The sequence below is a fragment of the Rhodanobacter sp. C06 genome, from assembly GCF_002001105.1.
In the GTDB taxonomy this organism is placed as follows: Bacteria; Pseudomonadota; Gammaproteobacteria; order Xanthomonadales; family Rhodanobacteraceae; genus Rhodanobacter_A.
On sequence record NZ_MUNP01000063.1, the window covers coordinates 1 to 50,636 of the forward strand.

Annotated in this window: 36 protein-coding genes; 16 read left to right on the plus strand and 20 right to left on the minus strand. The window is 69.3% G+C overall.

Annotated features, from left to right (window positions below; genetic code table 11):
- On the plus strand, positions 1-446 hold a 446-nt coding region (locus B0E52_RS18650), incomplete at its 5' end, for a hypothetical protein (protein WP_217316696.1).
- A gap of 1,157 nt (positions 447-1,603) precedes the next feature.
- Here the strand turns inward: B0E52_RS18650 and B0E52_RS18430 are convergent.
- Positions 1,604-1,936 carry a hypothetical protein gene (locus tag B0E52_RS18430; RefSeq protein ID WP_139351698.1) on the minus strand — a complete coding sequence of 111 codons (333 nt, stop codon included), beginning with the start codon at positions 1,934-1,936 and terminating at the stop codon, positions 1,604-1,606.
- A gap of 171 nt (positions 1,937-2,107) precedes the next feature.
- Here B0E52_RS18430 and B0E52_RS13735 point away from each other — a divergent pair, with 171 nt between their 5' ends.
- Complete coding sequence (locus B0E52_RS13735) at positions 2,108-3,115, plus strand: integron integrase (RefSeq protein ID WP_077484697.1); 1,008 nt, start codon at positions 2,108-2,110, stop codon at positions 3,113-3,115.
- Between the two features lie 15 nt (positions 3,116-3,130).
- Here the strand turns inward: B0E52_RS13735 and B0E52_RS13740 are convergent, their stop codons facing one another.
- Positions 3,131-11,737: a glucoamylase family protein gene (locus B0E52_RS13740; protein WP_077484698.1), complete on the minus strand. Its 8,607-nt coding sequence runs from the start codon at positions 11,735-11,737 to the stop codon at positions 3,131-3,133.
- Between the two features lie 163 nt (positions 11,738-11,900).
- Between B0E52_RS13740 and B0E52_RS13745 the strand changes: the two genes are divergently transcribed.
- A complete protein-coding gene (locus B0E52_RS13745; protein WP_139351699.1) occupies positions 11,901-12,350 on the plus strand; it encodes a GNAT family N-acetyltransferase in 450 nt (149 codons plus the stop codon).
- A gap of 111 nt (positions 12,351-12,461) precedes the next feature.
- On the opposite strand, the gene B0E52_RS13750 is transcribed toward B0E52_RS13745, so the two are convergent.
- Together B0E52_RS13750 and B0E52_RS13755 are read right to left on the minus strand one after the other, a co-directional pair.
- Positions 12,462-14,945 (minus strand): GGDEF and EAL domain-containing protein, encoded by a 2,484-nt coding sequence (locus B0E52_RS13750; RefSeq protein ID WP_077484700.1) that lies wholly within the window; start codon positions 14,943-14,945, stop codon positions 12,462-12,464.
- Between the two features lie 230 nt (positions 14,946-15,175).
- Positions 15,176-16,309, minus strand: coding sequence for a hypothetical protein (locus B0E52_RS13755; protein WP_077484701.1), 1,134 nt, complete (start codon positions 16,307-16,309; stop codon positions 15,176-15,178).
- A gap of 177 nt (positions 16,310-16,486) precedes the next feature.
- Here B0E52_RS13755 and B0E52_RS13760 point away from each other — a divergent pair, with 177 nt between their 5' ends.
- Together B0E52_RS13760 and B0E52_RS13765 are read left to right on the plus strand one after the other, a co-directional pair.
- Positions 16,487-17,770, plus strand: coding sequence for an acetyl-CoA C-acetyltransferase (locus B0E52_RS13760; RefSeq protein WP_077484703.1), 1,284 nt, complete (start codon positions 16,487-16,489; stop codon positions 17,768-17,770).
- A gap of 117 nt (positions 17,771-17,887) precedes the next feature.
- Positions 17,888-18,451 (plus strand): energy transducer TonB, encoded by a 564-nt coding sequence (locus B0E52_RS13765; RefSeq protein ID WP_077484705.1) that lies wholly within the window; start codon positions 17,888-17,890, stop codon positions 18,449-18,451.
- A 118-nt stretch (positions 18,452-18,569) separates the two neighbouring features.
- Here the strand turns inward: B0E52_RS13765 and B0E52_RS13770 are convergent, their stop codons facing one another.
- The 5 genes from B0E52_RS13770 to B0E52_RS13790 form a co-directional block, all read right to left on the minus strand.
- Positions 18,570-21,629 carry a TonB-dependent receptor gene (locus B0E52_RS13770; RefSeq protein WP_077484706.1) on the minus strand — a complete coding sequence of 1,020 codons (3,060 nt, stop codon included), beginning with the start codon at positions 21,627-21,629 and terminating at the stop codon, positions 18,570-18,572.
- 640 nt (positions 21,630-22,269) lie between these two features.
- Positions 22,270-24,177, minus strand: a complete 1,908-nt coding sequence (locus tag B0E52_RS13775) for a phospholipase D family protein (RefSeq protein ID WP_077484708.1) — start codon at positions 24,175-24,177, stop codon at positions 22,270-22,272.
- Positions 24,178-24,391: 214 nt separating this feature from the next.
- The gene (locus B0E52_RS13780; RefSeq protein WP_077484709.1) at positions 24,392-24,871 is read right to left on the minus strand and encodes a histidine phosphatase family protein; all 480 of its coding nucleotides are present in this window, start codon (positions 24,869-24,871) and stop codon (positions 24,392-24,394) included.
- A 31-nt stretch (positions 24,872-24,902) separates the two neighbouring features.
- Positions 24,903-25,538: a ParA family protein gene (locus tag B0E52_RS13785; protein WP_077484711.1), complete on the minus strand. Its 636-nt coding sequence runs from the start codon at positions 25,536-25,538 to the stop codon at positions 24,903-24,905.
- Between the two features lie 50 nt (positions 25,539-25,588).
- The gene (locus B0E52_RS13790) at positions 25,589-26,620 is read right to left on the minus strand and encodes a hypothetical protein (RefSeq protein ID WP_077484713.1); all 1,032 of its coding nucleotides are present in this window, start codon (positions 26,618-26,620) and stop codon (positions 25,589-25,591) included.
- Between the two features lie 174 nt (positions 26,621-26,794).
- Between B0E52_RS13790 and B0E52_RS13795 the strand changes: the two genes are divergently transcribed.
- Entirely contained in the window at positions 26,795-26,989 is a 195-nt protein-coding gene (locus tag B0E52_RS13795; protein ID WP_077484714.1) for an antitermination protein NusB, read from the plus strand.
- Between the two features lie 103 nt (positions 26,990-27,092).
- Here the strand turns inward: B0E52_RS13795 and speE are convergent, their stop codons facing one another.
- Positions 27,093-27,962, minus strand: a complete 870-nt coding sequence (speE, locus tag B0E52_RS13800) for a polyamine aminopropyltransferase (protein WP_077484716.1) — start codon at positions 27,960-27,962, stop codon at positions 27,093-27,095.
- Positions 27,963-28,194: 232 nt separating this feature from the next.
- Between speE and speA the strand changes: the two genes are divergently transcribed.
- The 3 genes from speA (at position 28,195) to B0E52_RS13815 (ending at position 32,175) form a co-directional block, all read left to right on the plus strand.
- Entirely contained in the window at positions 28,195-30,081 is a 1,887-nt protein-coding gene (speA, locus tag B0E52_RS13805; protein ID WP_077484718.1) for an arginine decarboxylase, read from the plus strand.
- A gap of 118 nt (positions 30,082-30,199) precedes the next feature.
- Positions 30,200-31,000 carry a 3-hydroxybutyrate dehydrogenase gene (locus B0E52_RS13810; RefSeq protein WP_077484719.1) on the plus strand — a complete coding sequence of 267 codons (801 nt, stop codon included), beginning with the start codon at positions 30,200-30,202 and terminating at the stop codon, positions 30,998-31,000.
- Positions 30,997-32,175, plus strand: coding sequence for a patatin-like phospholipase family protein (locus B0E52_RS13815; protein ID WP_217316697.1), 1,179 nt, complete (start codon positions 30,997-30,999; stop codon positions 32,173-32,175). The genes B0E52_RS13810 and B0E52_RS13815 overlap by 4 nt, the downstream gene beginning before the upstream one ends.
- A gap of 75 nt (positions 32,176-32,250) precedes the next feature.
- Here B0E52_RS13815 and B0E52_RS13820 read toward each other — a convergent pair whose 3' ends face one another.
- The 5 genes from B0E52_RS13820 to radC all read right to left on the minus strand — a co-directional run bounded on the left by B0E52_RS13820 (position 32,251) and on the right by radC (position 37,712).
- On the minus strand, positions 32,251-33,003 hold the full coding sequence (locus B0E52_RS13820; RefSeq protein WP_077484722.1) for an SDR family NAD(P)-dependent oxidoreductase: 753 nt from the start codon (positions 33,001-33,003) through the stop codon (positions 32,251-32,253).
- A 68-nt stretch (positions 33,004-33,071) separates the two neighbouring features.
- Positions 33,072-33,839, minus strand: coding sequence for a hypothetical protein (locus B0E52_RS13825; RefSeq protein ID WP_077484724.1), 768 nt, complete (start codon positions 33,837-33,839; stop codon positions 33,072-33,074).
- Positions 33,840-34,056: 217 nt separating this feature from the next.
- Positions 34,057-34,767, minus strand: coding sequence for an SPOR domain-containing protein (locus B0E52_RS13830; protein ID WP_077484725.1), 711 nt, complete (start codon positions 34,765-34,767; stop codon positions 34,057-34,059).
- The gene (gene argS, locus B0E52_RS13835) at positions 34,767-36,479 is read right to left on the minus strand and encodes an arginine--tRNA ligase (protein WP_077484727.1); all 1,713 of its coding nucleotides are present in this window, start codon (positions 36,477-36,479) and stop codon (positions 34,767-34,769) included. Before argS ends, B0E52_RS13830 begins: the two co-directional genes overlap by 1 nt.
- A gap of 561 nt (positions 36,480-37,040) precedes the next feature.
- Positions 37,041-37,712 carry a DNA repair protein RadC gene (gene radC / locus B0E52_RS13840; RefSeq protein ID WP_077484728.1) on the minus strand — a complete coding sequence of 224 codons (672 nt, stop codon included), beginning with the start codon at positions 37,710-37,712 and terminating at the stop codon, positions 37,041-37,043.
- A 97-nt stretch (positions 37,713-37,809) separates the two neighbouring features.
- Between radC and coaBC the strand changes: the two genes are divergently transcribed.
- Genes coaBC through B0E52_RS13855 form a run of 3 tightly spaced genes read left to right on the plus strand, consistent with a single transcriptional unit; the run spans position 37,810 to position 41,891 of the window.
- On the plus strand, positions 37,810-39,015 hold the full coding sequence (coaBC, locus tag B0E52_RS13845) for a bifunctional phosphopantothenoylcysteine decarboxylase/phosphopantothenate--cysteine ligase CoaBC (RefSeq protein ID WP_077484730.1): 1,206 nt from the start codon (positions 37,810-37,812) through the stop codon (positions 39,013-39,015).
- A gap of 8 nt (positions 39,016-39,023) precedes the next feature.
- Positions 39,024-39,479: a dUTP diphosphatase gene (gene dut, locus B0E52_RS13850; protein ID WP_077484732.1), complete on the plus strand. Its 456-nt coding sequence runs from the start codon at positions 39,024-39,026 to the stop codon at positions 39,477-39,479.
- 54 nt (positions 39,480-39,533) lie between these two features.
- Complete coding sequence (locus tag B0E52_RS13855; RefSeq protein ID WP_077484734.1) at positions 39,534-41,891, plus strand: phosphomannomutase/phosphoglucomutase; 2,358 nt, start codon at positions 39,534-39,536, stop codon at positions 41,889-41,891.
- Between the two features lie 62 nt (positions 41,892-41,953).
- On the opposite strand, the gene B0E52_RS13860 is transcribed toward B0E52_RS13855, so the two are convergent.
- From B0E52_RS13860 to B0E52_RS13870, 3 genes are all read right to left on the minus strand, one after another.
- On the minus strand, positions 41,954-42,598 hold the full coding sequence (locus B0E52_RS13860; RefSeq protein ID WP_077484736.1) for a DUF4124 domain-containing protein: 645 nt from the start codon (positions 42,596-42,598) through the stop codon (positions 41,954-41,956).
- Between the two features lie 97 nt (positions 42,599-42,695).
- Complete coding sequence (gene pyrE, locus B0E52_RS13865; protein WP_077484738.1) at positions 42,696-43,343, minus strand: orotate phosphoribosyltransferase; 648 nt, start codon at positions 43,341-43,343, stop codon at positions 42,696-42,698.
- A 10-nt stretch (positions 43,344-43,353) separates the two neighbouring features.
- Positions 43,354-43,848 (minus strand): GNAT family N-acetyltransferase, encoded by a 495-nt coding sequence (locus B0E52_RS13870; RefSeq protein WP_077484740.1) that lies wholly within the window; start codon positions 43,846-43,848, stop codon positions 43,354-43,356.
- 37 nt (positions 43,849-43,885) lie between these two features.
- Here B0E52_RS13870 and B0E52_RS13875 point away from each other — a divergent pair, with 37 nt between their 5' ends.
- From B0E52_RS13875 to B0E52_RS13885, 3 genes are all read left to right on the plus strand, one after another.
- A complete protein-coding gene (locus B0E52_RS13875) occupies positions 43,886-44,653 on the plus strand; it encodes an exodeoxyribonuclease III (RefSeq protein WP_077484742.1) in 768 nt (255 codons plus the stop codon).
- The gene (locus B0E52_RS13880) at positions 44,643-45,893 is read left to right on the plus strand and encodes an MFS transporter (protein ID WP_077484744.1); all 1,251 of its coding nucleotides are present in this window, start codon (positions 44,643-44,645) and stop codon (positions 45,891-45,893) included. Before B0E52_RS13875 ends, B0E52_RS13880 begins: the two co-directional genes overlap by 11 nt.
- A gap of 120 nt (positions 45,894-46,013) precedes the next feature.
- On the plus strand, positions 46,014-46,313 hold the full coding sequence (locus tag B0E52_RS13885) for a hypothetical protein (RefSeq protein ID WP_077484746.1): 300 nt from the start codon (positions 46,014-46,016) through the stop codon (positions 46,311-46,313).
- A 21-nt stretch (positions 46,314-46,334) separates the two neighbouring features.
- Here the strand turns inward: B0E52_RS13885 and B0E52_RS13890 are convergent, their stop codons facing one another.
- Entirely contained in the window at positions 46,335-47,453 is a 1,119-nt protein-coding gene (locus B0E52_RS13890) for an anhydro-N-acetylmuramic acid kinase (protein WP_077484748.1), read from the minus strand.
- Between the two features lie 13 nt (positions 47,454-47,466).
- Positions 47,467-48,909: a peptidoglycan DD-metalloendopeptidase family protein gene (locus B0E52_RS13895; RefSeq protein WP_077484750.1), complete on the minus strand. Its 1,443-nt coding sequence runs from the start codon at positions 48,907-48,909 to the stop codon at positions 47,467-47,469.
- 183 nt (positions 48,910-49,092) lie between these two features.
- Here B0E52_RS13895 and tyrS point away from each other — a divergent pair, with 183 nt between their 5' ends.
- Positions 49,093-50,304: a tyrosine--tRNA ligase gene (gene tyrS / locus B0E52_RS13900; RefSeq protein WP_077484752.1), complete on the plus strand. Its 1,212-nt coding sequence runs from the start codon at positions 49,093-49,095 to the stop codon at positions 50,302-50,304.
- The last annotated feature ends 332 nt before the right edge of the window (positions 50,305-50,636 follow it).

The following is a 50,636-nucleotide window of genomic DNA, read 5'->3' on the forward strand; positions in this document are numbered from 1 at the left end:
CACGTAGCAGGCCGCGAAGCACTGACGCGCAGTACGAAGCACCAGAAAATCCCCAGCACCGGCAGTCGCCCGAAAGCCCAGGGCAGAAGCGTCATGCACCCGGCTTGACGGGGAAGTCTCCTACGGACTGGTTAGGGCGCACCGCCGCCACCGCTTTCACGCCAGTCGATAACGTGCATTGCCCAATTTCGATTGCTGTTGTCGATGTAGCAACAGATGCTTCGTTCAACGCAAAAGATGCCAGCAAAAAGCCAGAGCCAATCTTTGTGGCCCGATACGAATGCCCCGCCTATCGCGCAGCCAAAAATCGCGTACTGCCAAAAAAGCTGACGCCAAGTATCTCTGTTGTAATGCTGCTGCAGAGCAGCGTATACCTCCGTCTTGTCACCGTAGGCGTGAAGGTTCTTGTGCTCAAGCTTCGCCATAATCTCCTCCCTGCACCCTAACGCCTAAGCTAGCAAAGTCACTGCAAGTTATAAAATCCGTTTCCATCAAGCCCGGACGCCGGCACTTCTTTCTCCGATCGCGCGTCAATGACGCCCCCGGCACTCTCTATAGCCTCACGCGTTGCGGGACGCAGTGAGCGTTGGTTCTGCCCCGATGCAGGGTCGAACTTGATGAAATAGTAAACCTTTACATTTTCCACGAGTCACCTCCAAAAATGGGAAGCTCACTTGCGCCCTAACGCTGGAGTTGAGCGGCGGCGGAGCCGTCCGCCTCGGACGACTGGTTAGGGGCCACGGTAGCAGCAACCGAGCTGAAAACGCGCCTTAACTCGACCTCGCCCTTGGGAACCCAAGGCTTCCCATGTGATGCGAAAGTACCGCCGGAATCCGTTTTGACCCAATGAAAGACGACTTCCGCCTGTACCACTCGCTTTGTGCCAGGACCATGGCGCATCACGCCGTTTACCAACAGTTGCTCGAAGCGACCTACGGACCCGTCAATGTCGCTTTGCTTGACGCCGAGTTGCACCCAACAATTTGTGTTTGTTGGATCTATGAGGAAAGCACCGTGACGGAAGTCGGTGGAGTACAACGCCAATGTTCTGTAGATACGTCCATCGTGTTCAGGGCCGAAATGTGTGAGCTCACAAACCGACGCTTGTGCCAGACGCTCATGGCTTGAGTGAGCGACAGAAGGAAGACAGACGGCCCCGAGCAAGGCGATAAAGAGGCAGGCCAAACCGCTACGTTCCATGAGTGGCCCCTAACGCTGGAGTTAAGCGGCGGCGAAGCCGTCCGCCTTGAACGAGTAGTTAGAGCCTAGCCTGCAACAATGCTGCTTGGCTTTGAAGGCCCATGTTTACAGCAGCACAATGTAACTCGGCCCAGAACTCCTTGGGGCTGCCGCAGAGCTCACCAAGTTCTATAGCGTCGTTGAGGGCAAGACCGAGTTCGTTGTGGTGCAAGAATTCCTGCAGCGATAGCCAGCAAGCCTCAGCGTCTTGGCTTGGCAGTACCTGCGGCAAGTAGAAGCGACTTGCAGCGAGGTATCGAAGGGTTTTGGCGTGCGATGCCTTCAATTCAATTGGCGACATTGTTCACCTGGGCTCTAACGCTGGAGTTAAGCGGCGGCGTAGCCGTCCGCCTTGAACGAATTGTTAGAACTCTTGCGAATGCGCCCAAGCAAGTAACGCTTTTGCTGATTCCATTGCCCAAGCTGTGTAGTGCTGCTCAGCCGCTTCGCGCTCTTGATCGTAACTTACAAGCGCATCAGGCGCCCACAACTCACGTACTGAGCCCAGCGGAAATTGGTCAGTCTCTGAGTCGATGCCGACGAACGGAATAAACAAAGGGTTGTTCTCCTGCCCCAGGGCAACGCGGCTTGACGTGACGATGCGAGACGCCTCAACGACACCGATGCCAGAAGCGAGCAACAGTTCAAGTGCTTCGCTGAGGGTCGAAAGACTCTGCAATTTCTGTGTACTGCTCATGAGTTCTAACGCTTAGTAGACCCCGGATCGGGGCATATGCACCGGATGTTCAGCTTTCGGCTGTCCTTGGTCAAGCGGGCGAATCCTACACGCGAACAAGGGGTTGCCGGATGGCGGCGGCACCGGGCAGCGGGTGATGCTCACGTTGCATATCCCACGGAGCGAGGCGCTATGTCTTATCCCCCACTATCGACGGTGATAGCAGGGACTCGTCCGGGGGCGCCAGCGCCGCGTCTGCTGGACGAAGTTCGGCGACGTTTGCGGCTCAAGCACTACAGCTTGCGTACCGAGGCCATCTATGTGGGATGGATACGTCGGTTCATCCTGGTGAACGGGAAGCGCCATCCGCGCGACATGGGGGCGGTGGAGGTGGAGGGCTTCCTGTCCGCCCTGGCCGTGCGCGGAAGGGTGGCGGCCAGCACGCAGAACCAGGCGCTGTCGGCGCTGCTTTTCCTTTATCGGGAAGTGTTGCGGATCGAGCTGCCATGGATGGAGACGATGGTGCGCGCGAAGCGCTCGCAGCACGTCCCGACGGTGTTGGCGCGCGAGGAGGTGCAGGCCTTGCTGGCGCAGCTGGAAGGGCGCCCGTGGCTGTTGGCAAGCCTGTTGTACGGCACCGGCATGCGCCTGATGGAATGCATGCGGCTGCGGGTGAAGGATGTGGATTTTTCCCGCAACGAAATCACCGTGCGCGACGGCAAGGGTGGCAAGGACAGGCGCACGGTGTTGCCCAGGCGGCTGGTCGAGCCGTTGCAACGCGAGATCGAGCGCGCCCATGTCTTGCATGAAGCCGATCTGCACGCGGGTTTCGGCCAGGCCCGCCTGCCGCATGCACTGGCCCGCAAGTACCCACGCGCCGGGCGCGAGTTCGGCTGGCAGTTCGTGTTTCCTTCGGCGCAGCGCTCGATCGATCCGCTGGACGGCGTGGAGCGTCGGCACCACTTCGACGAGGCGCTGCTGTCGCGCGCCATGAAAAGCGCCTGTCGCCGTGCGGGCATCGTCAAGCCGGTGAGCGCGCACACGCTGCGCCATTCGTTCGCCACGCATCTGCTGGAGTCGGGCTACGACATCCGAACGGTGCAGGAGTTGCTCGGCCACAAGGATGTGGCAACCACCCAGATCTACACGCACGTGCTCAATCGGGGCGGAAACGGTGTGCTGAGTCCGCTGGATCGCTGAGCGGGCGAGGGCGATTCACTCCCTCCGCGGATGCTCGATGTCGACGCGATGCTCCACGCCGTCGTCGTGCAGCGGAATGCCGCCGTCCGCCTGCGGCACGCCATCCAGCCGTACGCTGCCTGCCGTGCCGGCGTCGCACTGCCGCACGCGGATGCGGTACGGCGTGCTGCGGTGGCGGTAGTCGAGTTCGTAGCCGTCCCATTCGGGGGGTAGCAGCGGGACGAGGCGCAGCTTGCCGGCGTCGAGGCGCAGGCCGAGCAGGGATTCGACCAGCAGGCGGTACAGCCAGCCGGCGGAGCCGGTGTACCAGCTCCAGCCGCCGCGGCCGGTGTGCGGTGCCACCGCGTAGACATCGGCGCAGACCACATAGGGTTCGACCTTGTAGATGTCCACTTGCGTGGCGTCCTCGCCGCGGCGGGTGGGGGCGATCATGCGCGCGAGCTCCCAGGCGCGCGCGGCGTCGCCGAGCTTCGCGAACGCCATCGCGGCCCAGATCGCGGCGTGGGTGTACTGGCCGCCGTTCTCGCGCACGCCGGGCAGGTAACCCTTGATGTAGCCGGGGTCGAGCGCGGATTTGTCGAACGGCGGGTCGAGCAGTTGCACCAGGCCGGCGTCGCGGCGCACCAGGTGGCGGTCCAGCGCGTCCATTGCCTGGCGCTGGCGTTCCGGTTCGCCCGCGCCCGAGAGTACCGACCAGCTCTGCGCGATGGAGTCGATGCGGCATTCCTCGTTGGCGTGGGCGCCCAGCGGCGTGCCGTCGTCGAACCAGGCGCGGCGATACCAGGCGCCGTCCCAGGCATGCCGTTCCAGCGCGGTGCGCAGCGTGGCGATCTCGTCGCGGCAGCGCCGCGCGAAACCGGCGTCGGCGTGCAGCGCGGCGACTTCGGCGAAGTCGGCCAGCAGCGCGCATTCGAACCAGCCCAGCCACACGCTTTCGCCGATGCCGCGCTCGCCCACGCGGTTCATGCCGTCGTTCCAGTCGCCGCTGCCGATCAGCGGCAGGCCGTGCGGGCCTCGCGCGGCGAGGCCGCGTTCGATCGCGCGCACGCAGTGGCGGTACAGCGGCTCGGTCAGCGGCGAGTGCTGCGGCAGGTCGTAGTACGACTCCTCGTCGTCGTGCAGCGCGCGGCCCTCGATGTAGCCGACGACCTCGTCCAGCACCGCGCGGTCGCCGCTGGCCAGCACGTAGCGCGCGACGGCCAGCGGCAGCCACAGGTAGTCGTCGGAGCAGCGCGTGCGCACGCCGCGGTCCAGCGGCGGGTGCCACCAGTGCAGCACGTCGCCCTCGGGGAACTGGTGCGCGGCGCACAGCAGCAGCTGGCTGCGCGCGAGTTCCGGCGCGGCGTGCAGCAAGGCCATGGAATCCTGCAGCTGGTCGCGGAAGCCGAACGCGCCGCCCGACTGGTAGTAGCCGCTGCGCGCCCAGACGCGGCAGGCCAGCGCCTGGTACGGCAGCCAACCGTTCGCGAGCACGTCCAGCGCGGGCTCGGGCGTGCGTACCTGCACCGCGCCCAGGATGCGATCCCATTGCGCATGCACCTGGTCCAGCGCTTCGGCCGCTGCGGCGCCGCCGCGGTAGCGTTGCGCCAGCGCGGCGGCATCGGCGGCGTCGCGGCCCGCGCCGAGGCGGATCGTCACGCTGCGCTCCTCGCCGTCGTCCAGCGCGAGCCGGCCCTGCATTGCGCCGCAGGGGTCCAGCCCCGCGCCGAGCCGGCCGGAGAGCTGCGCGCGGCCCAGCGCGGCGGGCGCGGCGAGGCTGCCGTTGCGGCCGATGAATTCGCTGCGGTCGCCGCCCAGGCTGCGCTCCTCGGCGTCGAGGTCGAGGAAAGCCACGCGGCCGGGGAATTCGGCGTTGTACGCGTTGCGCGCGAGCAGGGCGCCGCTGCGCGGCTCGACCTCGGTGACCACGTGCATCGCGGTCTTCTCGCGCAGGTCGCCGAGCAGCCATTCCACGTAGGCGGTGACGGATAGCCGGCGCGTGCGGCCGGACTGGTTGCGCAGTTTCAGCATGCAGAATTTCAGCGGCGCATCGACCGCCACGAACACCGTGAGCTCGCTGCGGATGCCGTCCTCGACGTGCTCGAACACGGTGTAGCCGAAGCCGTGCCGGGTCACGTAGCGGCCGCTGCCGCGACAGGGCAGCGGGCTGGGCGACCAGCAGCGACCGTCGTCCTCGTCGCGCAGGTACAGCGCCTCGCCGGCGCCGTCGCCCACCGGGTCGTTGGACCAGGGCGTGAGGCGGAACTCGTGCGCGTTCTCGCTCCAGGTGTAGGCGCCGCCGCTCTCGGAGAGCACCGTGCCGAACTGCGGGTTCGCCAGCACGTTCGCCCACGGCGCGGGCGTGGGCCGGCCGGGGTCGAGCACGATCACGTACTCGCGGCCGTCGGCGGCGAAGTGGCCGGGCGGCAGCTGCGGCAGCGCGTCGTTCGCGGGCGGCACGGCCGGCACGGCGCGGCGCACCCATTCCGGCACCAGCGGCGGCAGCGTGGCTTCCACCCGGCGCCGCTGCACCTGCTCGGCGAGGCTGCCGCGATGGTCGGCCAGCACGATGCGCGCGGCGGCCAGCATCACGAGGCGGTCCTCGCCGGAGAGCAACTGGGCGGGGCGCACGAAGATGCCGCCGGGGCGGTCGAGCAGGGCCGCCTCGCTGCCCGAGGAGACCAGGCCGAGGATCGCGTCCTGCAGCTCCTGGCGGTAGCCGGCGCGGTCCTCGTTCCAGATCACCAGGTCCACCACCAGCCCTTTCAGCCGCCAATACGCGTGCGCCTGCAGCAGCTGGCGCACCAGCTCGATGCGCGCGGGGTCGGCGATGCTGAGCAGCACGATCGGCAGGTCGCCGGACACACCCTGGCCCCACAGCCCGTTCTGGCCGCGGCGGTTCGCCGCCAGCACGCCGCTGTCGGCGCGCAGCATGGCGTTGGGGTAGAGGATCGCGGTGGCCATGTGTTCGTACAGCTGCGCCTCGGGCAGGCTGGCATTGAGCTGGCGCAGCAGCACCTGGCTGTGCGTCCAGGCGAGGTCGAACACGCGGTCGGCGAGGTGGCGGTCGCGGTACTTGCCGATCAGCCGCAGGCAGGCCTCGCGGCTGTCGGCCATGCCGGTGACCACGTCCAGCGTGGCCGACTGCTCCGGCTCCAGCGCGATGCGCACGCGGATCGCCACCACCGGATCGAGCACCGCGCCGGCGCTGCCGGACAGGGTTTCCTGCTCCATCGCCAGCGGCCGCGCCAGTTCGCGGCCACGGCCGAGGAAGCGCGCGCGGTCGGTTTCGTAGGAAATCGCCGCCACGTCGGCGCCGTGCACCGCCAGCAGGTGGCACAGCCACGGCACCGCCTCGCCGGCCGCGCGCGGGCGGCGGCTGCAGACGATGGCCTGCAACTCGGGCAGCAGCTCGGTCTCGACGAACAGCTTGCTGAAAGCGGGATGCACCGCGTCGGCCACGGGCGGCGCCAGCACCACCTCGGCGTAGGTGGTCAGCTCGATCGTGCGACGCGTGCGGCCGCGGTTGGTGAGGCGGGTGCGGCGCAGCTCGATGTCGTCCTCCGGCGACACCACGATCTCGGTGTGCGCGTCGAACTCGCGTTCGCGCACGCGGAACTCGGCGCGGGCGTCGGAGAAGATTGCCTCGTACAGCTCGGTCTTGCGGCACACCGGCTGCCAGGCCACCGACCAGTACGTGCCGCTGGCCACGTCGCGCAGGTAGCCGAACATGCCCCAGTGATCGCGCGTGACGTCCGCCTGCCAGCGCGTCACCGCCAGTTCGCGGCAGCGGCTGTAGCCGCCGCCCGCGCTGGACACCATCACGTGGTAGCGGCCGTTGGACAGCAGCTGCAGCGCGGGGCGCGGCCGGTTCGGGTCGATGAACACGCGCAGCCGCGCCTCGGCGGTGCGCGGGCCTTCGGCCAGTTCGGGGAAGCCGGTGGCGTGCAGGTATTCCGCCGCGGTGCGCGGCACGCGCTCCTGCAGCAGCAGGCAGGTGGCGCGGAACTGCGGGTCGGCGGCGAAGCGCCGCTGCATCGGCTGGCCGAGCAAGGCGTGGTCCAGCGCCAGCAGGCCCATGCCCTGGTGGTGCGACATGAACGAGCGCACCACCACGCTGTCCTGCCCGCGCGGCACGCGCGCCGGCGTGCAGTCCAGCGCCTCGTACATGCCGTAGCGGCCGGCCAGGCCCAGCGCGGCGAGTTGCTGCAGGTTCCGCGCGGCGGCGGCGGGCGCCACCATCGCGGCGAGCATGCTGGCGTAGGGCGCGATCACCACGTCGTCGCCCAGCCCGCGCTTCAGCCCCAGCCCCGGCACGCCGAACGCGCGGTACTGGTAGTTGAGGTGGGCGTCGAACGCGTTGTAGCCGGATTCGGACACGCCCCACGGCAGGGCCAGCCGGCGGCCGTAGTCGATCTGCCGCGTCACCGCGGCGCGGCAGCTCTGGTCGAGCAGGCTGCCCTCGTAGCCGGGCATCACCAGCGCCGGCATCAGGTACTCGAACATCGAGCCGGTCCACGACAGCAGCACCGGCTCGCCGTCGCTGGTGGCGAGCAGGCGGCCGAGCGTGAACCAGTTGTCCTGCGGCAGCTGGCCCTGCGCGATCGCCACGAAGCTGGCCAGCCGCGCCTCGGAGGCGAGCAGGTCGTAATAGCCGGCGTCGAGCCGGCGTTCGTCCACGTTGTAGCCGATCGCCAGCAGGTCGCGCGCGCCGTCGTACAGGAAGCGCCAGTCCATCTGCGCCAGCGCGGCGGCCTGCTGCGCCAGCTGCTCGATGCGCGCGATGCGCTCGCGCGCCTGTTCGCGGCGCTGTTCGGCCTGCGCGGTGCCCGGCCAGCACAACGGTTCGATGCGCGCGAGCTGGCGCAGGCTGGGGATGCCGTGGAAGCCGCCGTCGTCGTCCGCGGGCGGGTCGAGGTGGAAGGCCTGCGTTTCCTCCAGCAGTTCGCGGCATTGCGCCTGCAGCGCGGCGAGCCAGAATGCGGCTTCCTCGTCGTCCGGCGCGGCGAGCGCCTGCGCCTGCGCGTGCTGGCGTTCCAGCACCGCCAGCGCCGCGCCGGTGGTGGCGGGCGGCGCGGCCAGCGTGGCGTCGAGCTCGCGCAGCGGTGTGGCGGCGACATCTCCCTGCGGCCATACGCTTTCCAGCACGCGCCAGGCATCGCGCAGGCCACGTAGCGCGGCGTCGCGGAACACCGGTTCGTTGACGAGTTCCAGCAGGCCGGGACGCAGGGTGAGCAGGTGGCCGGCGAGGTTGCCGCTGTCCACCGCCGACACGTACAGCGGCGGCAGCGGCTGCAGGCTCCGTGTGTCGTACCAGTTGTACCAGTGGCCGCGGTGGCGCGGCAGCGCCTGCAACGTGTCCAGCGTGTGCGCGCTGCGCTCCAGCAGCCGGCGCGTGCCCAGCCAGCCGAAGTCGTGCGCGGCGAGGTTCGCCAGCAGCGCCAGCCCGATGTTGGTGGGCGAGGTGCGTTGCGCGACCGCCGCCACCGGCGCCTCCTGGATGTTGTCCGGCGGCAGCCAGTGGTGTTCCGCGTTCACCTCGTTGTCGAAGAACGCCCAGGTGCGGCGCGCGAGCTGGCGCAGGAACAGCCGTTGCGTGGCGTTCGGCGCGGCCATGCGCGCGCGCCGCGGCAGGCCGATCCACCACGCCAGCGTGGGCGCGAGCAGCCACAGCACCAGCAGCGGCGCGGCCACCGGCAGCGCGACCGGGCGCCTGGCGATGAGCAGTGCGCCCAGCAGCACCGCCACGCACGGCGCGATCCACAGCAGCCGCCACAACGCGGCCGGCGTGTGGCGGCTGGAACGCGCCACCTCGGCCGAGCTGCGCCATTGCAGCAGGTGGCGATGGCTGGCCGCCATGCGCCACAGCGTGCGAGCGATCGCGTCGAGGCTGTACAGCGCCTCGTGCGGCAGCCATGCGAGGTGCAGCGCGATGCGGCCGAGGTGCTGGCTGGCGGCGGCGAAGCCCGCGCGCAGGTGCTGGTCCAGCTGCACGTCGTGCGGCTTCTGCGCCAGTTCCAGCAGCGCCGACAGCAGCGGCGGCACCGCCACCATCGCCAGTACCGCCAGCGTCCAGGACAGTACCGGGATCAGCGCCAGCCAGCCCAGCGCGAGCAACGCCAGCAACGCGGCGGGCACCAGGCTGCGGCGCAGGTTGTCGAGGATCTTCCAGCGCGACAGCGCGGTGAGCGCGTTGCGCCGCCAGCGCCCGTTCGCCGCCGGCGCCCACGGCAGCAGCCAGGGCAGCAGCTGCCAGTCGCCGCGGATCCAGCGATGCCGGCGCTGCACGTCGTCCTGGTAGCGCACCGGGTGTTCCTCGTACAGCTGCACGTCGCTGAGCAGCGCGCAGCGCGCGTGGCAGCCCTCGATCAGGTCGTGGCTGAGGATGCGGTTGTCGGGGAAGCGGCCCTCCAGCGCGGACTCGAACGCGTCGACGTCGTAGATGCCCTTGCCGATGAACGAGCCTTCGCCGAACACGTCCTGGTACACGTCCGAAACCATCTGCGTGTACGGATCGATGCCGGCGTCGCTGCCGAACAGCCGCGCGTAGCGCGAGCGCGCGGTGCCGGGCAGGCTGATGCCCACGCGCGGCTGCAGCAGGCCGTGGCCGCTGGTGACGCGGCCCTTGCGCGAGTCGTAGTGCGGGCGGTTGAGCGGGTGGTCCAGCGTGCCCACGAATTGCGCGGCGGCGTCGCGCGGCAGCTGGGTGTCGGCGTCCAGCGTGATCACGTAGCGCACCGGCGGCAGCGCGGAGAGGTCGCCGGCGATCAGCTGGAAACGGTCCTCGCCCCGGTCGCGCAGGATCGCGTTGAGGTCGGCCAGCTTGCCGCGCTTGCGCTCGCGGCCCATCCAGCGGCGCTCGCCCGGATTCCAGCGGCGCGGCCGGTGCAGCAGGAAGAAACGGTCGACGCCGGCATCGGCATGACGCTCGTTGAGCGCCTCGATGCGCAGCCGTGCCAGCCGCAGCAGGGCGTCGTCGCCGGGCAGCGTTTCCGCGTCTGCGTCGCCGAAGTCGGTGAGCAGGGCGAAGTGCAGGCGCTCGTCGCGGTTGCCGAGGAAGCGTACCTCCAGCGCCTCGACCTGCGTCTCCACGTCGTGCGCGTCGCCGAGCAGGCAGGGCACCGCCACCAGCGTGCGCGCCTCGGCGGGGATGCCGTCGGCGTAGTCCATGCGCGGCAGCCGCTGCGGATGCAGGCTCAGCGTGGCCAGCCAGTTCAGCAGGCTCAGCGCGAGCTGGCTGGCCACCAGCGCCGCCGGCAGCGCGACGGCGAGCAGCGCCCATAACGGGAAGTCGTCGCGCGCCATGGTGGCCAGCAGCGGCTGCGCGAACGCGAACGTGAGCACGGCCAGCAGGCCCAGGTAGATCGGCAGCGGCGCGCGGTCGAAGCCGCGGCGCAGCCGTTCGGCGAGCGGCGCGTGCACGCCCAGCTCCCGCTCCAGCGCGGGCCGGCCCGCGGCGATCAGCCAGTGGCCGGCGTGCCGTTGCAGCGGCGGCGCGTCGTCGTCGACGGCGCGGCGGCACAGCGCGATCGTGGCCGTCGCCACCGCGTGCTCGTCCAGCCGGTGCCGGCGCGCCAGCCGCTCCACCGCGTGGCGGTAGTCGTCGCGGGTGGCGAAATCCATCGCCGCGTAGACGCCGGCGGGGTCCTGCCGCAGCGTGCGCTCGACCAGGCTGGTGCGCTCGACGAAGGCGCGCCAGTCGATCGCCGACAGCGCGCGCAGGCTGCCGATGCTGTTGCCGATCGACACCTGGCTGGCCGCCTGCTGCTGCGCTTCCAGCTGCACCAGCTGCTCCACGCTGAGGCCCGACTGCGCAAGCCGCTGCTCGATCCAGCCCAGCGGCAGCGCCAGCGCCGGGCCCTGGCCTTGCAACCGGCGCGACAGCTCAGCCACGAATGGCCCGCTCATCGGCGGCCCGGCGCGTGCCATGTCGGCCACCACCAGCACCACGCCGGCAGGGTCGCGTTCGGCGGCGGCGGTGAGCTTGTCGGCCCAGCGCGCGGCCTTGCCGCGATCGCGCCAGTCGGCGATCACCCGCGCGGCGACGCGGCGCAGGTTCTCGATCAGCGCGAGGCGCAGCATGATCGGGATCGCCCACAGCTCGCCCAGCTTCAGCGGCGCCACCGCCTGGTAGGTGTTGACGAAGCGGCGCAGGCCGGCGATGTCGGCGCGGCCGTCGCCGTGCGCGATCACTTCCTGCGCGATGTCGTATACCCGTGGCAGCCCGGCCGATGGCCCGTGCGCGAGGCGCGGGAGTTCGCGGCTGTAGCCCTTGGGCAGGTGGCGGCGCGCGATGCGCACCTGCTCCTCGACCAGGTAAAAGTTGTCCAGCAGCCATTCGCCGGCGGGCGTGATGCGGCGGCCCTGGCGGGTGGCCGGGGTGAGCCGCTCGCAGGCGTGGATCAGCACCGCCTCGTTGTCGGCCAGCCGCGCCAGCAGCAGGTCGGCGTGGCGGCCCGGGCTCAGCCGGTGCTGCGCGGCCAGCGTGCGGCCGTGGCGCTCCATCTGTTCGGCGCTGAACAGCTCCGCCCGCAGCGCCGGCTCCGGCTCCGGCTCGCGCCTGGCGCGTTGCGCGGCACGGCGACGGCGGAAGGCGCGCAAGCGGCGCAAGCGCAGCAGCTCGGGGAGTTTGGCGAAATTCAATGGCGGTTCCTGCCGGGTTCGACGCGATCGGCTCGTCGCGAGCGGACCGCGGGATTGGCGTCGGTGCACGGACGCGGCGATAGGCAATCGACCTTACGCGGCCGAACGTGAAGATCGTGCGCGCTACGATGCGTGTCTCGCCCCCTTGCCGGAAACGCCGAAGATGCCGCTGTCGATCCGTCCCGCCGTCGTTGCCGACTTGCCCGCGCTGTGCGCCTGGAACGCGGCGATGGCGTGCGAGACCGAAGGCCTCGCACTCGATCCGGCGGTGCTGGAGCGCGGCGTGCGCGGCGTATTCGAGCAGCCGCAGCGCGGCTTCTACCTGGTCGCCGAACGTGACGGCGCGGCGCTGGGCGGCCTGCTGGTCACGTTCGAGTGGAGCGACTGGCGCGCCGGCGACTACTGGTGGATCCAGAGCGTGTACGTGGTGCCTGAGGCACGTCGCGACGGCGTGTTCCGTGCGCTGTATGCCGAAGTGGAACGCCGCGCCCGCGCCGCCGGCGCGGCGCGCCTGCGCCTGTACGTGGAGACGGAGAACCGCCGCGCGCAGTCGACCTACGAGCGGCTGGGCATGCGTCCATGCCATTACGCGATGTACGAGCAGGTGCTCTGACGCGCCGCCGTGGCCGTCTTTGTGTAGGAGCGCACCCTGTGCGCGAAAGGCGCTTCGACCGGAGCCAGAAGCCATCGCGCACAGGGTGCGCTCCTACGGGGCGGGCCCCGCTCAGGCAGCGCTGGCGGCCATCCAGCGTTCCAGCTCGGCGGCGGGCATCGGCATGCCGAAATGGAAGCCCTGCAGCAGGGTGCAGCCGGCCTCGCGCAGGAAGTCGGCCTGCGCGGCGGTCTCCACGCCCTCGGCGATCACCGTCTTGCCGAGGCTGCGCGCCATCGCGACGATCGTGCGGGTGATCGCGGCGGTGTCGCTGTCGGCGGTCACGTCGTGCACGAAGCTGCGGTCGATCTTCAGCGCGTCGACCGGGAAGTGCTTGAGATAGGACAGGCTGCAGTAGCCGGTGCCGAAGTCGTCCAGCGACAGCCGCACGCCATGCTGGCGGATGCGTTGCAGCAGCCGGGTCGTGGCATCGCCGCCGGCCATCATGGTGCGCTCGGTCAGTTCCAGCTCCAGCTGGCCGGGGCCGATGCCGTAGGCGCCCAGCAACGCGTCGAGCTGCGGCTGGAAGCGCTCGTGGCGGAACTGCAGCGGCGACACGTTCACCGAGATCGGCAGCACCCGCCCGCGCTGCCGCCATTGCCGCGACTGCATGCAGGCCCGCTGCAGCACCCACGCGCCGAGTTCGGCGATCAGGCCGCTGTCCTCGGCCACCGGGATGAACTGGTCGGGCATGAACACGTCGTGGCCGTCGACCTGCCAGCGCAACAGGGCCTCGGCGCCGACGATGCGGCCGCTGCGCGCGTCCACCATCGGCTGGTAGTGCAGCGCCAGCGCGTCGTGCGCCAGCGCATCGCGCAGCGCGCCCTCGATGTTGCGCAGCGTGGCGGCGCGTTCGCCCATCGCGGTGGTGTAGCGGCGCCAGCCGCCGCGGCCGGCCACCTTCATCTCGTACATCGCGGTGCCCGCGTGGCGCAGCAGGGCGTCGGCGTCGTCCGCGTCGTCGGGGAACACGCTGATGCCGATGCTGGCGCCGACCTGCAACGACGCGACGCCCGGCAGCGCGATGCGCGCGCACTGTTGCTGCAGTCGCTCGGCCAGCACGGTGGCCTCGCAGGCCTCGTCCACGCGCGGCAGCAGCAGCACGAACTCGTCGCCGTTGTAGCGGTACAGGGTCTCGTTCTCGCGCAGCGTCTCGCGCAGGCCCTGCGCCACCGCCTGCATCACCTGGTCGCCGCCCTCGTAGCCGAGCGCCTCGTTGATGCGGCGGAAGTGGTCCATGTCCAGGTACAGCAGCGCGCAGCGGCGGTCGCGCAGCGTGGCGCGGTGCACCGCCTGATCGACATGCTCCGGCAGCAGGTTGCGGTTGGGCAGGCCGGTGAGCGCGTCGTGCTGGGTGAGGTGGATCATCTTCAGCGCCAGCGCGCGGTTCTCGCTGACGTCGTGGCAGACCAGCACGCCGCCGATCACGTTGCCGGCGGGATCGTGGATCGGCGCGGCGGAATCCTCGATCGGCGTCTCGAAGCCGTTGCGGTGGGCCAGCGCCACCTTGCCGGACAGGTTCACGATCGCGTTGCGGCGGATCGCCTCGCGCAGCGGGTTCGCCACCTCGGCGCCGCTGTCCGCGTCGCGCAGCCGGAACACTTCGTCCATGCGCCGGCCCTTGGCCTCGCCGGCGCTCCAGCCGGTCATCGCCTCGGCGATCGGGTTGAGCGAGGTCACGTGCAGGCCGGGGTCGGTGGTCAGCACCGCGTCGCCGATCGAGCTCAGCGTGGCCTCGGCGAGCTGGCGCTCGCGGAACAGCGTGTCCTCGAAGTGGCGGCGCTGGCTGACGTCCTGCACCTGGGTGACCACGTAGCGCAGCCGGCCGGCGTCGTCGCGCACCTGCGACACGCTGAGCTGGGCGTACACGGCGTGGCCGTCGCGATGCAGGTAGCGCTTCTCGGTGTGGTAGGCCTCGCGGTTGCCGTCGACCAGCTGGCGGGCGAGTGCTTCGCTCGCGGCCAGGTCGTCCGGGTGGGTGATGTCGCGCCAGTTGCGTGCGAGCAGCTCGGTGTCGGCATAGCCGAGCATCGCGCACAGCGCGGCGTTGACGCGCATGAACTGGCCATCGGGATGGATCAGCGCCATGCCGATCGCGGCGTGCTGGAACGCCTGGAAGAAGCGCTGCTCGCTCTCGCGCAGCTGCAGCTCCAGCGCGTGCCGCTCGGTGATGTCGGTGAACACGGTGATGACGCCGCGCACCTGGCCCGTGGCGTCGAGGTCGGGCTGGAAATGCCCGTGCACGTAGCGGCGCATCGCACCGCTGGCGAGCTCGCCCTCGTAGTGCGTCGGCTGGCCGGCCAGCGCCTGTAGCAGCGCGGCGCGTGCGCCGAGGTAACTCTGCACGTCCAGCGCCTCACTGACGCGCCGGCCGATCAGCTGCGCGGGATCGACGCCGAACCAGCGGCGATGGGTGTCGTTGACGAAGCGGAAGCGCAGCTCGGTGTCGATGCAGGCGATCAGCGCCGGGGCGTTCTGCAGCACGTGACCGGCCAGCTCCGGCGGAAACGCGGAAGCGGGCCCATCACCGCCGGTGGACTGCACTGCCGTGGACATCTTCGCTGCCTGCAAAGATCGGTCGCCGACCCCGTCGCCGAGTTCCGAAAACCGCCCCCGACGGCTTTCGAGTCAGCGGACCCGGCGCCTGCCCGGACCCGCTGCCGCCGCCAGGCATTCGCATGCCGGCGCACGGATCATCATGCGCCCGCCGGGCATCGCTTTGCATCTGCGGATGTGTGAACGATCCGTGCAGGCAGTTATCGCCCCGCGTGCGGCCCGAAAACGGCTCAGTGCAGGGGCATCGCCGGGGCGGCGAGTCGACCCTGTGCGTCCAGCACGATGCGGCCCGGCGCCTGCAGTTCGGCGGCGCAGCCGTGGCGTTCGGCGAGCGCCGCCAGCAGCGGCCCCAAGGCGCGCGGCTGCAGCGGGTAGCCGTGGGCGAGCACGTGCGGGCGGCCGCCCGCGCCGTGTTGCGCCGCGGTGACCGCCACCACGCCCAGGCCGGGCGCCTCGTGGGCGTACAGCCGCGGCGCATCGCAAACCGGATCGGCCGCGGCCACGGTTTCCAGCAGCCAGCCGGAGTCGCCGTCGCCCTCCGGCGCCGACTGCAGGCGCAGCGGCAGGGCGTGCGCGTCCAGCAGCGCGGCGTACTGGCGCAGCTCGAACACGATGCCGGCGAAGTCGTGTGCGCATTGCGCGGGATCGCCGGCCTGTGCGGCCAGCCATGCGGCGGGCGATTGCGCCAGCACGCGGCCGCCTTCATAGCGCAGCGCGAGGCCGCGCGCGCTGAGCACCTCCTCGGCGCGGTTCGGCGTGAGCAGGGCGGCTTCCAGCAGGCTCCACAGCGGCGCGAGGTTGACGTGCTCGTACTGCACGCAGGTGAGCGCCATCAAATCGTTGCGGCTGAGGTAGCGCGCGTGCTCCAGCTGCACGCCCAACGTGCGGATCAGCCAGTCGGCGGTGCGCGCGCCGGCCTCGCCGCGGCCGACCAGCTGCACTTCGACCTGCTCGGCCAGCTCTTCGGCCAGGGTTTCCGGCGCCAGCAGCGACAGCGGCAGCAGGCGCATCGGGCCGTCGGCGAACTGCGGCGACGGCTCCAGCGGCAGTGCCGGCATGTGGCCCTCGTGGCTGCCGAACGCCACCACCTGCGCCACGCCGGCGCGCGGCACGCGACGGCCGAGTTCCTCCAGCGTGGCCCATACGGGAAAGCCGGGGCGCAGCAGTTCGACCGGATCGAACAGCGCGCCCGCCAGCACCAGCCGCGCCTGCGCCACCTGCGGCAGCAGCGCTTGCAGGTCGGTGGCGACCAGCGCGGCCAGTTCGTCCGCCTCGTCGCGGCCCAGGCTGGCGCGCGGCGCGGCGCCGGCCTGCGGTTCCAGTGCGAGCACGATGGGCAGGGCGATCAGCGTAGTGGCTTCCACGGCGGGGGAATCCGGGAGGGGAAAACCGTCATTCTAGCAAGCGGGCCCGTGCTGCCTTCGCGTCGCGCCGGCCGCCTTCGGTGAATGAAGCGCCACTTGTACGGCTTGGCGCGCTTTCGCGCGGTGGCGGGGCAGGTTAGCCTTGCACGCAGGGCTTGGTTCTGGATCGTCGCGGACATGGAACAGATGCAACGACGCGTGGGCGTGATCGGCGGTGTGCGGATTCCGTTCTGTCGCAACAACACCACCTACGCGGACGTGGGCAATTTCGGCATGTCGGTGAAGGTGCTGGGCAGCCTGGTCGAGCGCTACGGCCTGCATGGCGTGGAGCTGGGCGAGGTGGTGCTGGGCGCCGTCATCAAGCACGCCTCGGATTGGAACCTCGCGCGCGAGGCGCTGCTCTCCTCCGGCCTCGCGCCGACCACGCCCGGCATCACCACCGCGCGCGCCTGCGGCACCTCGCTGGACAACGCGATCATCGTGGCGAACAAGATCGCCTGCGGCCAGATCGAGGCCGGCATCGCCGCGGGTTCCGACACCACCAGCGACGTGCCGATCGTCTACGGCACGCGCCTGCGCAAGCGCCTGCTGGCGATCAACCGCGCGAAGGCGCCGCTGGACAAGCTGAAGATCGCGCTGCACCGCTTCTCGCTGAAGGAGCTCAAGCCGTCCTTCCCCGGCGTGGCCGAACCGCGCACCGGCAAGTCCATGGGGGACCACTGCGAGCAGATGGCGAAGCAGTGGCACATCGGCCGCCCGGCACAGGACGAATTGGCGCTGGCCAGCCACCGCAAGCTTGCCGCCGCCTACGACGCTGGCTTCTTCGAAGACCTGATCGTGCCGTTCCGCGGCATCCAGCGCGACGGCTTCCTGCGCCCCGACACCACGCTGGAGAAACTCGCCGCGCTGAAGCCCGCGTTCGACAAGGCGTCGGGCAACGGCACGCTGACCGCAGGCAATTCCACCGGACTTTCCGATGGTGCGGCTGCCGTATTGCTGGCCAGCGAAGGCTGGGCCGCGCAGCGCGGGCTCAAGGTGCAGGCCTGGTTCCGCGACGCCGAGGTGGCCGCGGTGGACTTCGTGCACGGCGAGGGCCTGCTGATGGCGCCCACCGTGGCGGTGCCGCGCCTGCTGAAGCGCAACGGCCTCACCCTGCAGGACTTCGACTACTACGAGATCCACGAGGCGTTCGCCGCCCAGGTGCTGTGCACGCTGCGCGCGTGGGAGTCGGCGGATTACTGCCGGAACCGGCTGGGCCTGGACGCGCCGCTGGGCGCGATCGATCCGGCGAAACTCAACGTGCACGGCTCCAGCCTCGCCGTGGGCCACCCGTTCGCCGCCACCGGCGCGCGCATCATCGCGACACTGGCGAAGCTGCTGGAGCAGAAGGGTGCGGGCCGCGGCCTGATCTCGATCTGCACCGCCGGCGGCATGGGCGTCACCGCGATCCTGGAACGCTAGCAAAACGGTCCCGGGAGCCGACTGCAGGAGCGGCTTCAGCCGCGATTCCTCTGCCGTGTGCGTTGATGGCCCAAGCGTCGCGGCTGAAGCCGCTCCTGCGTGCGAGGTCCCAGCTCCGTGTTGCGTCTGCGTACCACCACCTCCCTGAGCCTGCTCGCGCTGGCCGTTGGCATCGCCGGCACGCAATGGCTCAGCGGTTTCGGCACCGGCTGGGCCGGTCCCAGCGAACGCGTGGCGGGCTATGTGCCCGCGGCGCATCGCATCGGCGTGCCCGCCGCACCGCGCGTGGCGCCGCACCGTGCCGTGCGCCAGCCGCGTGCCTTCGCGGCGGTGGCGCATCGCGCCGTGCTGCCGCCGGTGGTGGCCGCCGCGCAGGCCGAAACCGCCGCTTCGCCGCCGGAGCTGGTGCCGGTATCGATGCCGGTGACGCCGGTGTCGTGGTCGCAGATGGAAGGCCACCTGCATGGCCGCGTGCTGCTGCATGTCAGCATCGACGGCAATGGCCGCGTCGCCGACGCGGCGCTGGCCGCATCCAGCGGCGATCCCGTGCTCGACGCCCACGCCCTCGCCACCGTGCGCGGCTGGCGCTTTGCCGTGCCCGCCGATCACCCGGATGGCTTCAGCGGCGACCTGCCGATGCGCTTCACCAGCGGTCCGCAGCAGGTGGCGCAGGCGCCGTAAACGCCTCGCTGCGCTTGCGGGAAGCGCAAAGTCTGGCCCGGGCCGCGAAAAAAAGACCGCCGGGTCATCTCCGGCGGTCTCCTGTTACTCCCTGCGATGGGCGTAGGGCTTCAGTGCATCAGTAGTCGTACGACACGCCGAAACGGACGTAACGCGGCGTCATCGAGCTGTACGGACGCAGGTAGCTGCTGCTCGTCGAGACCGGGTAGGTCTGCGTGGTGGTCTGCTTGTCGAACACGTTGTAGACCATGACGTTGAACGCCAGCTTCTTGCCCGCCCACTCCGGCCGGTACTCGGCGCTCAGGTCGAGACGGTAGGTCCACGGCAGGCGCTGGTCGCCCGGCCGCGAAGGCTGGCCGTTGCAGAAGTGGTAGTACGGACCGTAGCCCAGACCCGGGTAGGTGCCATTCGGACCATAGGCGCCAAGGCAGGTCTTCGGGCCGCCGGAGGCGATGGCCAGGTTGCCGGACAGCATCCACTCGGGGGCGACCTGGTACGAGCCGTAGGCCTTGATCTGGTGACGACGATCATTGGCCAGCGCGCCGTTGGCGTAGTCCATGAGCGTGGCGTAGTCCCAGTCCATCGTCGCCGACACGTCTTCCTGGCCGATGTCCGAACGCACCTGGCCTTCGCTGTTGCCGTAGCTGCGCGAGTACAGGTAGTCGAGCTTGCCGAACCACTTGCCGTCGAACGGATGCTCCAGGTACAGGTTCAGGCCGTAGTACTTGCGCTTCATCGTGGTGTTGAAGCCGAAGTCCTTCGTCCAGTCCATCGGCACGGTGTAGTAGCCGCCGCCCAGCTTCGGAATGTCGAAGTAGGAGGTATTGCCCGGGTTGATCAGGATGCTGCCCGGGATCTGGCTGACGTCGTAGGTGGCCGGGTCGATACCCATCCTGTTCATCTTGGCCACGATCGACGGGCTGTCCGCAATGTCGTCGATCGCATTGCGCAGGTTGCGGTAGGTGGCCTTGGCGCCGTACACCCACGCGTCGCCCAGCTTCTTGTCGAAGCCGAGGATGTACTCGTCCTGGTATTCCGACTTGAGGTTGGTCGAAGCCGAGGTCTTCGGGTCGCGCGGCTGGCCGTACTCGCCGTTGGCCGAGACCGGCGCGCCGTCGCCCAGGTAGGTTTCGATCGGGTGCAGCCCGGTCGGGATGCCGTTCTGGTCGATGCCGGTGTAGGTGTAGTACTCGCGGGTGTACAGCGAGGAGCCGGCGGCGCGCAGCGCCACGCTGGTCGGCATGGCGAGGTAGTAGCGACCGGCGTTGCCGTAGACCTTGAAGCTGGAGTCGCCGTTGACGTCCCAGCTGAAGCCCACGCGCGGCGCCCATTGCGGCGAGGTCAGGCGGACGTAGGGCTTGCCGGCGGCGCTGTAGTTGGTGAACTGGTCGTTGCGCAGGCCCAGCTTGACCAGCCAGCGGTCGTTGATCTGCCAGCTGTCCTCGATGTACTGCGCACGCTGCTTCACGCGCACCGACGCGTTGTCGTGGTAGCGGTAGCGGGCCACGTAATAGCCGGTCTCGCCACCCGGCTGGGAGCCGGTGTTGGCCACCCACGGCGAGTTGTGCCAGTCGGCGCCCGGCTGCGCGGTGCCCGGACCGCCGATGATGTAGGCGTCGGGGTCATCGTCCATGGTGTTGTATTCCCAGGCGTAGCCGAGACCGGCATCCGGGAACTTGGTGCCGCCGTCGATGTTGTTCACGTCCTGGTTGTCGATGCCGCCGGTGATGGTGTGGTCGCCCAGCCGGTAGCTCAGGTCGAGGCGCAGGTTGGTGTTGGTCGAGCGGTGGCCCGGCAGGTTGATCGTCGAGACGGTCTGGCTGTTGTGGGGTGTTGCGAAGTCCGGGTTCGCGTCGGCGGCAGTGAAGATGTACGGGTAGGTCGGATCGTAGCCCGGCGTGTTGCTGTACCAGGTGCCCTTCATCTTGCCGTACATCACGCTGGCGGTCAGGTCGTCCGTGATGTAGCTGGTGAACTTCGCCGAATAAACCTCCGCACCGTTCTTGGTGTGGGTGTCGTAGCTGTTGAAGCCGCCTTCGGTCAGGGTGGCGTAGTCGAACTCGTTGTAGGTGCCCTGGTACGACGACTTGTTCGACGCCGCGGTCACCTCGAGGATGTTGCTGTCGGTGATGTTCCAGTCCAGCTTGCCGTACCACTTCGGATTGTCGTAGCGGTAATGGTCGACGAACGGCGCCACGTTCGAACCGGTGGATTCGCCCTGCCGGCGCTCGGCCTCGACGGCCGCGAACAGGAACAGCTTGTCCTGGATCAGCGGGCCGCCGACGTAGGCGCTCGCCGTGGTGGTCCACGACTTGTTGTCCTTGCGGTACTGGCGCAGCTTGCCCTGCGAGCCGTCCTTGTTGACGTAGTACCAGTTCTTCGGATCGGCGTTCAGGTCCTTCGGGGTCCACTGGATTTGCCCGCCGAAGTGCCACTCGTTGGTGCCGCGCTTGCCGACCTGGCTGATCACGCCGCCGTCGGAACGGCCGTAGGCCGCGCCGTAACCGCCGCTCAGGATTTCCTGCTGGTCGATGGCGCCGTACGGCAGGGTGATGCCGCCGAAGCCGCTCAGCGGGTCGGTGGTGTTGAAGCCGTTGAGGTAGTACGCGTTCTCGGTGACCGAGGCGCCGCCGAACGACACCACCGAGCCGCCCAAGGCGTTGACGAAGAGCGAGCTGCCCGAGACCACGCCGGGCGCCAGCAAGGCGATCGCCTCGGCGCTGCGCGCCAGCGGCAGGCGGGCCAGCTGTTGGGAGGTGATGACGGTGCGCGAATCCACGCCGCTCACGTCGATGCTCGGCAGGCCGTTGGCCGTTACCGTCACGGCCGCCAGGCTCTGGACATTGTGCGCGCCGAAGGAAACCTCGGTACCGGAACCCACGCGCATGGTCACGTCCGCGCGCGAATCGACGGTCTGGCCGTCGCGCTGCAGGGTCACCGTGTAGCTGCCCAGCGGCAGCGAATCGAACACGTAGCGGCCGGCCGCATCCACGGTCACTTGGCGGGTGACGCCGGTGTTGCTCTTGACCAGCACGGTGTCGCCGGCCTGGGCCTGGCCGTAGATGCTGCCCGTGGTCGACTGGGCCATCGCGCCCGTGCCGAACAGGCACAGGGCCAGACCGATGGCCAGCGAGGTGCGGCGCAGCGGCCCTGCTTTGTGGTTTTCAGGTTGGTTCATTTCATAGCTCCCTGGGGATGGGGCCCGGAATTTCCGGGATTCACAAAAACATACGAAATTCGGTTTGCCGGGAACAGCTCACGAATGTGTCGCACAACAGCCTGATTTTGTTCGAATTGAATCGAAATCGAGGCGGGGGACGGACGACCGTATCGCAAAGAACTTGCGAGTGTCAATATTTCGTAAGTCATTGCACCGTCAACTTGCGATGCGAGATCCGTGGCGACCCGCACCCGGCCATGGGGGCGCGTCGAGGGCTGCGGCCGCTAGACGCGGGGCCCGGGAAATCACTGCGGAATCCCGCCCTTCGCCCAGTCACGGGCGGGCGCGAAAGGGCCGCCAGGGCGATGCCGGCGCGAGGGAGCGCATCGGCCTAGCGCGCGCAGGAAGGACGACCCCCGTGTTCCGCGCGGAGCTGCAGCCGCCGGGTGCGGGCGGTCAATGGCGCGCCTTGCCGAACGGCATCTCCGGGTGGGCGCGGAGCGTGCGTCGATTCGGGCAGTCGGGAAGAGACGCAGGGAGCGGCGGCGCGGAGCACAAGCCCCGGGATCCCCGCGTGCGGGGATCCCGGGCCACATCCGGAGCCTGGTCGGCCGATCGAACGCTCAGGCGGGTCCTGGCGCGTGTCGCGCAGGCAGCCTCACAGGATCCCCTTCACCCCTGCTCCGAACGCCGTGATCAGGCGCGTGTAGATCAGCTTGGGCGAGATCGCCACGTCGGGGAAGTCGCCGACCGGGGTGTAGCACTCCCGGAACTTCGGATTGTCGGGGGCGAGCGGGGCGCAGCCGGGCTTGATCTCGTAGCTGGTGGCGTAGCGGAACGGCCACAGGTCGAACAGCGGCAACCGCGAGGAGAGATCGCCGATGGCCTGGCTGATGTGGCCGAGGACCGGGATGGTCGGCTCGCGCCTGGCGATGGTCCAGGCATTCTGCGGCAAGGTGTCTTCGATGATGGAGGCGCGCAGCTCGCTGGCGAAGCGCGGGTCGTGGACGATCACCGCGGCTTCGGTGTTGTAGTGGTCCGAGCGCGGGTCGAAGTTGTGCGAACCGACCATCGCGAAGCGATCGTCCACCACCATCGACTTGGCGTGCAGGCTGTAGCGGCGGCCGCTGCTGCGCAGCGGGGCGGGGCGGTTGCGCTTGCCCTGACTGCCGAACATGCCGGGGCGGCGCTCGTTGCCGGGGAAGCGCTGGCGCAGCTTGCCGGACTTGGCGGACTTGCCGGGCGCGGCGATGGGCTGGCCGGTGGGGCCGTCATCCTGGTCCTCGTTCGCTTCCTCGAACGCCTCGGCTGCGCTGTCGGCATGCGGCTTCAGTTCGTGAATCTGGAAGCCGTATTCGGTGAGGTAGCGGCGGCGGTGCTTGTAGGACAGCCCGTACACCGCGAACGCATCGGTGGCGGCCAGCGAGTTGGTGGAAATGATGATGCTGGGCGGCGGGTCTTCCCGGTGCAGGCGCTTGAAGATGTCCTGCGCGCGCTTGCTGAGCACCAGGTAAGGCGTCTGCAGCACCACCTCGTGCTTCGCGTCGGCGACCATGCGCATCAGGCGGCCGGTGAGTTCGCGCGCGCTGCGTTTGGTCGGCTCGTCGGTCTTGGCCGGCAGGTCGCTGAAGTAGTTCACCTGGCTCACGTGCAAGGTGTCGTCGCCGATCCAGGCGGCGAGCCAGTCGGGGTCTTCCGCTTCGGATTGCACACGCGCCACGCGCGCGGGATCGGTGTAGTGCGGCGCGGGCCAGCCGGGCGCCGCGCGGTCGCCGCGGATGCGCCGGTTGACGTCGCGCAGGCGGATCAGCGGCACCGAGCGCTTGTGCTGCCAGAACAGCGCGAAGCTGTCGGCCATTTCGCGGCCCACCGGGCCGCCGGCCATCACGTCGCGGTCGAGGTAGTCGAAATCGGGATCCCAGTTGAAGTAGCGGTTCTGGTAGTTGCGGCCGCCGGTGATGCCGATGGCGTCGTCCACCAGCAGCAGCTTGTTGTGCATGCGCTGGTTGAACTTCATGAAGCAGCAAACGACGCTGGCGGCGAATTCCAGCGGCGGCGTCTGCGCGTCGTGGAAGGTGGGGTTGTACAGCTTCACCTCGAGGTTGGGGCTGACCCGGGCGAGGCGGTCGAGCAGGCCGAGATCGTCGAAGGAGAACAGCTGGTCGGCGAGGATGCGCACCTTCACCCCTCGCCGTGCCGCCTGCACCAGTTCGTTGAGCATGAGCTGGCCGATGTCGTCCTCGTCCCAGATGTAGGTCTGCACGTCGATGCTGTGCTGCGCCGCGCGGATCAGGCTGATCCGCGCAGCCAGGGCGGCCTCGCTGTCGTCGAGCAGGGTGACGGTGTTGACCGGTTGCCCGGGCGTGGAGTCGGCGAGTGCCTGCTGCGCGGCTTCGAGCAGCGGCGAGGGCTTGGCACAGTGGTCGGCTTGCTGGCAGCTGTCCTCGCGGCCGGGGCTGGCGGCGACGATGGCGCCGGCCGCGCGGATCTGGGCGCGGCTGAGCGTGCAGCCTTGCAGCAGCGCGACGAGCAGCAGGACGGGAAGCAGCAGCCAGCGAGGCGACATGAACGATGGACAAGGCGAGGCGTCATGCCCCAGGCAAGTTGCTGAAGTTATCCCAAAACCCGTTCGCCCCGGGCATGGCGCCGGGGCGCGGGCATGGACGCGGATACCTCGGGGGCGCGGGGAGGCCGAAGCGCCGCGGGCCTGGAGGTGGCCGTGTTCCGGCCTCGCGGAACCGCGCTGCGCCACGTTCGGCAAGAACGGTCTTTCGGGCGATTCAGCGCGGCGACCAGAACGCATCCAGCCGCGCGCTGGCCGGCTCCAGCGGGCCGCTGCTGAGGTGCAGCACGGCCAGTCCGGCCGGCGGCATGCCGCGGAATTCGTCCGAACGGCCTTCCACCAGCAGTGCCACCAGCCGTTCGAGGCCGGGGTTGTGGCCGACCAGCAGCACGGTGCCGGCGTCGGCGTGCTGGTCGAGCAGGGCCAGCAGCTCGCCGGGGGTGGCGTCGTAGATCTCGCCGGCCTGTTGCAGCGGCGGCGGGTCGGCCAGCGCCGCCAGCGCCAGCTGCGCGGTTTCCTCGGCGCGCCGCGCGGGCGAGCACAGTGCGCGCAGCGGCCGCGCACCGTGCCGTGCCAGCCACGCGCCGGCGTCCTGCGCCTCGCGCCGGCCGTGCTCGCTCAGCGGGCGCTGGCGATCGTCGCCGCCGCCCTCGGCGGGCAGGGCTTCGGCGTGGCGCAGCAGGATCAGTTCGTGCATGAAGGACTCCGGGGATGGTGGTGGGGCGCGCTCAGGCGGCCTGGCGCTTGATCCAGCGCAGCAGCGGTTTCCAGTCCTGCTGGTGGCTGCGCACCTGCTCGGACTGGTAGTCGAAGATGCCCTTGCCCAACGCGACGAGCAGCACATAGGCCTGGCTGTCGCGCAACTGGGCGACGACGGGGAACGGCGAGGCGCTCGCGAGCTGCTCCACCGCGTCCTGGCTGGCGTGGGTCCAGGGCTTGAGCCGGTTCGCGACCAGCGCCACCGGCAGCTTGCCGCTCTTGATGCGCTTGATCGCCTGCAATGCGCCGAGGAAATGCAGCGTGGCGTCGAGGTCGAAGCTGGACGGCAGCACCGGCACCAGCAGCACGTCGGCCTGTTCGATGAAGGGTTCGAGCTCGCGCTCGCCCGAGCCGGCCGCGGTGTCGATCAGCAGTTGCTGCGTGTCCGGCGGCACGCGCTGCAGCGCCTTGCGACCGCCTTCCAGCCCCAGCACGCCGGGTACGTGGTCGGGCCGACGCGTGGCCCAGCGGTAGCTGGAGCCTTGGTGATCGGCATCCACGATGGCGGTGTGCTGCCCGGCTTGGGCCCAGTGCGACGCCAGCTGTGTCGCCAGCGTGCTCTTGCCGCATCCCCCCTTGCTGCTCGCCACCAGCGTCGTGACCATGGGTACGCCCTTGTCGCGAAAGGTGGACCAAGCCTAACCGCTGCGGCCCGTCATGGGGAGTGCGCCGGGGCCGGGGCGTCCGGCGCCGGCGGCTGCCAGCTGCCCGGCGCGGTGGTGGAAACGCCGCTGGCGCGCAGCACGGCGATCAGCTGGCTCATCTCGGTGCCGCCTCGCTTCGAAGCCGCCAGCAACTGCTGCGCCAGCGCGGGATCGTCCTGCGCGCGCAGCGCCAGCTGCGAGTAGTTCTGCACCTGCCAGATCAGGTCGCGGCGCTGCTGCCGTGCCTCCGCCTGCGCGGTCGCGTCCCCGAGCACTTCGCGCAGGTGCAGGCCCAGCGAGCGCGCCAGCGGGCTGGAACCCCATTCGAGCAGCTTGCCGAGCTTGAGGCAGTCGAGCTTGATTGCAGCGTCGTCGCCCGCGTTCTCGCACAGCTTGGCGACGATCGGCAGCGCGGGCCGCGGCTGCAGCCGGGCATTGCCCTGCACGATCAACGCCTGCACGCCGACGGGTCCGCCCGCGCCCTGCGTGGCCGGCGGCGGGGGCAACGCATCCACCACACCGGCCAGCGCCGCGAGGCTGCTGCCGGTGTAGTCGTCGTAGAGCTTGGCGGCGGCGGCCTTGGCCAGGTCCGCGCGCGCCGCATCGGACTTCATGTCGCGGGTGTCGAGGCCGAACTTGAGCAGCCACACCGCGGCGTTGTCCGGCGCCTGCTCCACCAGCTTGCGCAGCGCGCTGGCGCTCGGGCAGGCGTCGGCCTTCGCGTCGCAGTCGGCGAGGCGCACCCACTGCACGGCGGGGCCGGCATCGCCGGCCGCGGCGGCGCGGTTGATCAGCGCGTGGAAGCTGTTGGTCTTCGGCTGTCGCGGCAGCGGGCGGGCCAGCAGCGCCGCGCCCAGCAGCGGCTCCGCCGTGGCGCGCAGCGCCAGCACGCTGACCAGGTCGTGCTGGAACGCCTGCAGCGCCTGTTCGCGCGCGCTGTCGCCGGCGGCCGGTGCCGGAGCGGCTTGCTGCGCGGCCGCCGCCGCGGCGGCGGTGAGCAGCGACAGGGCGCCGGCAAGGGCGAGGCAATGCCATCCACGCATGGGGTGCTCCAGCGATCACGGGGCCGCCAGCTTAGCGGCCGGGTGTTGAGGATGCTCTGAACGATATCTGAGCCCCGGGATGCCGTGGCGGGCCTGACCGAAGGCGAGTTGCTAGGATGCCCGTTCGTTCGCGCGCCTGGCGCGCTCCCCAACACAGGGGCCGGAGGACATGCCGTGAATCATTTTTCCAGTTTCGCCGACGGCGCACCGTGGTTCGCCGGCTGGGGCACGCTGGCGCTGATCAATGCGGGTCTCGCGCAGGGCAAGAGTCGCAGTGGCTTGATCTGGTTCCTGCTCTCGCTGCCGTTCGGCCCGCTGGCGACGCTGGTGCTGGTGCTGCTGCCGAAGGTGCGGTCGAAGATGTTCTGAAGGGTGAAGCTGCTGGCCCGGGATGAACCCGGGCACCACCAGAGCGCGCTTGCTCTAAGCCGCGCTTCGGCGATTCATACGATGTCTATTTGAAGCTTTTGGCTTATTCGCCAAAAGCTTCGCGCATGAATTCCGGCTGGGCCAGCGCAGCCTTGTGGATCTCGGCGTTGTAGTACTTCGTCGGGAAGTTCTTGGCTGAAGCGCCGCGCTCGCGGAAGCCCGAGAGGTCGCCGCCCTTGCGCGCCATGGTGCAGCTCCACCAGCCGGTGGGATAGCAGGGCTGCGGGAACGGCAGCGTCTTCACCGCGCTGAAGCCGGCGGTGCGCATCGCCGAGCGCATCGACTTGATCAGCTCGAGGTGCGCCAGCGGCGATTCGCTCTGCTGCACCAGCAGGCCGCCGTGGCGCAGCGCCTTGTGGCAGCTGGCGTAGAACGCGGCGTTGAACAGGCCTTCGGCCGGACCCACCGGGTCGGTCGAGTCGACGATGACCAGGTCCAGCGAATCGGGCTCGGCTTCGGCCATGTACTTGATGCCGTCGATGAACAGCAGCTCGGCGCGCGGGTCGTGGTTCGATTCGCACAGCTCGGGAAAATACTGCTCGGCGAGGCGGGTCACGCGCTCGTCGATCTCCACCTGCACCGCGGACTCCACTTCCTCGTGCTTCAGCACCTCGCGCAGCGTGCCGCAGTCGCCGCCGCCGATGATCACCACGCGCTTGGCGCGCGCGTGGGTGAACAGCGCCGGGTGCGTCATCATCTCGTGGTAGAGGAAGTTGTCGCGCGTGGTCAGCATCACGCAGCCGTCGATCACCATCAGCTTGCCCCAGTCGGTGGTCTGGTGGATCTCGATGGTCTGGAACGGAGTCTTCTCCGCGTGCAGCAGTTGCTCGGTGCGGAAGCCGATGGAAGAGCCGGAGGCCTGGTGGGCCTCGGTGAACCAGCTGGCTTCATTCGATGTGGGCTGCTGCGACATGGGTGTACCTGGGCGTGAATGCGGGGTATTTGGCCGCCCATTGTAGCCGAGCCGTGGCGGGCGGGGTTTGGGCGGGCCGCCGGGGCCGTTACAATGGCGGCCCGGCCGCCCTCGGCGCGCCGGCAGGTGCGATCGGCCCCGCGGCGTGCGAGGCTTCCGGCCGTTCGCGCTTTTCCACGTCAAGGCTCGCCGCTGCGACGACATGCCATCCGTTTGCACAAGGAGACGCTTCATGTCGAAGCCCTGGACCGTGGCCGATGCCCGCCACACCTATGCCGTGGCCCATTGGGGCGACGGTTACGTCGATGTCGATGCCCGCGGCGAGATCGCGATGCGCCCCCGCGGCGCGCGCGGCCCCGTCTTGTCGCTGCCGGCCATCGTCGATCGCGCCCGCGCCGAGGGTCTGCGCCTGCCGCTGCTGGTGCGCTTTCCCGACATCCTCGCCGACCGCCTCGCGCGGCTGCAGGCCGCGTTCGCCAAGGCGATCGGCGAATGGAACTATGCGGGCGGCTATACCGCCATCTACCCGATCAAGGTGAACCAGCAGCGCGGCGTGGCCGGCGAACTGGTGGCCGCGGGCGCCGAGGGTTTCGGCCTGGAAGCCGGTTCGAAACCGGAATTGATGGCGGTGCTGGCGATGGCGCGGCCCGGTTCCATCGTGATCTGCAACGGCTACAAGGACCGCGAATACATCCGCCTCGCGCTGATCGGCCGCAAGCTCGGCCTGCGCGTGCACATCGTGATCGAGAAGCTGTCGGAACTCGACCACGTGTTCGCCGAAGCCAAGGCGCTGGAGGTCGAGCCGCTGCTCGGCGTGCGCGTGCGCCTGGCATCCATCGGCGCCGGCAAGTGGCAGAACACCGGCGGCGACAAGGGCAAGTTCGGGCTGTCGCCCGCGCAGGTGCTGACCCTGATCGAGCGGCTCGATGCGGCCGGCCTCAAGCACACGCTGAAGCTGCAGCACTTCCACATGGGCTCGCAGATCTCCAACGTGCGCGACATCGCCAACGGCATGCGCGAGGCCAGCCGCTACTTCGTCGAGCTCAGCCGCATGGGCGTGCCGCTGGAGATCGTCGACGTCGGCGGCGGCCTCGGCGTGGATTACGAGGGTTCGCGCTCGCGCAGCCACAACTCGATCAACTACTCGATCGAGCAGTACGCCGCCACCATCGTGCAGTCGCTGGCCGAGGCGGTGGAAGCCGAAGGGCTCAAGGCGCCACACATCCTCACCGAGGCCGGCCGCGCGATGACCGCGCACCACGCCGTGCTGGTGGTCAACGTGAGCGAGGTGGAGGAAGTGCCGGCCGGCACGATTCCGCCGGTGGCGCAGGACGAGCCCGCGGTGCTCCGCCGCCTGCGCGAGGTGCACGCCGAGCTCGACCAGCGCCCCGCGCTGGAACTGTTCCATGAAGCCCAGCATCACCTGGCCGAAGGGCAGGCGCTGTACGCGCTGGGCCAGCTCGCGCTGGTCGACCGCGCGCGGCTGGACGAGCTGTACTACGCCATCGCCAACGCGGTGCGCGCGCGCCTGTTGCCCGGCGAGCGCTCGCATCGCGCCGCGCTGGACGAGCTGGACGAGAAGCTGGTCGACAAGTACTTCGTCAACTTCTCGGTGTTCGAATCGGTGCCCGACATCTGGGCGATCGAGCAGATCTTCCCGATCGCGCCGATCGCACGGCTGGGCGAGGAGCCCACCCGGCGCGGCGTGATTGTCGACCTCACCTGCGACTCCGATGGCCGCATCGACCACTACGTCGATGCGGAGGGCGTGGACGTCTCGCTGCCACTGCATGCGCTCAAGGACGGCGAGAGCTACCGGTTGGGCATCTTCATGGTCGGCGCCTACCAGGAGACGCTCGGCGACATCCACAACCTGTTCGGCGACACCGATGCGGTGAACGTGCGCGTGGACGGCGACGGCTGGGTGTTCGCCCACCAGCGCCGCGGCGACACCACCGACCTGATGCTGGACTACGTGGGCTACGACCTCGCCGCGCTGCGCGCCAGCTACCGCGAGCGCATTGCCGCCTCCGGCATCGCGGGCGAACCGGCGGAACAGCTGTATCGCACGCTGGACGGTGGCCTCACCGCCTACACCTACCTCGCCGAGGAAGGCTGACACGTTGTTGCTTCCTCTCCCCAGGGGGAGAGGAAGCAAGCCGGTCTTGCACCCACGGCCTGATGGTTCCGTCACGCGCGCTGCCTACAATGGTGATCTCCCTCTCACGGAGTTCCCCATGGGCAGTCTCGACGGCAAGGTGGCCTTGATCACCGGCGCGGCCAGCGGCCTCGGCAAGGCGATCGCCGAGCTTTACGCGAAGCACGGCGCGAAGGTGGCGATCTGCGACATCAACCAGCAGGCGGCCGACGCCACCGCGGCGGCGATCAACGCGGCCGGCGGCAAGGCGATCGGCATCGCGATGGACGTCACCGACGAAGCGGCGGTGAACGCCGGCACCGACAAGGTGGTGGCCGCGTTCGGCGCGCTCGACATCCTGATCTCCAACGCTGGCGTGCAGATCATCAACCCGATCGACCAGTTCGCCTTCGCCGACTGGAAGAAGATGCTGGCGATCCATCTCGACGGCGGCTTCCTCGCCACGAAAGCCGCGCTGCAGCACATGTACAAGAACGACGGCACCGGCAAGAGCCGCGGCGGCATCGTGATCTACATGGGCTCGGTGCATTCACACGAGGCCTCGAAGCTGAAGGCGCCTTACGTGACCGCCAAGCACGGCCTGCTGGGCCTGGCGCGCACGCTGGCGAAGGAAGGCGCGGCGCACAACGTGCGCTCGCACGTGATCTGTCCCGGCTTCGTGCGCACGCCGCTGGTGGAGAAACAGATTCCCGAGCAGGCGAAGGAGCTGGGCATCAGCGAGGCCGACGTCATCAAGAACGTGATGCTGAAGGACACCGTCGACGGCGTGTTCACCACGGTCGAGGACATCGCGCAGACCGCGCTCTACCTCGCCACGTTCCCCAGTGCCGCGTTGACCGGGCAGAGCATCGTGGTCAGCCACGGCTGGTACATGCAGTGAGCGGCAAGGCGGATGCCGCGGCGGCGTCGCTGGCCGCGCAGGTGGCGCGTGACTATGCATGCGTGGTGCTGGTGCTGCAGGGCGGTGGCGCCCTGGGCGCCTACCAGGCCGGCGTGGTCGAGGCGCTGGAGGAAGCAAAGCTGCGCCCCGGCTGGGTCGCCGGCATCTCGATCGGCGCGTTGAACGCGGCGATCATCGCGGGTAATCCGCCGGAGCGCCGCGTCGAGCGCCTGCGCGCGTTCTGGGACACGATCTGCCGCGCCTCGCCCTGGCCGCCGCCCGCATTGCCGGCGGCCCTCGATGCCCGCCACTGGCCACTGGCGATGCAGAACGGACTCAGCGGCCTCGCCGCGTGGCGTGCCCTGGTCCAGGGCCAGCCCGGCTTCTTCCGGCCGCGCCTGCCGCCGCCGTTCCTGCAGGCGCAGGCCACGCCCGCCACCGCGAGCTGGTACGACACCACGCCCCTGCGCGCCACGCTGGAACGCCTGGTCGATTTCGACCGCGTCAACGACGCACGCGCGATGCGCGTGTCGGTGGGCGCGGTGAACGTGAAGAGCGGCAATTTCGTCTATTTCGACAACACCCGGCAGCGCCTCGGGCCCGAGCACTTCATGGCTTCCGGCGCGCTGCCGCCGGGCTTCCCCGCGGTGGAAATCGACGGCGAGTACTACTGGGATGGCGGCGTGGTTTCCAACACGCCGCTCTACCGCGTGCTCACCGAGCAGCCGCCGCGCGACATGCTGGTGTTCCAGGTCGACCTGTGGAGCGCGCGGGGCGAGTTGCCGCACGACATGCCCGGCGTGGCCGAGCGCAGCAAGGAGATCCAGTATTCCAGCCGCACCCGGCTGATGACCGAGTACATGCACGAGAGCCGCCGGCGCCAGCGCCTGCTGCAGGAAGTGCTGGCGCTGGTGCCGCCGGAACGTCGCACCGACCCGGCGTATCGCCAGGCGGAGTGCGAGGCGAACGGTGCGCTGGTCAACCTGGTCCACCTGATCTACCGCGACCGGCCCTACGAGGGCCACTACAAGGACTACGAGTTCAGCGCCGCCAGCATGCACGGCCACTGGCGCAGCGGCCTCGCCGACATGCAGCACACGCTGGCCCATCCGCAATGGCTGGCCGCGCCGCCGGCCGAGCACCCGTTCGTGACCCACGACGTGCATCGGGAGTGAGGGATCGATTGCGTTCGGGTTCGGCCTGGGCGCGGTTTTTCCGTCCGCGCCCTGGCTTCTTCCCGAACGGGCGGCTCAGTCCCGATGCACCTGCAGGCCGGCCGCCGACTGGCTCACCGGCATGATTTCCAGCCGCGTGACGTCGAGGTGCGGCGGCAGGTTGGCGATCCACCAGATCGTGTCGGCGATGTCGGCCGCGGTGATCGGGTGGGCGCCCGCGTAAAGCTGGTCGGAGGCGGCCTGGTTGCCGCCGGTGCGCACCAGGGTGAACTCGGTCTCGGCCATGCCGGGCTCGATCGAGGTCACGCGCACGCCGGTGCCATGCAGGTCCACGCGCAGGTTCTGCGAGAACTGGGTGACGAAGGCCTTGGTGCCGCCGTACACGTTGCCGCCGCGGTACGGGTAGCTGGCCGAGATCGAGCTGATGTTCACGATCGCGCCGCGGCGTTCGATCAGGCGCGGCAGCAGGGCGTGGGTCATCGTCGCCAGCGCGGTGACGTTGGTATCGATCATCTGCCGCCACTGCGCGAGATCGGCTTGCTGCGCCGGCGCGGTGCCCAGCGCGAGGCCGGCGTTGTTGACCAGCAGGTCGATGCCGGCGAACGCCGGCGGCAGCGCGTCGACGGCCGCGCGCAGCGCCGCCTCGTCGCGGATGTCGAAGGCGGCGACATGCACCTTGTCGGCACCATGTGCATCCACCAGTTGTTGCAGCCGTTCAGCGCGGCGGCCGCTGGCGATCACCCGCCAGCCACCGGCCACGAAGTGCTCCACGGTGGCGGCGCCGAAGCCCGCGGTGGCGCCGGTGATCCAGGCAGTCTTGGTCGTCATGCGCGCCAGTGTAATGGCCGGCGCGGGTCCGGGCGACCGAGCCGGTCGCCAGGACCGCATGGCACCACTCACTTGCCGGAGGCGATGTAGCTCAGCTCCGCGTTGTAGCTGTCCACGTGGGAGGACTGCTTGGCGACCGCGTCATTGATCGACTGGCGGATCGCGGCCGCATCGCTCTTGCCATACACGTTCTCGACCATCTTCCACACGTCGGGATCGGGTTCCGTGCCCACGTCCGCCCAGTTCTTGTCGGGGATCACCAGGATGAAGTCGGGGGCACCGTCGCCGGCGTCGATCATCCGGGCGAACTGGAAGTAGTGGGGCCAGTTCGACTTCGCGGCGGCGGCAGCGATCTTCTTCACCGCGGCCATGAAGGTTTCCACGGCCTGGTGGCCGGGCTTGAGCGTGAAGTACCTGACCTCGATCAGCGGCGGCGGCGGGCCCATGTCCTTGGGCTGGTGGCTCAGCTCGGGCATCGCTTGCATGAACGCGCTGATCTCGCTCTTCAGGTGCGGGTTGACGTCGGAGTGGATCACGCCGAGGCAGGCTTTCACCGCGGTGTCCATCGCGTCGAAGGTGGCCCACGGCATCGGGTCGGAGACGTAGGAGTAGCTGTAGGTGTCGCCAGTTTCGTGCGTCCAGGCCGTCCAGTTGTACTTGAAGCCGTGCTGGTGCAGGCACTGGTTGAAGTGCTTGGTGCCGGCCTCGTACGCTTGCTGGTCCGTGGGTGCGACCATGTCGGTGAAATCGCGGGCCACGCGGACATTGTCCGCCGCCTGCGCGCTGCTGCAGGCCAGCGCGAACGCCAGCGCCAGCCAGACTGTGCTGCTTTTCATGCGAACCTCCCCGGGCACGGGTCCCGTTGCGTGGATGGAACATCCCCTGCGTGTCGCTGGCATCCCCTGCGCGTCGCTGACGGACGGCGGCCAAGCATCGTGCGCGGTGCCGGCGAAGCGAGACGTGAAGGTCGCCGCGAGTGAACTTCACGCATGCTTAAGGCAACAAAAAAGGCCGCGCTGCGGGCGCGGCCTCGGGTTGCCGGGTGGCGGTAACTTAGCGGCCTTCCTTCAGCGCGATCGAGTTGATGCCGACGCCGGCGAGGCGCTGTTTGGTCGCTTCCAGTGCGCTGGCGGTGGGGAACGGCCCCAGCCGCACGCGGTGGAAGGTCTGGCCGTTGACGCTGACGGACTGCACGTTGGCCACGAAGCCCTGCATGGCGAGCTTCGCCTTCATGGTCTCCGCGTCGGCGGGATTCGGGAAGGCGCCGACCTGCAGCAGGTAGCCGCTGCCGGCCGCGGGTTTCGGCACGGCGGCGGCGGGCGCGGCCTCCACGTTCTGGGTGGCCACCGGCGGATTGCCGGGCGCCGACGGCGCCACTGGCGCGGTCGCGGGCGCGGCGTTCGCCGGCGTGTTCGCGGCGGCCTGCTGCTTCTGCTGCTCGGCCTTGGCCTGCGCGCTGATTTCGGCATCCGGGATGCGCACTTCCTTCTCCGACAGCACGGAGTAGAAGTCGAACTGCGGTTTCTTCGGCGCGCTCTCGGCGGTGCCCGGCGCCACCGCGCCGGTCTCGCTGGGGGCCTCGGCGGTGGCCTGCGGATTCGCCTGCGGGCCGGTTTTCGCGGTCATCGGCATCAGCGAGTGGCGCATCAGCACCACCACCGCCACCGCGCCGATCAGCACGCCGACCAGCGCCCAGACCCAGCCGGGAATGCCGCCGCCGCCGTTGCGTACCGCCTGCCGACCCTTGCCTTTGCGTGCTGCCATCACATGCTCTCCGGGGCGCCGAGGCCCAGCAAGTCGAGACCGTTGCGCAGAACCTGCCGGGTCGCCACCACGAGGGCGAGGCGGGCGTCGCGCAGGTCCTTGTCGTCAACCAGGAACTGGTGCGAGTTGTAGTAGGTGTGGAACGCGTTCGCCAGTTCGCGCAGCCACACGGCGAGCAGGTGCGGCTCCAGGTTCGTCGCCGCGGCTTCCACCACTTCGGGGTAGCGCGACAGCTCGGTGAGCAGGGCCTGCTCGTGCTCGTTGTCCAGCCGCGCGAGTTGCTTGAGCCCATTGTGCTGATCGAACGTGAACCCTTTCTCGCCGGCCTGGCGCAGCACCGAGCACACGCGGGCGTGGGCGTACTGGATGTAGTAGACCGGGTTGTCGTTGGTCTGCGAGCGGGCCAGGTCGATGTCGAACACCAGCTGCGAATCGCCCTTGCGCGAGATCAGGAAGTAGCGCGTGGCGTCGCGGCCCACCTCGTCGATCAGGTCGCGCAAGGTGACGTAGCTGCCGGCGCGCTTGGAGATCTTCACCTCCTCGCCGCCGCGCATCACGGTGACCATCTGGTGCAGCACGTAGTCGGGATAGCCCTGGGGAATGCCGCAATCGAGCGCCTGCAGGCCGGCCTTCACGCGGGCCAGCGAGCCGTGGTGGTCGGAGCCCAGCTCGGTGATCGCCTTCTCGTAGCCGCGCTGCCACTTCGACAAGTGATAGGCCACGTCCGGCACGAAGTAGGTGTAGGTGCCGTCGGACTTGCGCATCACGCGGTCCTTGTCGTCGCCGAAGTCGGTGGTCTTCAGCCACAGCGCGCCGCCTTCCTCGTAGGTGTGGCCGTGGGCGACCAGTTCGCGCACGGTCTCCTCCACCTTGCCGTCGGCGTACAGCGAGGACTCCAGGAAATACACGTCGAAGGCCACGCCGAAGGCCTTGAGGTCGAGATCCTGCTCGCGACGCAGGGAGGCCACGGCGAACGCGCGGATCGCGTCGATATCCTCCACGTCCTTTGCGCCGGTGACGGTGTGGCCTTCCACGGTGACACTGTCGCCAGCGAGATAGGCCTTGGCCACGTCGGCGATGTAGTCGCCGCGGTAGCCGTCCTCCGGCCAGCCGGCGTCGCCGGGGGCGAGGCCGCGCGCGCGCGCCTGCACCGAAATGCCGAGGTTGGCGATCTGCACGCCGGCGTCGTTGTAGTAGAACTCGCGCTTCACGTTCCAGCCGCTGGCTTCCAGCAGGCGGCTCAGGCAGTCCCCGATCGCCGCACCGCGGCCGTGGCCCACGTGCAAGGGGCCGGTGGGGTTCGCCGAGACGAATTCCACGCCCACCGTGCGGCCCGCGCCCAGCGCGTTGCGGCCGTAGCTGGCGCCCTGTTCGAGGATGCGGTGCACCTGCGCCTGGCTGGCGTCGGCGGCAAGGAAGAGGTTGATGAAACCGGGGCCGGCGATCTCCACCTTCACCAGCAGTTCGCTGGCCGGCAGCGCGGTGACCAGCTTTTCGGCCAGTTCGCGCGGCTTGGCGCGGGCGGCCCCTTCGATGGGCCCCAGGGCATGCTTCGCCAGCAGCATCGCGGCGTTGCAGGCGAAATCGCCGTGCTCGCGGCTGCGCGTGCGCTCGATCACGAAGCTTGGCACCACCAGGTCGGCGGGCAGGTTGCCCTGGGTTTGCAGGGCGTGGATGGCTTCGAGGACCAGTTCGTGCAGCTGGGCTTTCACGGGCGCGGCAATTCCGGGATGGAACCGGTAATCCTAGCAGACCGCTGGCTTGGGGCGGCCGCCGAGCGGTGATCGGGGCCGGCATGCTGCGACGCGGCGCGCTGCCTGTGGATAACTCTGTGGGAAAAGCGGCGCCTAGCGTGGAGGACACACCGTTGCATGCGCGGCCAGACTACGTTGCCCAAGAAAAATAATTATGAATCAGATATATAAAGACCATTCTTGAAGTCTTGGTTGCGCTGAGGGGCGCAAATGCCGGTAGCGGGCTTTTGTGCATAAGTAACGGCCGCTTGGCGGTCATCGCTGTGGCGCGGGATCGTCATCGTCCTGTCATGCGGCGCCGCCACACTGGCTGCGTGCCGGTGGCGACTCCCCTCCCCATGGCACATGGAGACGCCGCTCTCTCCTCTCCCCGAATCGGCAACCACGGCGCGGCTCATCCCGCGCCGTTTTTTGTATGTTCGTGCGCTCTTCCATGAACGCGAAGATCAAACGGGCGGCCATCCATGCCCGCACTCTTCACGAAGATGCACCAATCGCCCCGACGACTTTCTTGCGGGGTCAAATCAACCCGCGCGCGGCCATCGACACCGGCTCGCCATGGCCGATCACGAGGTGATCGAGCACACGCACCCCGACCAGTTGCAAGGCCTCGCGGAGTTCGCGGGTGATCGCGCGGTCGGCCGCGCTGGGCTCGGCCACGCCGCTGGGATGGTTGTGGGCGAAGATCACCGCGCAGGCGTTGTGCTGCAGGCAGGCGCGCACCACCTCGCGCGGATGCACGCTGGCGCCATCCACGGTGCCGCGGAACAGTTCCTCGAAGGCCAGCACGCGGTGGCGGTTGTCCAGGTACAGGCAGCCGAACACCTCGTAGGGCAGGTGGCGCAGCCGCGCGCTGAGGTAGTCGCCGCTGTCGCGCGGGTTGCCCAGCGCGGGCGCTTCGCGCAGCTGTTCGGCGAGGCTGCGCCGGGCCAGTTCCAGCGCCGCGGCGATGCGCGCGCGCTTGGCCGGGCCTAGCCCGACTGCGCGCACCGACGCGTCGGGCCGGCCGAGCAGGGCACCGAGGCTGCCCGCGTTCACCAGCAGTTCGCGGCCCAGCGCGATCGCGTCCTTGCCGCGCACGCCGCTGCCCAGCAGCACGGCCAGCAGTTCCGCGTCGGACAGCGCACCGCTGCCGCGCGCCAGCAGCTTTTCGCGGGGGCGTTCGCCTTCGGGCCAGTCGCGGATGCTCATGCCCTTCAGCGTGCCGGCGGGGATGCGATGCGGGCAGCAGTCGGGTGGCACGATTCCGGTAAGCTAACCGTCTGCCCGCACGTCAGGCCCTGCCTACATGAGTCTTGCCCAACGCCGCATCCTGCTGGGAGTGTCCGGCGGCATCGCTGCCTACAAGTCCTGCGAATTGGTTCGCCGCCTGCGCGAGCAGGGCGCCGAGGTGCGCGTGGTGATGACGGCGGGCGCCGAGCACTTCGTGGGTGCGACCACCTTCCAGGCGCTGTCCGGCCAGCCGGTGCGCAACTCGCTGTGGGACGCGAGCGCCGAGGCGGCGATGGGCCACATCGAGCTGGCGCGCTGGGCCGAACGCATCCTGATCGCGCCGGCCAGCGCGGACGTGCTCGCGAAGCTGGCGCACGGCCATGCCGACGACCTGCTCACCACGCTGTGCCTGGCCAGCGCCGCGCCGCTTTACGTGGCGCCGGCGATGAACCAGCAGATGTGGGCGCACCCGGCAGTGCAGGCGAACTTGGCTCAGCTGCGCCAGCGCGGCGTGCAGGTGCTCGGTCCGGCAGCAGGCGAACAGGCCTGCGGCGACGTGGGCTCGGGCCGCATGCTGGAACCGCACGAGTTGCGCGACACACTGGCAGCCTCGTTCGGCAGCGGCGCGCTGGCCGGGCTGAAGGTGGTGGTCAGCGCCGGCCCCACCTTCGAGGACATCGATCCGGTGCGTTTCATCGGCAACCGCAGCTCCGGGAAGATGGGTTTCGCGGTGGCGCAGGCGGCCGCCGAGGCCGGCGCGCAGGTGACCCTGATAACCGGTCCGGTGAGTCTGGCCACGCCGCCCGGCGTGGCGCGCCGCGTCGACGTGCGCAGTGCGGCGCAGATGCAGGCCGCGGTGCTCGATGCCTGCGCGCAGGCGCAGATCTACATCGGTGCGGCTGCGGTAGGCGATTACCGGCCGGCCGAGGTGGCCGAGCGAAAGCTGAAGAAGCAGGCCGGCGCCGACCTGGTGCTCAAACTGGCCGAGAACCCCGACATCCTCGGCAGCCTGTCCGCGCAGGCCGCGCACCCTTTCCTGGTGGGCTTCGCCGCCGAGACGCACGACGTGGCGCACTACGCGCAGGACAAGCTGCAGCGCAAGGGCCTGGACATGATCGCCGCGAACCGTGTCGGCGACGGGCTGGGTTTCGAGACCGCCGACAACGCGCTGGACGTGTACTGGGCCGACGGCATGCTGGCGCTGGCGCGCGCCGGCAAGGCCGAGCTGGCGCGGCAGCTGGTGACCTGCGTGGCCGAACGCTATCGCGCGGTGCGCGGGTGAGCGCGGCAATGCTGGACGTGGAACTGAAGATCCTCGACCCGCGTCTGGGCAATGCGATCCCGCTGCCCGAAGCGGCCACCAGTGGCAGCGCCGGCATGGACCTGCGTGCCGCGCTGGACGCGCCGCTCACGCTGGCACCCGGCGACAGCGTGTTGGTGTCCAGCGGCATCGCCATCCATATCGGCGACCCGGGCTGGTGCGCGCTGATCGTGCCGCGCTCGGGTCTGGGTCACAAGCACGGCCTGGTGATGGGCAACCTGGTCGGCGTGATCGATGCCGACTACCAGGGCCCGCTGATGATTTCCTGCTGGAACCGCGGCCGCGCGCCGGTCACCATCGGCGTGGGCGACCGCATCGCCCAGCTGCTGCTGGTGCCGGTGGCGCAGGCGCGGCTGCACATCGTGGGCGAGTTCGCGCCCAGCGTGCGTGGCGCCGGCGGTTTCGGTTCGACGGGCATCAAGTGATTCCGGTTGCGTGCGGGGCGGGCCGGACGTGGCGGATACCTGCGGGGACAGGGTATGGCGATGAGTGACGCAAATGGATCGCGCCGGCGCGCGCAGCCGGACTGGCAACGGTTGTGGCCGCTGGCGTTGGGCACGTTGCTGTTGCTGCTCGGCGCGTTCTGCGCCTGGCAGACCTGGCTGATTGCGGACGAAGGCAATGCGGCGGCGCGGGTGCAGCAGGCGCGCGACGAGGCGGTGCAGCAGCTGGCGCAGGCAGTCGCCGCACAGCGTGCCACGGTGGAACAGGCGGTGGCCTCGCTGGATCCGGCCACGCTGCAGGGCGATCGCGCCGCGCTGGTGGCGGCGCTGCACGCGAAGTTGCCGCAGGCGCGCCGGTTGGACGTCTACAGCGGCAGTCTCGACGAAGTGCTGCACGCGAACTTCCGCGAGTTCGGCTACGCCAAGGCGGCGCAGTTGATGGCCGCACAGACCGCCGACGGCGTGCCGCCGGTGCAGAGCGTGTCGCACGGCGTGGGCGACCGCCGGTTGAGCCTGGTGCTCCCGCTGGGTCCGCCGCAGCAGGCGCAGGCCTGGCTGTGGGTGGAGCTGCCGTTTGCGCCGGTGCAGCAGGCCTTCGAGGCGGTCTCGCCCGCGGGTGGTCGGCTGGATCTGCGCCAGGGCGACGCCAGCACCGACATGCGCATCCTTTCGCACGGCAGCGCCGGTGCCGGAGCGGAGCCGGTCGCGAAGATGGTGCCGGGCAGCGCGTTCAGCGTGGCCGCGGCCATGCCGATGGCGTTCATCGTGCTGCCGCGCACGTGGCCGTTGACCGCGCTGCTGGCGCTGGCCGGGCTCGGTGCGGGGCTGTACCTGCTGTGGTGGCGCTTGCGGCGGCGCGAGCTGCCGATCGCCGAGCGAGACATCGACATCGAGGAGTTCAAGTTGTCCCAGCAAGCCGCCCGCCAATCCGCGCCGCCCGCGCCGGTGCTCGCCAAGCTCGCCACCGCAGCGGCACCTGCGCCCGCGCCGGTGGCGAAGCCCGCAGCGAAGATTGCGCTCGACCCGTCGATCTTCCGTGCCTACGACATCCGCGGCGTGGTGGGCAAGACGCTCGACGCCGGTGTGGCGCGCCTGCTCGGCCAGTCGATCGGCACCCTGATGCGCGAGCAGGCGCTCACCGAGATCGTGGTGGGCCGCGACGGCCGCCTGTCCGGCCCGGAGCTGGCCGGCGCGCTGGCCGAGGGCCTGCGCGCGGCCGGCGTCGACGTGATCGATCTTGGCGCGGTGCCCACGCCGGTGGTGTATTTCGCCACCTGGCACTACAACACAGGTTGCGGCGTGGCGGTGACCGGCAGCCACAACCCGCCCGACTACAACGGCTTCAAGATCGTGATCGGCGGCCAGACGCTGTCCGAGGGCGCGATCCAGGACCTGTACCACCGCATCGCCGAGAACGCGCTGGAGCGCGGCGGCGAAGGCAGCCTGCGCCAGGTCGACGTGGTGCTGGATTATCTGGAGCGCATCGTCTCCGACGTGCAGGCCGAGCATCGGCTCAAGGTGGTGGTGGATTGCGGCAACGGCATCCCCGGCGCGGTGGCGCCGCAGGTGCTCAGCGGCATCGGCTGCGAGGTGGTGCCGCTGTACTGCGAGGTGGACGGCACGTTCCCGAACCACCATCCCGATCCTTCCGATCCGCACAATCTCGAGGACCTGATCCTCGCGGTGAAGCAGACCGGCGCCGACCTCGGCGTGGCCTTCGACGGCGACGGCGACCGCCTCGGCGTGGTGACGAAAACGGGCGAGATCATTTTCCCGGATCGCCTGCTGATGCTGTTCGCGCGCGACGTGCTGGCGCGCCAGCCGGGCGCCACCATCATCTACGACGTGAAGTGCACCGGACACCTGAAGGGCCAGATCCTCGAGGCCGGCGGCAGCCCGCTGATGTGGCGCACCGGCCACTCGCTGATCAAAGGCAAGATGCGCGAGACCGGCGCGGAGCTGGCCGGCGAGATGAGCGGCCACTTCTTCTTCAAGGAACGCTGGTACGGCTTCGACGACGGCATCTATGCCGGCGCGCGGCTGCTGGAGATCCTCGCCGGCGATCTGGAGGAGCGCACGCCGGAGGAGATCTTCGCCACCCTGCCCAAGGGCGTCTCCACGCCGGAGCTGAAGATCGAACTGGCCGAGGGCGAGCACTACCGTTTCATGGAGATGTTCCGTGCCCGGGCGAACTTCGGCGATGCCACCTTGATCACCATCGACGGCGTGCGCGCCGACTGGCCGGACGGCTGGGGCCTGGTGCGTGCCTCGAACACCACGCCGGTGCTGGTGCTGCGCTTCGATGCGGACAACCCGACCGCGCTCGCGCGCATCCAGCAGGTGTTCCGCGAGCAACTGCTCGCCGTCGATCCCGCGTTGAAGCTCCCGTTCTGATCAAACGTGGAAGGCCCGGCATGGCCGGGCCTTCGCGTCAGGGGTTTCGTGCCGTGAGCGGCTCAGGGATGATCGTTCTGCTCGGCCTGCAGTGCGCGGTAGTGCGCTAGCTGCTGCGTCTGCGCCTGCGCGGCCTGCTCGCGTTGTGCCTGCTGGCGCTGCAGCAGTGCCTGCAGGTCGCTCACCACGCCGCGCTGCTTGGCGATGCCGTCCTGCAGGGACTTCGGCAGCGACTGCTTGTTGTGCTCGAACTCGGCGCCGCGACCGAGCAGTTCGGTCAGCGCCTGCTCCTGGCTGCGCAGGTTGAGCCGGCTGGTGTGGATCTGCTGGTCCATGTTCGCCAGCGCCTGCTGCAACGCAGCCTTGTACGCGGCCTCGTCGGGATAGGCGGACAGCATCTGCTCGTCGGTGCGGGCGCGGTCCTGGGCGGCGCGCTGCGTGGCGGCCTGCTGCGCGGCCTGCTTCTGTGCGGCGGCGCGTTCCTCGGGGCTGAGCTGGCGCTGCACGCGCTGCACCACCATGCCCTGGTCATTGACCACGTCGTAGCCGTACTTGATCGCGTCCTGGCTGAGGCTGTCGCTGAAATGCGGCAGGCCCTTGCCGTCCACCCACTTGTAGCGCATGCCGTTGTGGTCGGCGTTCTGGGCGCAGACGGTGGCGCTGGCGAGCAGCGCGGCGATGGTCAGGACGTGTAGCGGCTTGTGCATGAATACCCCCTGGTCGGAAGTATAGACATCATCGCAGCAACGTGACGCCGGGACCGCCAGTCCGGGCGTCGGTCCGTGATCGCGTTCGCCCGGCGGTTCAGCCAGCGACCCCGTAGCGCCCGCGATAGGCCACGAGGCGGGCGTGCTCGGCGGCCAGTTCCGGGCGCTCGCCGGCATAAGCCAGCACGTCGGCGAGGCTGGTGATCGCGATCACCGGGATGCCGTAGTCGCGCGCGATTTCCTGCGCGGCGGAGAGCTCGCCCTGGCCGCGCTCCTGCCGGTCCAGCGCGATCAGCACGCCGGCCGGTTCCGCGCCGTGGGCGCGGATCAGCGCCAGCGATTCGCGCACGGCCGTGCCGGCGGTCATCACGTCGTCCACGATCAGCACGCGGCCCTTGAGCGGCGCGCCGACCAGCACGCCGCCCTCGCCGTGGTCCTTGGCCTCCTTGCGGTTGTAGGCCCAGGGCAGGTCGTGGCCGTGCTGCTCGGCCAGCGCGATCGCGGTGGCGGCGGCCAGCGCGATGCCCTTGTAGGCGGGACCGAACAGCATGTCGACCGCGATCCCCGCGTTCACCACCGCGGCGGCGTAGGCGCGGCCCAGCCGGCCCAGCGCGGCGCCGGAATCGATCCGCCCCATGTTGAAGAAGTAAGGGCTCTGCCGCCCGGACTTCAGCGTGAATTCGCCGAAGCGCAGCACCTCGCGCTGCAGGGTGAGCTCGATGAAGTCGCGCTGGTAGTCGTGCATGGGGTTCTCTTCAGGAAAGGGCGCGCCACAACAGGTGCTGCGGCCCGGAGCGGCCGCCATGGTACAGCGTGCCGCTGTCCGCGAAGCCTGCGCGCCGGTACAACGCGAGCGCAGCGGCGTTGTCGCAATTCACCGTGAGCAGGAGGCGGTGCGCCTGCGGATGGCGTTGCGCGAGGTCGGCCAGCAGCACATCCATCGCGGGCATGGCGAGGCCGCGTCCCTGCCAGGCAGCATCGAGCTGGAACGAACGCAGGCCCAGCGCGTCGGCATCATCATCGAGGCCGGTGAGGCTGCGTGCGCTGTGCTCGATGCGGTAGTAGCCGATCGGCATGGCATCGAGCAGGATCGCCATCGGCTCGCTGCCGGCGCATTGCTCGGCGTCGGCCAGCGTGCGCGCGGGCGGACTGACGAAGCCGTCCTGCTCCGGTCGCGCGTGCAGCCGCAGCACGGCTTCGCGCAAGGCGGGCGTGACAGGGCAGACGTGGAGGTCGGGCGACGCGGCCATGATTGCTATGATGCCCGCTCCGCACCGGGAGTCGCGCATGCGCATCATCAGCCTGAACGCCAACGGCATCCGCTCGGCCGCGACCAAGGGCGTGTTCGAGTGGTTGCGCCAGCAGAAGGCCGACGTGGTCTGCCTGCAGGAAACCAAGGCGCAGGAAGACCAGCTCGGCGACCCGATGTTCCGTCCCGACGGCCACCACTGCTTCTACCGCGACGCCAGCAGCAAGAAGGGTTATTCCGGCGTGGCGATCTACGCGAAGCGCGAGCCCGACGCGGTGCGTACCGCGCTGGGCTGGGACGCATTCGACAACGAGGGCCGCTACGTCGAGGCGCGCTTCGGCAAGCTCAGCGTGGTGTCGCTGTACGTGCCGTCGGGCACTTCCGGCGACGAACGCCAGCAGTTCAAGTTCAAGGCGATGGACTGGCTCGCGACTATCCTCGACGAATGGCTGCACAGCGGCCGCGACTACGTGCTGTGCGGCGACTGGAACATCGTGCGCAGCGAGAAGGACATCAAGAACTGGAAGTCCAACCAGAAGAATTCCGGTTGCCTGCCGGAGGAACGCAGCTGGCTCAACGGCCTGGTCGAGCGCGGCTGGGTGGACAGTTACCGCACGCTGCATCCGGAAGGCGAGGACTACACGTGGTGGTCGAACCGCGGCCGCGCCCGCGAGAACGACGTGGGCTGGCGCATCGACTACCAGCTCGTCACCCCCGCGCTGGGCCAGCGCCTGAAGCGCTGCGCGATCTACCGCGACGAGCGTTTCTCCGACCACGCGCCGTACACCGTCGACTATGCCGACTGAGGCTGCCGCAGCGCCGGGACGCAACTGGCGCATCCTCAGCATCGGCCTGCTGGGCTTCGCCTCCGGCCTGCCGCTGGCGCTGTCCGGCCCCGCGCTGCAGGCCTGGTTCACCACGGCAGGCATGAGCCTGCGCGACATCGGCTGGATCACCCTGATCGGCCAGGCCTACGTGTTCAAGTTCCTGTGGGCGCCCCTGCTGGACCGTCTGCCGCTGCCGTTCCTGGGGCGCCGGCGCGGCTGGATCCTGCTGATGCAGCTGCTGTGCGGCGCCGCCCTGATCAGCATGAGCTTCTACACGCCGCAGGGCGCGGCGGCCACGCTGGCCTTCCTCGGCGTGCTGCTGGCGTTCGCCTCGGCTACCCAGGACATCGCCTACGACGCGCATCGCACCGACCTGCTGCGGCCGGCGGAGCGCGGCTGGGGCGTCGCCTTCATGCAGGGCGGCTACCGCGCGGCGATGCTGGTGTCCGGCGCGCTGTCGCTGATCCTCGCCGATCACATGGGCTGGGCCTGGGTGTACCGGCTGATGGGTGCGCTGATGCTGGCGGCGATCCTGGTCACGGTCACCTCGCCGGAGGCGCCGGACGAACAGCCCACGCGCAGCTTCGCCGAGGCGGTGGTGCAGCCTTTCATGGACTTCTTCCAGCGCTATGGCGGGCTGGCGCTGGGGTGGCTCGCGCTGATGGTGCTGTACAAGCTGTGCGACGCGTTCGCGCTGTCGCTGTCCACCACCTTCCTGCTGCGCGTGCCGCAGTTCTCGCTGACCCAGCTGGGCGCGATCAACAAGACCTTCGGCCTCGCCGCGGGCCTGCTCGGCGCGCTGGCCGGCGGCTGGGTGGTGACGCGGATGCGGCTGTTCCCCGCGCTGCTGCTGCTGGGCGTGCTGCAGGCGCTGGTGAACCTGGGCTACATCTGGCTGGTGCACAGCGGCCCCGACTTGCTCGCTCTCGCGATCGTGGTGGGTGCGGAAAACTTCTTCAGCGGTCTCGGCAGCACCGCCTTCGTGGTGCTGGTGACGGCACTGTGCAACGTGCGCTACTCGGCCACCCAGTACGCGCTGCTGTCCTCGCTGTCGGCGGTGGGTCGGGTGTTCCTGGGCCCGCTCGCGGCTTGGCTGGTGCCGCAGGTGGGCTGGTCGGACTTCTTCGCGATCACCGCGCTGTCGGCACTGCCCGGCCTGCTGCTGGTCCTCGTGCTGCGCCGCGCGATCGACCGCGCCGAGCTGGCGCGACCGCACTGAGCACGGGTTCACGTTGCGGGTGCGGCGCAGACCACGGAACGGCGGCGTGCCGCTTGCCTGACATCGCCACGCTGGCATCATCGGCGACGCAGGGGTGCGCCGCGCGCAAGGAGCCGACGAATGCCCGATCTCGTGATACGCCATGTCGATCATCTACTGGCCGAACGCATCCAGGCGTTCGCCAAGAACCACCAGTGGAGCATCAACGAGGTGCTGCTGCATGCGCTGCGGCGCGGCCTTGGTGCCGCCGAAAGCGGCCAGCAGGCCGAGACCCTGATCGAGGCCGACGAACTCGCGGTGCTGGTCGGCGCGTGGAATCCGGCCGAGCAGGCGGTGTTCCGCGAAACCGTGCAGGCGCTGTCGACGACACGCGGCGATTCGCTGGTGCCGGCCTCGCGCGAGGCCCGGCTGTTCGAGTGAGCCGGCTCCGGGTGCGCCGACTCAGCGCGGCGCGGGATGGATCGCGCCGAGCAGGCGCAGTCCGCGCGCACCGGTGACGGCGGGCAGGTTGCCGGGCAACCCGAGCTGGCGCTGCCGGGCCAGCCACGCGAACGCGGTGGCTTCGAGGAAATCCGGGTCGACACCGGACGCCGCCGTGCTTGACAGCGGGCGCGGCGCGAGCAGCTCGGCGAGCCGACGCATCAGCGCGCCGTTGTGCACGCCGCCGCCGCAGGCCAGCACGTCCTTCGCATCCGGCGCGTGACGCGCGATGGCCGCGGCCACGCTGCATGCGGTGAGTTCCAGCAGGGTGGCCTGCACGTCGGCCGGCGCCAGCGCGGCCATACGCGGCTGCGCGGCCAGCCAGTCGAGATGGAAGTGCTCGCGGCCGGTGCTCTTCGGCGGTGCCAGCGCGAAATAGGGATCGGCCAGCAGCGCATCGAGCAGGGTGTCGTCGACCTTGCCACTGGCGGCGAATGCACCATCACGGTCGAATGCTTCGCCGCGATGACGCAGGCACCATGCATCCAGCAAGCCGTTCGCGGGGCCGGTGTCGAAGCCGGTCACGCCGCCGTCGGCACCGAGCACGGTGATGTTCGCGATGCCGCCGAGATTGAGCACCACGCGCGTGCGACCTGGCACGGCCAGCAACATTGCGTGCACGGCCGGCAGGAGTGGCGCACCCTGGCCGCCGGCAGCCACGTCGGCGCGGCGGAAATCCGCCACCACGGTGATGCCGCAGCGTTCGGCGATCGTGGCCGGATCACCCAGCTGCAGGGTGAACGGATGCGCGCCCGCGGGACGGTGGCGCACGGTCTGGCCGTGCGAGCCGATTGCGTGTACCGCCGCGGCGGGCGTGCCGCTGTCGCGCAGCAGGGCCAGCGCGGCTTCGGCGAAGCCATGACCCAGCGCCACGTCCAGCCGTCCGAACTCATCGAGATCCAGCGCGGTTTCACCCTGCGCCACCGCGAGAATCTCCGTGCGCAGCGCATCGGGCCAAGGATGCGTGCGCGCGGCCAGCAGGCGCGGGCGCTCCTGCTCGAACGACACCAGCGCGGCATCGATGCCGTCGGCGCTGGTGCCGGAGATCAGGCCGAGGTAGAGCGACGGGACCTCACTCACGCGGGCGCGATGCTCAGCGGTCGCTGTTCGGCGTGTTGGCCCGGGCCAGCTTGATGCGCTGGTCGATCTGCTCCAGCCGTGCCAGTTCGGGCTTCACCACGGTAGCCTTGAACTTTGCCATCTGGGCCGCGGGCAGCGGCTCGGGCTTCGGCAGGGTCACCGTCTGCGGATTGCGCTGCACGCCGTCCACGCGGAATTCGTAATGCAGGTGCGGGCCGGTGGCGAGTCCGGTCATGCCGACATAGCCGATCACCTGGCCCTGCTTCACGCGCGAACCCACGCGCAGGCCCGGCGCGAAGCGCGACATGTGGCCGTACGCGGTGCTGATGTCCTTGTTGTGCTGGATCAGCACGAAGTTGCCGTAGCCGTTCTCCCAGCCGTGGTACTTGATCACGCCGTCGCCGGCGGCATGGATCGGCGTGCCCATCGGCGCGGCGTAGTCCACGCCCTTGTGCGCGCGCATGCGGCCGAGGATCGGGTGCATGCGCGCCGCGCTGAAGGTGGAGGAGATGCGGGTGAAGTCCACCGGGATGCGCAGGAAGGACTTCTGCAGCGGCCGGCCGTCCTCGCTGAACCAGCCGTAGTTGCCGTCGGCCTTCCTGAAGCGGTAGGCGGTGTAGCGCTTGCCCTGGTTGACGAACTCGGCGGCCACGATGTCGCCTTCGCCGTAGCGCGCGCCGTCGCGGTAGATGTCGTCGTAGATCACGGTGAAGCTGTCGCCCTCGCGCAGGTCCTGCACGAAGTCGATGTCGTATTTGAACAGGTCGGCGAGCTTGCCCACCATCGCCCCGCTCAGCCCGGCCTGGTCGCCGGCGGCGTAGAGGCTGCTGCGGATCACGCCGTGCGCCACTTCCTCGCGCACATCCATGTCGCGTGGCTGCAACGTGAGCGTGGCCTGCGGGCCGTCGAGGCGCACGATCGCGCGGTTGGCCTGGTCCTTGTCGAAGCGGAAGCCGAGCAGGCTGCCGCCGGGGCCGAGCAGGAAGTCGAATTCCTCGCCGGGATGGATGTTGTGCAAGGCGGACTTCGCGTCGCCGGCGGCGTCCATCACCTTCTGCAGGTCGGTCAGGCTGAGCCCGCGGCCACCGAAGATGTCGGACAGGGTCTGGCCGGGCCGCACCCGCACCACCTGCCAGTCGTCCACGGTGGAAACCGCCGGATCGACCGTGGGCAGTTTCGGCAGGGCCAGCGGCAGCAGGGTGTGCGCCTCGACCGTGGGCGCGGGTTTCATCGCGGTGGCCCAGGCCGGCATGATGAAGCCGGAAAGCAGGGTCACCATCAGCGCGGTGCCGGCCAGCACCCAGCGTTCGCGGTGCCAGTGGATCGGCGTGGTGGATGCCGAACGATCGAACGACCAGTGCGCGCAGCGTTCGTAGAAGCTGACGTGCCGACGCTGCGCCTTGCGGCAGATGGCCTGCTTGCGTGCGTGGCGCGCCCCCCGAATTTCCTCACCCATGCTGCGCAAGCCTCGTCGTACAAAGTAACAAACCCGCGTACCATAGTCGCCGCGTGACAAGTGCGTCAATGCCTTTCCCATCAAGGGTTTGCGCTGCGTTTTCGGTTAACGCACAATTAACGTCGAAACGTGATTGCCATCGCCCAAATGGCTGTCATGGCAACCACAAACCCCGAGGAACGCATGAACGAATCCGAGCAGGCGCTGGCCGCGATCGCGCGCGGCGCCGACGAAATCATCAAGCGCGAGGATCTGCTGGAGCGATTGAAAAGCGGACGTCCGCTGCGCATCAAGGCCGGCTTCGACCCCACCGCGCCGGACCTGCATCTCGGCCACACCGTGCTGCTCAACAAGATGCGCCAGTTCCAGGATCTGGGGCACCAGGTGATCTTCCTGATCGGCGACTTCACCGGCATGATTGGTGATCCCACCGGCAAGAACGTCACGCGCAAGCCGCTCACCCGCGAGGACGTGCTGAAGAACGCCGAGACCTATGCCGCGCAGGTCTACAAGGTGCTCGATCGCGAGAAGACCGAGTTGCGCTTCAACTCCGAGTGGTTCGGCCAGATGGGCGCGGCCGACATGATCAAGCTCGCCGCGCAGCACACCGTGGCACGCATGCTCGAACGCGACGACTTCGCCAAGCGTTATGCCGCGCAGCAGCCGATCGCGATCCACGAATTCCTCTATCCGCTGGTGCAGGGCTACGACTCGGTGGCGCTGAAAGCCGACGTCGAACTCGGCGGCACCGACCAGAAGTTCAACCTGCTGATGGGACGCGCGCTGCAGGAGCACCACGGCCAGCCCCCGCAGGTCGTGCTGACCATGCCGCTGCTGGAAGGCCTGGACGGCGTCAACAAGATGTCCAAGTCGCTGGGCAACTACATCGGCATCGATGAGCCGGCGATCGACATCGTCACCAAGACCCTGAAGATCGACGACGCGTTGATGTGGCGCTGGTTCGAGCTGCTCAGCTTCGACGTCTCGCTGGACGAGCTGGCACGGATGAGGCGCGAGGTGGAAAGCGGCGCGCTGAATCCGCGTGACGCCAAGCTGCGCCTCGCACGCGAGCTGGCCACGCGCTTCCATGACGCGGCCGCCGCCGAGCAGGCCATCGCGGGCTGGCACGCGGTGGTGCGTGGCGAGGGCGACACCTCGCTGCTGCCGCTCAGCGAGATCGCGGCGCCCGCCGAGGGCCTGCGCCTGCCCGCGTTGCTCACCGCGGCAGGGCTCACCGCCAGCAACTCCGAGGCGAACCGCAAGCTCAAGGAGCGCGCGGTGCGCATCGACGCGGAAGTGGTGGAGGACGCGCAGCGCGTGTTCGCCGTCGGCTTCGAAGGCGTGCTGCAGGTGGGCAAGCGCAACTTCGCCCGGGTGCGACTGACCGGCGGTTGAGCGTCATGCAGGCTTCGCGGGAATGTCTTTCGTGAGATCAGTGGCTTGCATGAAAGAGCGAGATTTCTTCTAAGAAACCGCTTGCCAAGATTCGGGCGCCTCCCTAGTATTCGCCGCCCCGCTGCTGCATCGGCACGGCGTCCCACCTGCTCGCTGAAGATTCTTCTTCGAGGGTGTTGACGGTCCGGAAAGACGATGTATAGTAGGCGGCTCACCGGGACGAAATGTCCTCTAGCGGAAAGCTCCGCGGTGGTTGGATCTTTGACAGTGTGCACAGGTGAATTGTGTGGACGCCTTGCGCTGGCGGGTCGATGACCTGTCCAAGCAATGCA

What these genes read in the sequence shown, in the direction of transcription:
- B0E52_RS18430 (WP_139351698.1), bottom strand. Translation starts at nt 1,936, where the DNA reads ATGAGCAGTACACAGAAATTGCAGAGTCTTTCGACCCTCAGCGAAGCA.
- B0E52_RS13735 (WP_077484697.1), top strand. Translation starts at nt 2,108, where the DNA reads ATGTCTTATCCCCCACTATCGACGGTGATAGCAGGGACTCGTCCGGGG.
- B0E52_RS13745 (WP_139351699.1), top strand. Translation starts at nt 11,901, where the DNA reads ATGCCGCTGTCGATCCGTCCCGCCGTCGTTGCCGACTTGCCCGCGCTG.
- B0E52_RS13750 (WP_077484700.1), bottom strand. Translation starts at nt 14,945, where the DNA reads ATGTCCACGGCAGTGCAGTCCACCGGCGGTGATGGGCCCGCTTCCGCG.
- B0E52_RS13760 (WP_077484703.1), top strand. Translation starts at nt 16,487, where the DNA reads ATGGAACAGATGCAACGACGCGTGGGCGTGATCGGCGGTGTGCGGATT.
- B0E52_RS13770 (WP_077484706.1), bottom strand. Translation starts at nt 21,629, where the DNA reads ATGAACCAACCTGAAAACCACAAAGCAGGGCCGCTGCGCCGCACCTCG.
- B0E52_RS13775 (WP_077484708.1), bottom strand. Translation starts at nt 24,177, where the DNA reads ATGTCGCCTCGCTGGCTGCTGCTTCCCGTCCTGCTGCTCGTCGCGCTG.
- B0E52_RS13780 (WP_077484709.1), bottom strand. Translation starts at nt 24,871, where the DNA reads ATGCACGAACTGATCCTGCTGCGCCACGCCGAAGCCCTGCCCGCCGAG.
- B0E52_RS13785 (WP_077484711.1), bottom strand. Translation starts at nt 25,538, where the DNA reads ATGGTCACGACGCTGGTGGCGAGCAGCAAGGGGGGATGCGGCAAGAGC.
- B0E52_RS13790 (WP_077484713.1), bottom strand. Translation starts at nt 26,620, where the DNA reads ATGCGTGGATGGCATTGCCTCGCCCTTGCCGGCGCCCTGTCGCTGCTC.
- speE (WP_077484716.1), bottom strand. Translation starts at nt 27,962, where the DNA reads ATGTCGCAGCAGCCCACATCGAATGAAGCCAGCTGGTTCACCGAGGCC.
- speA (WP_077484718.1), top strand. Translation starts at nt 28,195, where the DNA reads ATGTCGAAGCCCTGGACCGTGGCCGATGCCCGCCACACCTATGCCGTG.
- B0E52_RS13810 (WP_077484719.1), top strand. Translation starts at nt 30,200, where the DNA reads ATGGGCAGTCTCGACGGCAAGGTGGCCTTGATCACCGGCGCGGCCAGC.
- B0E52_RS13820 (WP_077484722.1), bottom strand. Translation starts at nt 33,003, where the DNA reads ATGACGACCAAGACTGCCTGGATCACCGGCGCCACCGCGGGCTTCGGC.
- B0E52_RS13825 (WP_077484724.1), bottom strand. Translation starts at nt 33,839, where the DNA reads ATGAAAAGCAGCACAGTCTGGCTGGCGCTGGCGTTCGCGCTGGCCTGC.
- B0E52_RS13830 (WP_077484725.1), bottom strand. Translation starts at nt 34,767, where the DNA reads ATGGCAGCACGCAAAGGCAAGGGTCGGCAGGCGGTACGCAACGGCGGC.
- radC (WP_077484728.1), bottom strand. Translation starts at nt 37,712, where the DNA reads ATGAGCATCCGCGACTGGCCCGAAGGCGAACGCCCCCGCGAAAAGCTG.
- coaBC (WP_077484730.1), top strand. Translation starts at nt 37,810, where the DNA reads ATGAGTCTTGCCCAACGCCGCATCCTGCTGGGAGTGTCCGGCGGCATC.
- dut (WP_077484732.1), top strand. Translation starts at nt 39,024, where the DNA reads ATGCTGGACGTGGAACTGAAGATCCTCGACCCGCGTCTGGGCAATGCG.
- B0E52_RS13855 (WP_077484734.1), top strand. Translation starts at nt 39,534, where the DNA reads ATGGCGATGAGTGACGCAAATGGATCGCGCCGGCGCGCGCAGCCGGAC.
- B0E52_RS13860 (WP_077484736.1), bottom strand. Translation starts at nt 42,598, where the DNA reads ATGCACAAGCCGCTACACGTCCTGACCATCGCCGCGCTGCTCGCCAGC.
- pyrE (WP_077484738.1), bottom strand. Translation starts at nt 43,343, where the DNA reads ATGCACGACTACCAGCGCGACTTCATCGAGCTCACCCTGCAGCGCGAG.
- B0E52_RS13870 (WP_077484740.1), bottom strand. Translation starts at nt 43,848, where the DNA reads ATGGCCGCGTCGCCCGACCTCCACGTCTGCCCTGTCACGCCCGCCTTG.
- B0E52_RS13875 (WP_077484742.1), top strand. Translation starts at nt 43,886, where the DNA reads ATGCGCATCATCAGCCTGAACGCCAACGGCATCCGCTCGGCCGCGACC.
- B0E52_RS13880 (WP_077484744.1), top strand. Translation starts at nt 44,643, where the DNA reads ATGCCGACTGAGGCTGCCGCAGCGCCGGGACGCAACTGGCGCATCCTC.
- B0E52_RS13885 (WP_077484746.1), top strand. Translation starts at nt 46,014, where the DNA reads ATGCCCGATCTCGTGATACGCCATGTCGATCATCTACTGGCCGAACGC.
- B0E52_RS13895 (WP_077484750.1), bottom strand. Translation starts at nt 48,909, where the DNA reads ATGGGTGAGGAAATTCGGGGGGCGCGCCACGCACGCAAGCAGGCCATC.
- tyrS (WP_077484752.1), top strand. Translation starts at nt 49,093, where the DNA reads ATGAACGAATCCGAGCAGGCGCTGGCCGCGATCGCGCGCGGCGCCGAC.